Annotated in this window: 56 protein-coding genes and 1 riboswitch (1 of these 57 running past the window's edge); of the genes, 34 read left to right on the forward strand and 22 right to left on the reverse strand. The window is 64.0% G+C overall.

Translation table 11 applies throughout. The annotated features are described in order from the left end of the window. Positions 1-220: 220 nt before the first annotated feature. The 3 genes from obgE to rplU form a co-directional block, all read right to left on the reverse strand. Positions 221-1,279: a GTPase ObgE gene (gene obgE, locus ACVOKO_RS11490; protein WP_346499044.1), complete on the reverse strand. Its 1,059-nt coding sequence runs from the start codon at positions 1,277-1,279 to the stop codon at positions 221-223. Between the two features lie 168 nt (positions 1,280-1,447). Beyond that, positions 1,448-1,708 (reverse strand): 50S ribosomal protein L27, encoded by a 261-nt coding sequence (gene rpmA / locus ACVOKO_RS11495; protein ID WP_346499045.1) that lies wholly within the window; start codon positions 1,706-1,708, stop codon positions 1,448-1,450. A gap of 19 nt (positions 1,709-1,727) precedes the next feature. Further along, positions 1,728-2,036, reverse strand: coding sequence for a 50S ribosomal protein L21 (gene rplU, locus ACVOKO_RS11500; protein ID WP_346499099.1), 309 nt, complete (start codon positions 2,034-2,036; stop codon positions 1,728-1,730). 298 nt (positions 2,037-2,334) lie between these two features. On the opposite strand from rplU, the gene uvrA reads away from it, so the two are divergent. Beyond that, positions 2,335-5,298 carry an excinuclease ABC subunit UvrA gene (gene uvrA, locus ACVOKO_RS11505; protein ID WP_346499046.1) on the forward strand — a complete coding sequence of 988 codons (2,964 nt, stop codon included), beginning with the start codon at positions 2,335-2,337 and terminating at the stop codon, positions 5,296-5,298. Further along, positions 5,295-5,702 (forward strand): acyl-CoA thioesterase, encoded by a 408-nt coding sequence (locus ACVOKO_RS11510; protein ID WP_346499047.1) that lies wholly within the window; start codon positions 5,295-5,297, stop codon positions 5,700-5,702. Before uvrA ends, ACVOKO_RS11510 begins: the two co-directional genes overlap by 4 nt. Before the next feature lie 206 nt (positions 5,703-5,908). On the opposite strand, the gene ACVOKO_RS11515 is transcribed toward ACVOKO_RS11510, so the two are convergent. Then, positions 5,909-6,442: a carboxymuconolactone decarboxylase family protein gene (locus ACVOKO_RS11515; RefSeq protein WP_346499048.1), complete on the reverse strand. Its 534-nt coding sequence runs from the start codon at positions 6,440-6,442 to the stop codon at positions 5,909-5,911. A 117-nt stretch (positions 6,443-6,559) separates the two neighbouring features. Between ACVOKO_RS11515 and ACVOKO_RS11520 the strand changes: the two genes are divergently transcribed. Next, positions 6,560-7,450: an AraC family transcriptional regulator gene (locus ACVOKO_RS11520; protein ID WP_346499049.1), complete on the forward strand. Its 891-nt coding sequence runs from the start codon at positions 6,560-6,562 to the stop codon at positions 7,448-7,450. Here the strand turns inward: ACVOKO_RS11520 and ACVOKO_RS11525 are convergent. Continuing rightward, positions 7,447-7,890, reverse strand: a complete 444-nt coding sequence (locus tag ACVOKO_RS11525) for a copper chaperone PCu(A)C (RefSeq protein ID WP_346499050.1) — start codon at positions 7,888-7,890, stop codon at positions 7,447-7,449. The two genes, ACVOKO_RS11520 and ACVOKO_RS11525, sit on opposite strands and share 4 nt — an antisense overlap. Positions 7,891-7,926: 36 nt before the next feature. On the opposite strand from ACVOKO_RS11525, the gene ACVOKO_RS11530 reads away from it, so the two are divergent. From ACVOKO_RS11530 to ACVOKO_RS11545, 4 genes are all read left to right on the forward strand, one after another. Next, the gene (locus tag ACVOKO_RS11530; RefSeq protein WP_346499051.1) at positions 7,927-8,709 is read left to right on the forward strand and encodes an enoyl-CoA hydratase/isomerase family protein; all 783 of its coding nucleotides are present in this window, start codon (positions 7,927-7,929) and stop codon (positions 8,707-8,709) included. A gap of 200 nt (positions 8,710-8,909) precedes the next feature. Continuing rightward, positions 8,910-9,806 carry an acyl-CoA thioesterase II gene (gene tesB, locus ACVOKO_RS11535; protein ID WP_346499052.1) on the forward strand — a complete coding sequence of 299 codons (897 nt, stop codon included), beginning with the start codon at positions 8,910-8,912 and terminating at the stop codon, positions 9,804-9,806. A gap of 3 nt (positions 9,807-9,809) precedes the next feature. Continuing rightward, the gene (locus ACVOKO_RS11540) at positions 9,810-10,364 is read left to right on the forward strand and encodes a pathogenicity-like protein (protein WP_346499053.1); all 555 of its coding nucleotides are present in this window, start codon (positions 9,810-9,812) and stop codon (positions 10,362-10,364) included. 61 nt (positions 10,365-10,425) lie between these two features. Further along, positions 10,426-11,640, forward strand: coding sequence for an RNA polymerase sigma factor (locus tag ACVOKO_RS11545; protein WP_346499054.1), 1,215 nt, complete (start codon positions 10,426-10,428; stop codon positions 11,638-11,640). Positions 11,641-11,703: 63 nt separating this feature from the next. Here the strand turns inward: ACVOKO_RS11545 and ACVOKO_RS11550 are convergent, their stop codons facing one another. Beyond that, positions 11,704-12,288, reverse strand: coding sequence for an EF-hand domain-containing protein (locus tag ACVOKO_RS11550; RefSeq protein ID WP_346499055.1), 585 nt, complete (start codon positions 12,286-12,288; stop codon positions 11,704-11,706). Positions 12,289-12,438: 150 nt separating this feature from the next. On the opposite strand from ACVOKO_RS11550, the gene ACVOKO_RS11555 reads away from it, so the two are divergent. The 3 genes from ACVOKO_RS11555 (at position 12,439) to ACVOKO_RS11565 (ending at position 14,979) form a co-directional block, all read left to right on the forward strand. Continuing rightward, positions 12,439-13,203, forward strand: a complete 765-nt coding sequence (locus tag ACVOKO_RS11555; protein ID WP_346499056.1) for an arginyltransferase — start codon at positions 12,439-12,441, stop codon at positions 13,201-13,203. Positions 13,204-13,321: 118 nt separating this feature from the next. Beyond that, positions 13,322-13,696 (forward strand): hypothetical protein, encoded by a 375-nt coding sequence (locus ACVOKO_RS11560; RefSeq protein WP_346499057.1) that lies wholly within the window; start codon positions 13,322-13,324, stop codon positions 13,694-13,696. Between the two features lie 116 nt (positions 13,697-13,812). Beyond that, on the forward strand, positions 13,813-14,979 hold the full coding sequence (locus ACVOKO_RS11565; RefSeq protein WP_346499100.1) for an endonuclease/exonuclease/phosphatase family protein: 1,167 nt from the start codon (positions 13,813-13,815) through the stop codon (positions 14,977-14,979). Between the two features lie 385 nt (positions 14,980-15,364). Here ACVOKO_RS11565 and purT read toward each other — a convergent pair whose 3' ends face one another. Beyond that, positions 15,365-16,549 (reverse strand): formate-dependent phosphoribosylglycinamide formyltransferase, encoded by a 1,185-nt coding sequence (purT, locus tag ACVOKO_RS11570; protein WP_346499058.1) that lies wholly within the window; start codon positions 16,547-16,549, stop codon positions 15,365-15,367. Positions 16,550-16,838: 289 nt separating this feature from the next. Here purT and ACVOKO_RS11575 point away from each other — a divergent pair, with 289 nt between their 5' ends. Genes ACVOKO_RS11575 through ACVOKO_RS11605 form a run of 7 tightly spaced genes read left to right on the forward strand, consistent with a single transcriptional unit; the run spans position 16,839 to position 21,077 of the window. Beyond that, positions 16,839-17,720, forward strand: a complete 882-nt coding sequence (locus tag ACVOKO_RS11575) for an SPFH domain-containing protein (RefSeq protein WP_346499059.1) — start codon at positions 16,839-16,841, stop codon at positions 17,718-17,720. 22 nt (positions 17,721-17,742) lie between these two features. After that, a complete protein-coding gene (locus ACVOKO_RS11580; protein ID WP_346499060.1) occupies positions 17,743-18,027 on the forward strand; it encodes a hypothetical protein in 285 nt (94 codons plus the stop codon). Continuing rightward, positions 18,024-18,203, forward strand: coding sequence for a type II toxin-antitoxin system antitoxin (locus tag ACVOKO_RS11585; protein ID WP_057630133.1), 180 nt, complete (start codon positions 18,024-18,026; stop codon positions 18,201-18,203). The genes ACVOKO_RS11580 and ACVOKO_RS11585 overlap by 4 nt, the downstream gene beginning before the upstream one ends. Then, entirely contained in the window at positions 18,200-18,382 is a 183-nt protein-coding gene (locus tag ACVOKO_RS11590) for a DUF4177 domain-containing protein (protein ID WP_057630131.1), read from the forward strand. Before ACVOKO_RS11585 ends, ACVOKO_RS11590 begins: the two co-directional genes overlap by 4 nt. Next, positions 18,382-19,683 (forward strand): alpha/beta hydrolase, encoded by a 1,302-nt coding sequence (locus ACVOKO_RS11595; RefSeq protein ID WP_346499061.1) that lies wholly within the window; start codon positions 18,382-18,384, stop codon positions 19,681-19,683. The genes ACVOKO_RS11590 and ACVOKO_RS11595 overlap by 1 nt, the downstream gene beginning before the upstream one ends. Further along, complete coding sequence (locus tag ACVOKO_RS11600) at positions 19,680-20,255, forward strand: PH domain-containing protein (protein ID WP_346499062.1); 576 nt, start codon at positions 19,680-19,682, stop codon at positions 20,253-20,255. Before ACVOKO_RS11595 ends, ACVOKO_RS11600 begins: the two co-directional genes overlap by 4 nt. A gap of 9 nt (positions 20,256-20,264) precedes the next feature. Beyond that, positions 20,265-21,077, forward strand: a complete 813-nt coding sequence (locus ACVOKO_RS11605; RefSeq protein ID WP_346499063.1) for a M15 family metallopeptidase — start codon at positions 20,265-20,267, stop codon at positions 21,075-21,077. A 462-nt stretch (positions 21,078-21,539) separates the two neighbouring features. Here ACVOKO_RS11605 and ACVOKO_RS11610 read toward each other — a convergent pair whose 3' ends face one another. From ACVOKO_RS11610 to ACVOKO_RS11630, 5 genes are all read right to left on the reverse strand, one after another. Beyond that, positions 21,540-22,214, reverse strand: coding sequence for a DNA-3-methyladenine glycosylase family protein (locus tag ACVOKO_RS11610; protein ID WP_346499064.1), 675 nt, complete (start codon positions 22,212-22,214; stop codon positions 21,540-21,542). Between the two features lie 3 nt (positions 22,215-22,217). After that, a complete protein-coding gene (locus ACVOKO_RS11615; RefSeq protein WP_346499065.1) occupies positions 22,218-22,589 on the reverse strand; it encodes a DUF423 domain-containing protein in 372 nt (123 codons plus the stop codon). Positions 22,590-22,687: 98 nt separating this feature from the next. Then, a complete protein-coding gene (locus ACVOKO_RS11620) occupies positions 22,688-23,836 on the reverse strand; it encodes a polyketide cyclase (RefSeq protein ID WP_346499066.1) in 1,149 nt (382 codons plus the stop codon). A gap of 323 nt (positions 23,837-24,159) precedes the next feature. Next, on the reverse strand, positions 24,160-24,801 hold the full coding sequence (locus ACVOKO_RS11625; RefSeq protein ID WP_057630117.1) for a response regulator: 642 nt from the start codon (positions 24,799-24,801) through the stop codon (positions 24,160-24,162). Then, on the reverse strand, positions 24,801-26,000 hold the full coding sequence (locus ACVOKO_RS11630) for a sensor histidine kinase (RefSeq protein WP_346499067.1): 1,200 nt from the start codon (positions 25,998-26,000) through the stop codon (positions 24,801-24,803). The genes ACVOKO_RS11625 and ACVOKO_RS11630 overlap by 1 nt, the downstream gene beginning before the upstream one ends. 149 nt (positions 26,001-26,149) lie before the next feature. On the opposite strand from ACVOKO_RS11630, the gene ACVOKO_RS11635 reads away from it, so the two are divergent. From ACVOKO_RS11635 to ACVOKO_RS11655, 5 genes are read left to right on the forward strand one after another with little or no spacing between them, the layout of a single operon-like run. Continuing rightward, positions 26,150-26,740, forward strand: coding sequence for a GNAT family N-acetyltransferase (locus tag ACVOKO_RS11635; protein WP_282271145.1), 591 nt, complete (start codon positions 26,150-26,152; stop codon positions 26,738-26,740). A gap of 1 nt (position 26,741) precedes the next feature. Beyond that, complete coding sequence (gene minC, locus ACVOKO_RS11640) at positions 26,742-27,542, forward strand: septum site-determining protein MinC (RefSeq protein WP_346499068.1); 801 nt, start codon at positions 26,742-26,744, stop codon at positions 27,540-27,542. A 32-nt stretch (positions 27,543-27,574) separates the two neighbouring features. Continuing rightward, positions 27,575-28,384, forward strand: a complete 810-nt coding sequence (gene minD, locus ACVOKO_RS11645) for a septum site-determining protein MinD (RefSeq protein ID WP_346499069.1) — start codon at positions 27,575-27,577, stop codon at positions 28,382-28,384. A gap of 2 nt (positions 28,385-28,386) precedes the next feature. Continuing rightward, complete coding sequence (gene minE / locus ACVOKO_RS11650) at positions 28,387-28,638, forward strand: cell division topological specificity factor MinE (protein ID WP_057630107.1); 252 nt, start codon at positions 28,387-28,389, stop codon at positions 28,636-28,638. 41 nt (positions 28,639-28,679) lie between these two features. Then, positions 28,680-29,168 carry a hypothetical protein gene (locus tag ACVOKO_RS11655; RefSeq protein ID WP_430980765.1) on the forward strand — a complete coding sequence of 163 codons (489 nt, stop codon included), beginning with the start codon at positions 28,680-28,682 and terminating at the stop codon, positions 29,166-29,168. A gap of 111 nt (positions 29,169-29,279) precedes the next feature. On the opposite strand, the gene ACVOKO_RS11660 is transcribed toward ACVOKO_RS11655, so the two are convergent. Then, positions 29,280-30,560, reverse strand: a complete 1,281-nt coding sequence (locus ACVOKO_RS11660) for a sensor histidine kinase (protein WP_346499070.1) — start codon at positions 30,558-30,560, stop codon at positions 29,280-29,282. After that, complete coding sequence (locus tag ACVOKO_RS11665) at positions 30,557-31,249, reverse strand: response regulator transcription factor (RefSeq protein ID WP_346499071.1); 693 nt, start codon at positions 31,247-31,249, stop codon at positions 30,557-30,559. The genes ACVOKO_RS11660 and ACVOKO_RS11665 overlap by 4 nt, the downstream gene beginning before the upstream one ends. A 177-nt stretch (positions 31,250-31,426) precedes the next feature. Between ACVOKO_RS11665 and ACVOKO_RS11670 the strand changes: the two genes are divergently transcribed. From ACVOKO_RS11670 to ACVOKO_RS11705, 8 genes are all read left to right on the forward strand, one after another. Then, entirely contained in the window at positions 31,427-33,157 is a 1,731-nt protein-coding gene (locus ACVOKO_RS11670) for an ArnT family glycosyltransferase (protein ID WP_430980766.1), read from the forward strand. A 157-nt stretch (positions 33,158-33,314) separates the two neighbouring features. Continuing rightward, positions 33,315-34,085, forward strand: a complete 771-nt coding sequence (locus tag ACVOKO_RS11675) for a phosphatase PAP2 family protein (protein WP_346499072.1) — start codon at positions 33,315-33,317, stop codon at positions 34,083-34,085. Further along, on the forward strand, positions 34,082-35,737 hold the full coding sequence (locus ACVOKO_RS11680; RefSeq protein WP_346499073.1) for a phosphoethanolamine transferase: 1,656 nt from the start codon (positions 34,082-34,084) through the stop codon (positions 35,735-35,737). Before ACVOKO_RS11675 ends, ACVOKO_RS11680 begins: the two co-directional genes overlap by 4 nt. Before the next feature lie 64 nt (positions 35,738-35,801). After that, positions 35,802-36,152 (forward strand): hypothetical protein, encoded by a 351-nt coding sequence (locus tag ACVOKO_RS11685; protein ID WP_346499074.1) that lies wholly within the window; start codon positions 35,802-35,804, stop codon positions 36,150-36,152. A 151-nt stretch (positions 36,153-36,303) separates the two neighbouring features. Then, the gene (locus ACVOKO_RS11690) at positions 36,304-36,738 is read left to right on the forward strand and encodes an EamA family transporter (RefSeq protein WP_346499075.1); all 435 of its coding nucleotides are present in this window, start codon (positions 36,304-36,306) and stop codon (positions 36,736-36,738) included. Positions 36,739-36,807: 69 nt separating this feature from the next. After that, complete coding sequence (locus tag ACVOKO_RS11695) at positions 36,808-38,823, forward strand: M2 family metallopeptidase (protein WP_346499076.1); 2,016 nt, start codon at positions 36,808-36,810, stop codon at positions 38,821-38,823. Between the two features lie 195 nt (positions 38,824-39,018). After that, on the forward strand, positions 39,019-39,621 hold the full coding sequence (locus tag ACVOKO_RS11700) for a hypothetical protein (protein ID WP_346499077.1): 603 nt from the start codon (positions 39,019-39,021) through the stop codon (positions 39,619-39,621). Then, on the forward strand, positions 39,621-40,988 hold the full coding sequence (locus ACVOKO_RS11705; protein ID WP_346499078.1) for a hypothetical protein: 1,368 nt from the start codon (positions 39,621-39,623) through the stop codon (positions 40,986-40,988). Before ACVOKO_RS11700 ends, ACVOKO_RS11705 begins: the two co-directional genes overlap by 1 nt. 91 nt (positions 40,989-41,079) lie before the next feature. On the opposite strand, the gene ACVOKO_RS11710 is transcribed toward ACVOKO_RS11705, so the two are convergent. The 4 genes from ACVOKO_RS11710 to ACVOKO_RS11725 are packed head-to-tail and all read right to left on the reverse strand — an operon-like array spanning position 41,080 to position 45,785. After that, positions 41,080-42,945, reverse strand: coding sequence for a TonB family protein (locus tag ACVOKO_RS11710; RefSeq protein ID WP_346499079.1), 1,866 nt, complete (start codon positions 42,943-42,945; stop codon positions 41,080-41,082). Next, positions 42,942-44,342 carry a hypothetical protein gene (locus ACVOKO_RS11715; RefSeq protein ID WP_346499080.1) on the reverse strand — a complete coding sequence of 467 codons (1,401 nt, stop codon included), beginning with the start codon at positions 44,340-44,342 and terminating at the stop codon, positions 42,942-42,944. The genes ACVOKO_RS11710 and ACVOKO_RS11715 overlap by 4 nt, the downstream gene beginning before the upstream one ends. A gap of 4 nt (positions 44,343-44,346) precedes the next feature. After that, positions 44,347-45,102: a PP2C family serine/threonine-protein phosphatase gene (locus ACVOKO_RS11720; RefSeq protein WP_346499103.1), complete on the reverse strand. Its 756-nt coding sequence runs from the start codon at positions 45,100-45,102 to the stop codon at positions 44,347-44,349. Positions 45,103-45,104: 2 nt separating this feature from the next. Beyond that, positions 45,105-45,785: a vWA domain-containing protein gene (locus ACVOKO_RS11725; RefSeq protein WP_346499081.1), complete on the reverse strand. Its 681-nt coding sequence runs from the start codon at positions 45,783-45,785 to the stop codon at positions 45,105-45,107. 254 nt (positions 45,786-46,039) lie between these two features. On the opposite strand from ACVOKO_RS11725, the gene ACVOKO_RS11730 reads away from it, so the two are divergent. Continuing rightward, complete coding sequence (locus ACVOKO_RS11730; RefSeq protein ID WP_346499082.1) at positions 46,040-46,453, forward strand: hypothetical protein; 414 nt, start codon at positions 46,040-46,042, stop codon at positions 46,451-46,453. Further along, positions 46,450-46,647, forward strand: a complete 198-nt coding sequence (locus ACVOKO_RS11735) for a hypothetical protein (protein ID WP_346499083.1) — start codon at positions 46,450-46,452, stop codon at positions 46,645-46,647. Before ACVOKO_RS11730 ends, ACVOKO_RS11735 begins: the two co-directional genes overlap by 4 nt. Positions 46,648-46,903: 256 nt before the next feature. Here the strand turns inward: ACVOKO_RS11735 and ACVOKO_RS11740 are convergent, their stop codons facing one another. Together ACVOKO_RS11740 and ACVOKO_RS11745 are read right to left on the reverse strand one after the other, a co-directional pair. Beyond that, positions 46,904-47,320, reverse strand: coding sequence for a hypothetical protein (locus tag ACVOKO_RS11740; protein ID WP_346499084.1), 417 nt, complete (start codon positions 47,318-47,320; stop codon positions 46,904-46,906). Between the two features lie 74 nt (positions 47,321-47,394). Next, positions 47,395-48,615, reverse strand: coding sequence for a multidrug effflux MFS transporter (locus ACVOKO_RS11745; RefSeq protein ID WP_346499085.1), 1,221 nt, complete (start codon positions 48,613-48,615; stop codon positions 47,395-47,397). 337 nt (positions 48,616-48,952) lie between these two features. Next, positions 48,953-49,061, forward strand: a riboswitch (glycine riboswitch). A gap of 112 nt (positions 49,062-49,173) precedes the next feature. Here ACVOKO_RS11745 and gcvP point away from each other — a divergent pair. Continuing rightward, entirely contained in the window at positions 49,174-52,038 is a 2,865-nt protein-coding gene (gcvP, locus tag ACVOKO_RS11750; protein WP_346499086.1) for an aminomethyl-transferring glycine dehydrogenase, read from the forward strand. A 22-nt stretch (positions 52,039-52,060) separates the two neighbouring features. Continuing rightward, complete coding sequence (locus tag ACVOKO_RS11755; RefSeq protein WP_346499087.1) at positions 52,061-52,330, forward strand: hypothetical protein; 270 nt, start codon at positions 52,061-52,063, stop codon at positions 52,328-52,330. Between the two features lie 95 nt (positions 52,331-52,425). On the opposite strand, the gene ACVOKO_RS11760 is transcribed toward ACVOKO_RS11755, so the two are convergent. Both ACVOKO_RS11760 and ACVOKO_RS11765 read right to left on the reverse strand, forming a co-directional pair. Beyond that, positions 52,426-55,089 (reverse strand): M1 family metallopeptidase, encoded by a 2,664-nt coding sequence (locus ACVOKO_RS11760; protein ID WP_346499088.1) that lies wholly within the window; start codon positions 55,087-55,089, stop codon positions 52,426-52,428. 86 nt (positions 55,090-55,175) lie between these two features. Further along, positions 55,176-55,769 carry the 3' portion of an AraC family transcriptional regulator gene (locus tag ACVOKO_RS11765; RefSeq protein WP_346499104.1) on the reverse strand. The gene runs 138 nt beyond the window's last position, so 594 of the gene's 732 nt are visible here — the last part of the coding sequence; its start codon lies beyond the right edge, outside the window; the stop codon is at positions 55,176-55,178.

A 55,769-nucleotide genomic window follows, 5' to 3' on the forward strand; every position in this document is an offset into this window, starting at 1 on the left:
GGCGGATGAGGGGGCTTTGGCTTTTCAAGCAAAAGCGTGGCCGCCCCCCAACCCCCCTACCCCCAGCGGGGGAGGGGGTTCAAGCCAAAGCCAAGGCTAAAAGCCAAAGCCGGGGCTACGCCCAGAACAAAAGCCAAAGCCAAAGCCAAACCCTCGAAAGCAGAAAACCCGGCCTTGGCCGGGTTTTCTTCATGCAACGACTGCTCAGCCGTGAAACACCTTACTCGCCGCGCGTCACACGCTCTTCTTCTTCCAGAATCTTCTGCTGATCGAAGGAGGCCATGATGTCCTTCATGATCGGCCAGGTGCCTTCGCGGCCCAAGGCCGACACCAGGTACCACGGGCCGGTCCAGCCCAGCTCCTTGATGATCTGCTCCGCCGCCACCTTGGCTTCGTCCTCGAACATCAGGTCAGCCTTGTTCAGCACCAGCCAGCGCGGCTTGTTCAGCAGCTCCGGGTCGTGCTTGCCCAGTTCGCGCTCGATCGCACGCACCTGCTCAACCGGCGAAATACCCTCGACACCACCTTCCATCGGCGAGATGTCGACGAGGTGCAACAACAGGCGCGTGCGCTGCAGATGGCGCAGGAACTGCGCACCCAGGCCAGCACCATCAGCCGCCCCTTCGATCAGGCCCGGAATGTCGGCGATCACGAAACTGCGGTAATTCTCGACCTTCACCACGCCCAGGTTCGGGTACAAGGTGGTGAACGGGTAATCAGCCACCTTCGGCGTCGCCGCCGACACGGCTCGGATCAAGGTGCTCTTGCCAGCATTGGGGAAGCCCAGCAGGCCAACGTCAGCCAGCAGCTTCAGCTCCAGCTTGAGCAGACGCTCTTCACCCTCTTCACCCGGCAGCGCCTGACGCGGCGCGCGGTTGGTGGAGCTCTTGAAGTGCATGTTGCCGAGGCCGCCCTTGCCGCCCCTGGCCACCAGCAGGCGATCGCCATGGGTGGTCATGTCACCGATGACTTCATCGGTGTCGACATTCATCACCACGGTGCCAACCGGCACGGTGATGATCAGATCTTCGCCGCCCTTGCCGTAGGCCTGACGGCCCATGCCGTTCTCGCCGCGCTGCGCCTTGAAAATGCGGTCATGGCGGAAGTCGACCAGGGTGTTCAGGTTTGCGTCGGCGCGGATCCAGACGCTGCCGCCATTGCCGCCATCGCCACCATCCGGACCACCGAGCGGAATGAACTTCTCGCGGCGAAAGCCGATACAGCCATTGCCGCCGTTGCCAGCGATGACTTCGATCTCCGCTTCGTCTACAAGTTTCATGAATTTAACGCCGGGATTAGGAAATGGGGATTGGGGAATAGCAAAAGCAGGTACTGCCCATTATCGGCCCTGCACCCCGGAATGTCGGGGTTCCAACGAAAAACCCCGCCGAAGCGGGGCTCTCGTCAGCTGCCCACACCGGAGTATGGGCGGCTTGCGCGTACGGAATTAAGCTTCCGTGACAACGCTGACGGTACGGCGCTTGTTGGCACCCTTCACCGTGAACTCAACCTTGCCATTGACCAGCGCGAACAGCGTGTGGTCACGGCCCAGGCCGACGCCTGCACCCGGGTGGAACTGGGTGCCGCGCTGACGCACGATGATGTTGCCTGCTTCGATGGCCTGGCCACCGAAGATCTTGACGCCGAGGTATTTCGGGTTGGAATCGCGACCGTTGCGCGAGGAACCTACGCCCTTTTTATGTGCCATGACGGATGCTCCTTAGCAATTAGCCGGCGATGCCGGTGATTTCGATTTCGGTGTAGTACTGACGGTGACCCTGACGCTTCATGTGGTGCTTACGGCGACGGAACTTGATGATCCGGACCTTGTCGGCGCGGCCATGAGCCACAACCTTGGCGGTCACCGAAGCGCCCTTCAGCGCGTCACCCAGCTTGATGCCATCGGCATCGCCGAGCATCAGGACGGTGTCAAACTTGATCTCTTGGCCGGCTTCGACTTCGAGTTTTTCAACGCGCAGGGTTTCACCCTGAACGACGCGGTACTGCTTACCGCCTGTTACCAGAACTGCATACATGACCAGACTTCCTCTGTAGTTATTGTGGTCGCCTTGCCCGCCGTCGAGGGCGGACAGAAGCGGGATTTTACCGGCCACACCCAGCTCGGGTCAACCCACCCCCTGCCCTGATACGCCGGGGCTGAACGCCAGTTCAGGCCCGCGCCCGGGATCCACCACATTGGCGGGAAACAGCACTGGCAAAACTGGCAATTGCCCCCAAATGACAAGGCCGCTAGGCTGATTGACTGCCGTCAGCGACGCCCCCACACCCCCTGCTACCGGCCCCCAGCCGGCAGTGGTCCAAATCGGATTTCCCATGGCGATGGATTTCATCCGCATCCGCGGTGCGCGGACGCACAACCTCAAGAACATCGACCTCGACCTGCCTCGCGACAAATTGATCGTGATCACCGGCCTGTCCGGCTCGGGCAAGTCCTCGTTGGCGTTCGACACCATCTATGCCGAAGGCCAGCGCCGCTATGTCGAGTCGCTGTCGGCGTATGCGCGGCAATTCCTGAGCGTGATGGAAAAGCCCGATCTGGATCACATCGAAGGCCTGTCGCCGGCGATCTCCATCGAGCAGAAGTCGACCTCGCACAACCCGCGCTCGACCGTGGGCACCATCACCGAGATCTACGACTACCTGCGCCTGCTCTACGCCCGCGTCGGCAGCCCGCGCTGCCCGGACCACGGTTATCCGCTGGAAGCGCAGACCGTCAGCCAGATGGTCGACCAGGTGCTGACGCTGGATCCGGAGCAGCGCTACATGCTGCTGGCACCGGTCATCCGCGAGCGCAAGGGCGAGCATGCACAGGTCTTCGACCAGTTGCGCGCGCAGGGTTTTGTGCGTGTGCGCGTTGACGGCGAACTGTACGAAATCGATGAAGTGCCGGCGCTGACCCTGCGCCAGAAACACACCATCGAGGCGGTGATCGACCGCTTCCGCCCGCGCGAGGACATCAAGCAGCGCCTGGCCGAAAGCTTTGAAACTGCCCTCAAGCTGGGCGACGGCATGGCCACGGTGATGCCGCTGGAAGCCGCTGACACCACCCCGCAGCTGTTCTCTTCCAAGTACAGCTGCCCGGTCTGCGATTACGCGCTGCCGGAACTGGAACCGCGCCTGTTTTCGTTCAACTCGCCGGTCGGCGCCTGCCCGGGCTGCGATGGCCTGGGCGTTGCCGAGTTCTTTGATCCGAACCGCGTGGTCGTGCACCCGGAACTGTCGCTGGCTGCCGGTGCGGTGCGCGGCTGGGACCGTCGCAATGCCTATTATTTCCAGCTGATCGCCTCGCTCGCCAAGCACTACAAGTTCGACGTGGATGCCACTTGGCAATCGCTGCCGGACAACGTCAAGCAGGCCGTGCTGTACGGCAGCGGCGAAGACCAGATCACCTTCACCTATTTCACCGAAGCCGGTGGCCGCAACCAGCGCAAGCACCGCTTCGAAGGCATCATCCCCAACCTCGAACGCCGCTACCGCGAGACCGAATCGCCGGCCGTGCGCGAGGAGCTGGCCAAGTACATCAGCTCGCGGCCGTGCCCGGAGTGCAAGGGCGCGCGCTTGAACAAGGCGGCGCGCAATGTATTTGTCGCCGACCGTCCGCTGCCGGAAATCGCGGTGCTGCCGATCGATGAAGCCAAGCGCTTCTTCAGCGAGCTGAGCCTGCCCGGCTGGCGCGGGGAGATCGCCACCAAGATCGTCAAGGAAATCGGCGAGCGGTTGGGCTTTCTGGTCGATGTCGGCCTGGATTACCTCACGCTGGAGCGCAAGGCCGACACTTTGTCCGGCGGTGAAGCGCAGCGTATTCGTCTGGCCTCGCAGATCGGTGCCGGCCTGGTTGGCGTGATGTATGTGCTCGACGAGCCGTCCATCGGCCTGCACCAGCGCGACAACGAACGCCTGCTCGGCACCCTCACCCGCCTGCGTGACCTCGGCAATACGGTGATCGTGGTCGAGCATGACGAGGACGCGATCCGGCTGGCCGATTACGTGGTCGATATCGGCCCCGGTGCGGGCGTGCATGGTGGTGAAATCGTTGGCCAGGGCCAGCTGCAGGACCTGCTGGACGCGCCGCGCTCACTGACCGGCCAGTATCTGTCGGGCAAGCGCCGCATCGAGATCCCGGCACGCCGGCACAAGCCCAATCCGAAGATGACGCTGCGCCTGCGCGGCGCCAGCGGCAACAACCTGAAGAACGTGGATCTGGACGTTCCGTCCGGCCTGTTGACCTGCGTGACCGGCGTGTCCGGCTCGGGCAAGTCGACGCTGATCAACGACACCTTGTTCTCGTTGGCGGCGAACGAAATCAACGGCTCTTCGCATCCGATCGCCAAGTACAAGAGCGTCGAAGGCCTGGACCTGTTCGACAAGGTCGTCGACATCGATCAGTCGCCGATTGGCCGCACCCCGCGCTCCAACCCGGCAACGTATACCGGCTTGTTCACGCCGTTGCGCGAGCTGTACGCGCAGGTGCCGGAAGCGCGTGCGCGCGGCTATTCGCCCGGCCGTTTCAGCTTCAACGTGCGCGGCGGCCGCTGCGAAGCCTGCCAGGGCGATGGCTTGATCAAGGTGGAAATGCACTTCCTGCCGGACGTGTACGTGCCTTGCGATGTCTGCCACGGCAAGCGCTACAACCGCGAGACGCTGGAGATCCTCTACAAGGGCTACAACATCAACGACGTGCTGCAGATGACGGTCGAAGATGCATTGCGCCTGTTCGAGCCGGTGCCGTCGATCGCGCGCAAGCTGGAAACGCTGATGGACGTGGGCTTGAGTTACATCAAGTTGGGCCAGAGCGCGACCACGCTGTCCGGTGGTGAAGCACAACGCGTCAAGCTGTCCAAGGAACTGTCGCGCCGTGATACCGGCCGCACCCTGTACATCCTCGACGAGCCGACCACGGGCCTGCATTTCCACGACATCGAAGCGCTGCTCGGCGTGCTGCACAAGCTGCGCGACGAGGGCAATACGGTGGTGGTGATCGAGCACAACCTGGACGTGATCAAGACTGCTGACTGGATCGTTGATCTGGGCCCGGAAGGTGGCCATCGCGGCGGTACCGTGCTGGTCACCGGCACACCCGAAGACGTGGCTGCGCACCCGGACTCCTACACCGGCCAGTTCCTGGCCAAGATGCTGCCTTCAACCAGCGCGCGCCCCGAACAGCCGGCCGCGGTCGCCAACAAGCCCGATGCGCGCCCGCCGCGCAAGGAAAAGCCGGTCAAGAAGACGGCCGCCAAGAAGGCTGCCGCCCCCGCAAAGAAGAAGGCTTCGAAATGAGCAGTGAGCACAAGCAACTGGCCCGCGTACCGATCAGCGTGCGCTGGCGCGACATGGACTCGATGGGCCACGTCAACAATGCCAAGTACGTGTCCTACCTGGAGGAAGCGCGCGTGCGCTGGATGCTGGGCGTGGAAGGCGTGTCGATGAGCGACCGCATCGCCCCGGTGGTAGCCAATACCAACATCAACTACCGGCTGCCGATCGTGTGGCCGAACGACATTGTGGTGGAGTTGTTCGTCGAACGCCTGGGCAACAGCAGTGTGACCATTGGTCACCGCATCGTTGACCAGAACGACGACAGCAAGCTGTACTCGGACGGCAATGTGGTGGTGGTTTGGATGGATACGCAGACCGGCAAGAGCGCGCCGTTGCCGGAGGCTGTGCGCGGGGCTTCGAGCTGAGCCGAAGCGAAGCCTGCAGATCGGAAAGATGCCTGACACATCCCTTCTCCCGCATGCGGGAGAAGGTGGCCCGAAGGGTCGGATGAGGGGAGCTTTTAGAGCTTTTTGAGCTATGAAGCGCCCTCACCCCAACCCCTCTCCCGGTGGGAGAGGGGCTTTAGCTGCGATTGCGAGCATGACGGTGAACTGCCGGCATACGCATCGCCTTACTTCAACGCCACCTTCGGGAAATCCACCGGCACATCCAACGCCACGTTGATGTAGTTGGTGAATAGGTTCAACGCGACATGCGCCAGAATCTCGACGATCTGCTCGTCACCGAAACCCACGCTGCGCAGCTCTGCCACATCGGCATCACCCAGCTGTGCACGTTGCTCAACAACCTTCAACGCAAACCGCAAAGCTGCGGCAGTGCGCGCGTCATCGGATTGCCCCGCCTGTGCGGCGGCCATTTCAGTGGCGGTAGCGCCGGCTTGCTGGCCCAGCACGGTGTGCGCGGCCAGGCAGTACTCGCAGCGGTTGCGGTTGGCGATGGCGACAGCAAGCTGCTCGCCGAGCTTGCTGCCAAGACTTCCGTTGCCCAGGGCGCCAAATGCACCCCACATGCTCTGCAACGCAGCCGGTGAATTGGCGACGGCCTTGAACATGTTCGGCGTCGCGCCGAAGGCTTTGTGGATCTGCGCCAACAGCGGCTGGCTGGCGGCCGGGGCGGTCTGGGTTTGCAGGTTGATGCGTGACATGGTGATCTCCTGATCAGATGGGGTGAACTACCGGGCCGTCAGCCCGTGAGCAAAGTATTGCCTTGCGATCCGAACGATTTGATACGATCAGTCCAACAAACAAACCAATTGATACAGATGAGCACACTTCCGCCCGTGGATCGCCTGGCCGGCGTGCTGGAGAACTTCCGCTTCCAGGCGCAGCTTTTTCACTCCGGCCCGCTGTGCGGGCTGACCAGCTTCGATGCCGATGAAGGCCATGCCTATCTGCACGTGCTGCGCCGCGGGCAGCTTGAGGTCAGCCATCCCGGCAGCCGCGACATCCCGGCCTCAATGCACTTCAACGAACCGACCCTGCTGTTCTATCCGCGCCCGCTCAGCCATCGCTTCCACAACCCGCCACGCGAAGGTGCCGACTTCACCTGCGCGCGGCTGGACTTCGATGGCGGCATCGCCCATCCGCTGGTGCGCGGTTTGCCGTCGCTGATTGCGCTGCCACTGGCCCGTATTCCCGGGCTGGCGATGACGCTGGAGCTGCTGTTCAACGAAACCGACCATGTCCGCTGCGGCCAACGCCTGCTGACCGATCGCTTGTTCGAAGTGGTGGTGATCCAGCTGCTGCGCTGGCTGCTGGATCATCCGCAGGAAGCCGGCATTCCCGCCGGTTTCATCACCGGCTTGTCGGATCCGCGGCTGGCACGTGCGCTGGCCGCCATGCACGACCGCCCCGGCGAAAGCTGGACGCTGAGCAGTCTCGCCGAACAGGCCGGAATGTCGCGCACCGCCTTCGCCAATAGCTTCCGCGATGTGGTCGGGCAGACCCCGCTCGACTACCTGACCGATTGGCGTATCGCCCTGGCCCAGCGCCGGCTGCGCCAAGGCCGGCCGATCAAGGCCCTGGCCGACGAGCTGGGCTATGCCAATGCTTCGGCGCTGTCGCGCGTGTTCGCTGCGAAAACCGGAATGGCGCCGCGTGAATGGCTGAAACAGGCTACTGCCGATCCCGCGGCGGTCAACGGCACTGACTAAGGCGCCGGCGCCTCGCGCCGTACCTGCAACGATCCATCGACCTTTGTTCCACCCTCCAGACTCAGCCGCAACGGCAGCTGCGCACCTTCGGCAAGCGGCACTTCCGGCTGCATCAGCATCAGGTGCATGCCACCGGGCTTGAGTTCGACCGATGTGCCCGCCGCGACCGGCAGGCGTTCGATCTCGCGCATCCGGCTTACCCCCTGCACCATCGTGGTTTCGTGCAAGGACACTTCGCCGAACGCCTTGCTGCCAGCCCCGATCACCACCACCTCGCCGGCACAATCGTTGCGGATCCGCGCATAACCCGCCGCCATCCGCATTGCCCCCGGCGTCAGCCGCACCCACCCCTGCTCCAGCTTCACGCAGGCCGGCGCCGCGGCCGATGCCTCGAATGCACACAGGGCCAACAGTACGCACACGAATGGTTTGGTTATCATCGGGCCACGACTCCTTGCCGTACGAGAAACCGCAGCATGACCACGCTCATCGAAGTGATCAACCATGGCCCCATCCGCGAACTGCGCCTCGCCCGGCCGCCGGTCAACGCGCTGGACACCGAGCTGTGCCGCGCCCTGATTGCCGCCGTCACCCTGGCCATGAGCGACGACGTGCACGGCATCGTGCTGTCCGGCAGCGAGCGCATCTTCACTGGCGGCATGGACGTACCGCACCTGCTGTCGCACGGCGATGACAAGCGCAAGCTGATGGACAGCTGGCAGGCTTTCTTCGGCGCCGCGCGCGCCCTGGCCGAAAGCCGCGTGCCGGTCGTGGCCGCACTCACCGGCCATTCGCCGGCCGGCGGCTGCGTACTGGCGCTGTGCTGCGATTACCGGGTGATGGCGCGCAGCACCGACCCTGCCAAGCCCTATGTGATCGGCCTGAACGAGGTACAGGTAGGCCTGGTGGCACCGGAAGGCATCCAGCGGCTGATGCGTCGCGTGGTTGGCCCGCACCGCGCCAGCGTGCTGCTGAGCGGCGGCCAGCTGGTCAGTGCCGAACGCGCACTGGAGATCGGCCTGGTCGATGAACTGGCAGACGGTGCCCCGCTGGTGGTCCAACGCGCCATCGGCTGGCTGCAGGCCCAGCTCAAGCTGCCGCCGCAGCCGATGCTGCAGACCCGCGCCATTGCCCGTGTCGACCTGCATGAGGCCATGCAGGCCGAGCACATCCAGCTGGAGCGCTTTGTCGAAGCCTGGTTCTCGGCGGATGCGCAGGGCGCTTTGCAGGCCTTGGCTGCTCGCTTGGGCAAGAGCTAGGAACGAGGGGGGCGGAGTGAGTAGCGAGTAAGAGCCAGGGCAAGAGCGAGTGTCCGAAGACTGCGGTGGCGGTGGCTGCGGCTGTTGCCCTCTCTCACTCCTCACTCCTCTTAACCCACTCCTCGCCCCACGGGCTCACTCCTCTTGACTCACTCCTGACCCCTATATAATCGCGGCCTGTCGATAAAAAGGCCGCTGCCTTGTCCAACACGCCCGAACCCGTGGTCTCAGAACTGATTGACCTGCTGTCGCTGGAGCGGCTGGAGGACAACCTGTTCCGTGGCCAGAGCCGTGATATCGGCACCAAATACGTGTTCGGTGGGCAGGTGCTGGGGCAGGCGCTGGCCGCAGCGCAGGCCACGGTCGTAAACGGCCGTCACGTGCACTCGCTGCACGCCTACTTCCTGCGCGCCGGCAATATCGACCACCCCATCGTCTACGACGTTGACCGTACCCGCGACGGTGGCAGTTTCTCGGTCCGCCGGGTTACCGCGATCCAGCACGGCAAGGTGATCTTCTTCTGCGCGGCCTCGTTCCAACAGGCCGAAAGCGGCGCCGAACATCAGCACAAGATGCCGGAAGTGCCGCAGCCCGAAGACATCGAGCCGCAACGTCCGCTGCCCGCCGATGTGCTGGAGCGGCTGCCGGTCAAGGTGCAGCGCTGGCTGTCGCGCGGCGGTCCGTTCGAGTTCCGTCACGTCTACCCGCGCGACGAGCTGAATCCACCCAAGCGCCCGCCCTACCACCAGGTGTGGCTGCGCTTGAACGAGAAGATCGGCGACGCGCCGGAACTGCATCAGGCGCTGTTGGCCTATGCCTCCGATTTCCATCTGTTGGGCACGGCAACCTTTCCGCACGGCATCAGCTACTACCAGCCGCACGTGCAGATGGCCTCGCTGGACCACGCCATCTGGTTCCATCGGCCATTCCGCGTGGATGATTGGCTGCTGTATTCACTGGACAGCCCCAGCGCGCAGGATTCGCGCGGGCTGGCGCGCGGCCAGTTCTATACCCGCGATGGCGTGCTGGTTGCCAGCACCGCGCAGGAAGGCCTGATCCGTGTGACCCCCGACGACAACGAAGCGAGCAAGGGCTGAACCATGCGCAAGATTTTCAGCAGCCAGCGCGTCGAGAACGCCGAAGGTGTGGCGCAGATCCTGCGCGATGCCGGCATCGAGGTGCGCGTCACCAATGGCCGCTCATACCGCACCAAGCGTAGTGGTCAGTTCAGCTATACCGACAAGGTCAACAACGACAACCAGCCCGCCGTGTGGGTGGTGCATGCCAACGACCAGCCGCGTGCGCGCGAAATCCTGCGCGACAAGCGCCTGCTCGATACCACCCGCCGCGACCACCCGACCGCCGAATATGCCTTCCGGGAAACACCGGCTGAAACCGGCACCAGGCGCAACTGGGCCTGGCGCATCCGCATCGCCCTACTGGTGGTGATCGCCGGCGTAGCGCTGGTGATCATGCTGCGCCATCGCAATGCGCCCGCCCCCGCGCCGGCTGCGGCGCCGGCCAGTACCGCAGCACAGAGCCAGCCCACCGCTGCGCCACCGGCCGAAGACGAGTTCCGCGTGCGCATCCAGCCGCAGCCTGACAGCCAGCCACCGGCTCCGGCTCCGGCTCCGGCTCCGGCTCCGGAAAAATAATCGGTCACATCGGGCCGCCGCGTCCGTCCTGTTTGGCAGTACCGTCGCAAAGGCCTGTCCGATGAGCACCGAAACGCTGGAGACCCTGCTGCTGAACGAACTGCCTGCCGCCCGCAAGGGCTGCATGCAGTCCTACGGGCGCATCGTTGTGGCCTGCCAGAACACGGTGACCGCCATCGCCCTGGCCATCACCCGTGACGTGCAGGCCAGCGAGGACATCGCCCAGGAAGCCTTCATCAAGGCCTGGCAGCAACTCACCCAACTCAACAACGCCTCCAGTTTCCTGCCCTGGCTGCGACAGATCACCCGCAACCTGGCCCGCGACTGGCTGCGTGCCAACCGCAACCGTCCGCTCAGCGGCGAGGCCGCGGAAATCGCCATCAGCATGGCGGCCGATCCCTCGCCCAATGGCGTGGATGCAATGGCACGGGTGGAGGAAGAACTGGTCGCCGAGGAAATCATCTCGGCCCTGCCCGAAGACAGCCGCGAAGCCCTGCTGCTGTATTACCGCGAAGGACAAAGCTCGCAGCAGGTGGCGCTGCTGCTCGGCCTGAGCGATGCGGCGGTGCGCAAGCGCTTGTCGCGTGCCCGCGCCAGCGTGCGCGAGGAAATGCTCAAGCGCTTTGGCGAATTTGCACGCAGCACCGCACCGGGCACGGCCTTCGTTGCATTGCTCAGTTCAACGCTGATGCTGGCAGCACCCGGCACCGCCAGCGCGGTGATCCTCGGCACCAGCGCTGGGGTAGCAGGCACGGGGATCGGCAAGCTGGGCATTGGCGGCCTTGGCGCCAGCACCGCCAGCAGCGGTGCGGCGGCGGGCACGCTGGGGGCCATGATCAACAACCTGTTCCCCAACTCGTTTGCTGTCTGGGTGGTGCTGGGCTCTGTTGCGCTCGGCACCGGGGCAACCTATCTCTCCAATCTCTACCTGTTGAGCTATGCCGAAACGGCGGAAGAGAAACGCAGCGTTCGGCGCTTCATGCGTTTGATCACCCTCAGCGCATTTGCGTTCTGCATCTGCACCATGGCCGGCGTGGCCCTGCGCATGGGCGTGGTCGGCGGACTGCTGACGATGGCCGTAGGCATGATCGTTCTGAACTACCAGTATCTTGTGATCCTGCCCCCGTTGATGGCACCCATGCTCGCCCGCGACGCAGCACGCCATGGCCGCACCGGACCCACCTGGGTCTACCAGAGCATGTTCGGGCGCAGCGCCATTGCCGTCACCTCGCTGATCGTGGTGGCACTGGTGCTTTTCGTCCTGCTGCGGCACTGAACCCGGCAAACAAAAACCCCCGCTGTTGCCAGCGGGGGTTGTCGATCGGCGCCTCTCCGGAACTTACTTCGCAGCCGGAGCCTGCGGCGGCACCGGGCCACGCGGGCCACGGTGATCACGATGACCGTCGTTGCGCGCGGCCTCCAGTTCGGCCGGGCTCAACTTGCCATCCTTGTTGGTATCGGCCTTGGCAAACCATTCGGCGCGACGCTGTTCGGCGCGGGCCTGGCGATCTGCCTGGTCGATATAGCCGTCCTTGTTGACGTCCAGACGGGTGAAGTTGGCCTGGTACTCGGCGGCACTGATGCGGCCGTCATGGTCGGTGTCCATGCCGCGCATGAAGCCGCCATCACGCTGCCCGTGCATGCCGCCATGGCGACCGCCGCCGTGACGTCCGGCATGGCGCGGCTGCGGCATTTCTTCGCGCTGCAGCTTGCCGTCCTTGTTCTTGTCCAGTTCGTCAAAGCGCTGTGCCATGCGCGAATGCGCTGCTGCTTCCTGGCGGTCGACCACGCCGTCGTTGTTGGCGTCCAGACGCGCCGGAGCCGGCTTCGGATCGGCCGGTGCGGCAGCCAAAGCCAGGCCGGTCGCCGAGGTGGCCAGCAGCATCGCCAGCAGGAGGAGAGGTTTGCGGTGGGTCTGGGTCATGGTGTGGCTCCGTGGTGAAACTGCGGACGCGGCATTGCGTCCTCGCTACGGTCAACGCCCCAACCGCCGCACCGGTTGACCTGTACTGCGGGGATATTCATCGCGCAGACAGGCGCAGGTTTTGCGACGCGGCGCCGCTATGCTGTGCGCATGGCAGCCCACGGTGACAACAACAACGAAGAACTGCGCCTGTTCCAGACCGGCGAGCACGCCTGTGGCTATTGGCCGGAACGACAGGCGCGCGACCTGGTGCTCGATCCGCAGGATCGCCGCCTGGGCGCGCTGTATCCAATGGCCTTGACCTGGGGCTTCCGCCGCTCCGGCGACCTGGTCTACCGCCCGCACTGCGAAGGCTGTCGCGCCTGTGTCCCGGTGCGCATACCGGTGGCGCGTTTCAACCCGGACCGCAGCCAGCGCCGCTGTCTGGCGCATAACGCCGACCTGGACTACCGCATCCTGCCCGCCGAACGTACCGAAGAGCAGTTCGCGCTGTACCAGCGCTACCTGCAGCACCGCCACCTCCATGGCGGCATGGACGGCCACGGGCCGCACGAGTTCGATCAGTTCCTGATCGGCAGCTGGTCGCACGGCCGCTTCATGGAGATCCGCACCCCGGGCGCTGCCGGCAAGCGCGGGCAATTGCTGGCCGTTGCGGTCACCGACGTCACCGAGCAGGGCCTGTCAGCGGTCTATACCTTCTTCGACCCGGACCAGGCCAAGCGCGGCCTGGGCACCTACGCCATCCTGCAGCAGATCGCCTGGGCGCAGCGCAATGGCCTGCCGCATCTCTATCTGGGCTACTGGATCAACGGCCATCGCAAGATGGACTACAAACGGCGTTTCCATCCGCTGGAGTATTTCGACGGCAAGCGCTGGATGCCGGGCGGCAAAGACAACGCCGAGGGCTTTCCTTGAGTGGGAACGCGCTCAATTGTGACCCCTTGATACACATTTAACCGGTAGTTATGCAGAATGGGAATGTCATCGCGCATCGTGGTGGCGCAAGGAAGTACCCATTCAACAGGAGCAATGCGTGAAGACCCAACTACTGATTCTGGCTGCAATTGGCACCCTGGCCCTGGCCGGCTGCAAGAAGGCCGAAACCCCGGCCACCGACGCCCCGGCCGCTGCACCGGCTACCGCCGCTGCCGAAGTCACCCCGGCTCCGGCCACCGACACCGTCAAGGCCGGCACCGGCGTCCCCGAATGCGACCAGTACCTGGAAAAGGTCTACGCCTGCATCAGCGACAAGGTCCCCGAGGCCCAGCGCGACATGATGAAGCAGGGCATCGAGCAGTCGCGTAGCGCCTGGGCCGGCGTGACCGACAAGACCGAGCTGGCCAACCAGTGCAAGACCGCACTGGAACAGGCCAAGACCAGCTTCGCCCCGATGGGCTGTACGTTCTAAGCAACGTCACAGCGCTGTCCACGAACGCCCCGCTTGCGGGGCGTTCGTGTTTTCGCCTCATCGTCATGGCAACGTGAGAAAATCCATGGATGCGCATCTCAACCCTACTCGCCCCGATGACCCTGCTGTTGGCAGCCTGTTCCACCTCACCCAGCGGCAGTGCCGCCGCGCCGGAGCAGCTGCGGCTGGCGACGTACAACACCTCGCTGTACTCCGATGACGAAGGCGGCCTGATCCGTGAGCTGCAGGGCGACAGCGCGCATGCGCGCAAGATCGCTGCTGTGCTGCAACAAGCACGCCCGGATCTGGTCCTGCTCAACGAATTCGATTTCGACGACGCACACCGTGCCGCCGACCTGTTCCAGCAACGCTATCTTGAAGTCGCCCAGCCCGGCGGCGGCGAACCCCTGAAATACCCCTACCGCTATCTGGCCCCGGTCAATACCGGCGTTCCCAGCGGCCTGGACCTGGACAACAACGGCAGCGTCGGCGGCAAGGGCCGCGAGCGCGGCAACGATGCCTGGGGCTACGGCCTGCACCCCGGCCAGTACGGCATGCTGGTGCTCTCCCGGTATCCCATCGATGAAGCTGCGGTGCGCACCTTCCAGTTGTTGAAGTGGAGCACCCTGCCGGGCGCGCTGCGCCCGATCGATCCGGGCACCGGCAAGTCGTTCTGGCCGGACGCGGTTTGGTCGCAGCTGCGGCTGTCTTCGAAATCGCATTGGGACGTACCGGTGCGCACACCGCTGGGCACCGTGCATGTACTGGCTTCGCACCCCACTCCGCCGGTTTTCGACGGCAAGGAAAAGCGCAACGCCGCCCGCAACCACGACGAACTGCGACTGTGGAAGGAATACCTGGACGGCGGCGACAAGCCTTGGCTATGCGATGACAAGGGCAGCTGCGGCGGCCTGGCCGCCGATGCGCGCTTCGTGATCGTCGGTGATCTGAACAACGACCCGGCCGATGGCGATGGCCGCCATGACGCCATCCTCGAACTGCTGGAACACCCGCGCGTGCTGCGCTACCCGACCCCGAGCAGCATTGGCGCCGAGCAGACCAGCCTGGCCTATGCTGAAAAGGGCATCGTCCGCCGCGGCGCACCGCAGCACGCCACCGGCGACTTCGGCCCGCGCTCGGGCACGATGCGCCTGGACTATGTACTGCCCTCCACTGGCCTGAGCTACATCGGCAGCGGCGTGTTCTGGCCGGCCAACGAGAGCCCGGAGGCGAAGATAGCCGATGGCAGCGACCACCATCTTGTCTGGGTGGATGTGAAATAAAAAAAACGCCGGCTAAGCCGGCGTTTTTTTTGCTTCTGGATTTTGTGGTAACGGCGTAAGCCGCGAAGCAGCTGCATCATCAGATCGCAAAGACCATGGCATTTGAGCAATGCCAGCTTCGCGGCTGACGCCGCTCCTACAAGCTGGCGATACCCTGCATTTGTGGGAGCGGCATAAGCCGCGAAGCTCATACATCATCAGGTCACGACGCTTCCCGCTGCTCCAGTAATGCCAGCTTCGCGGCTGACGCCGCTCCTACAAGCTGGCGGCACCCTGCACTGTAGGAGCGGCGTCAGCCGCGAAGCTGGAGCACCAGCAAGAGCGGTGAAGCTTACCCCTCCCCAACCCTCCCTTTGCCTTCGGCAAAGGGAGGGAGCAGAGCCGCTCAGCGCAGTTCGATGCCAATGGCAGCTGCGGCATCACGGGCGATCGCGCGGGCCTGGTCCACGTCGGCTGCACGAGCAAGCGTCACACCGACGCGGCGTTGGCCCTGCACCATCGGCTTGCCGAACAGGCGCAATGCGGAATCCGGATGTATCAATGCCTCGGCAACGTTGCTGAAGAACGGCACGCCATTGCCCTGCGCCAACATCGCGCACGAAGCCGATGCACCGTTGTGGCGGATCGTCGGAATCGGCAGGCCGAGGATGGCACGCGCGTGCAATGCGAATTCGCTCAGTTCCTGCGACACCAGCGTGACCAGACCGGTGTCGTGCGGACGAGGGGAGACTTCGCTGAACCACACTGCGTCGCCTTTCACGAACAGCTCGACGCCGAACAGGCCCCAGCCACCGAGGTCATCGGTGATCGCCCGCGCAATCTGCTGCGCGCCCTCCAACGCCTTGGCCGACATCGCCTGCGGCTGCCAGCTTTCGCGGTAGTCGCCATCCTTCTGCAGATGGCCGACCGGATCGCAGAACGCGGTACCGCCGGCATGGCGCACGGTCAGCAGGGTGATCTCGTAATCAAAATCGATGAAGCCCTCAACGATGCAGCGGCCGGCACCGGCACGGCCACCGGTCTGTGCGTATTCCCAGGCCGGGCCGATGTCGGCCTCATCGCGCAGTGTGCTCTGGCCCTTGCCCGAGGACGACATCACCGGCTTGACCACGCACGGCAGGCCAATCGCGGCAACGGCGTCGCGGTACTCGGCTTCGGTATCGACGAAGCGATACGGCGAGGTCGGCAGGCCCAGGGTTTCCGCTGCCAGGCGACGGATGCCTTCGCGGTCCATGGTCAGGCGCGCTGCGCGCGCGGTAGGGATGACCCGCAGGCCCTGCTCGGCCTCCAGCTGCACCAGGGTTTCGGTATGGATGGCCTCGATCTCGGGCACCACCAGATGCGGCTGCTCCTGCGCGAGCAGCGCCTTCAGCGCGGCCGGATCCAGCATGTCCAGCACGTGGCTGCGGTGGGCCACCTGCATGGCCGGGGCATTGGCGTAACGGTCGGCGGCAATCACTTCCACCCCGAAACGCTGCAGCTCGATGGCCACCTCCTTGCCCAGTTCGCCCGAACCAAGCAGCAGGACGCGGGTGGCGGACGGGGACAACGGGGTACCGAGGGTGATCATCAGGCAGGTCCGGAAGGGCGATAAAGAGGGTGCCTATTCTAGGCAAGCTGGCCCGGTAAGGGTTGGCCGGCGGCCCCGTCACCACGCGGGGCCGTAGCTCGGGTACGCGTAGCGCACCCGGGATTCACCGCGATGACATCTGGCGCTGCCGCCGGGAAGGATTCCCACACCCCCGGGTGCGCTGCGCTTACCCGGGCTACCGGACCTGGCCGGAAGCCGATTGTCAGAACCGCTTGCATGTTGATATCAATTTGATATCTTCCATATCAACTACCACGGAAGATGTGCCATGAAAGAGAAGTCCATCGGTTCCATGACCGGCATCCCCACCCTGCTTGGCACTCTCCTGATGATGCTTGCCGGCGCCATCGCAATCATCGCAGCGATCGTCGTCACCAAGAATGGCACCGGTGGTGGCGGGCCGATGGTGATCGGCGGCATCGTGCTGGTGATCGTCGGCATCTTCCTCAGCTGCGGCCTGTACATGGTTCAGCCCAACCAGGTGGCCGTGATCAGCCTGTTCGGCAAATACGTCGGCACGGTCAAGGAAAACGGCCTGCGCTGGAACAACCCGTTCTTCAGCAAGCGCACCGTCAGCCAGCGCGTGCGCAACTTCGAAAGCGGCAAGCTCAAGGTCAATGAGCTGGACGGTTCGCCGATCGAAATCGCCGCGGTCATCGTCTGGCAGGTGGTCGATGCTTCCGAAGCGGTCTACAACGTCGACGACTACGAGAGCTTCGTGCACATCCAATCCGAATCGGCGTTGCGGGCGATGGCCACCAGCTATCCCTATGACCAGCACACCGAAGGCCAGCTGGCCCTGCGCAGCCACGCCGCCGAGATCTCCCAGCACCTGAAGGACGAACTGGCCGAGCGCCTGGCCGATGCCGGCGTGCAGGTACTTGATGCCCGCATCAGCCACCTCGCCTACGCACCGGAAATCGCCCAGGCCATGCTGCAGCGTCAGCAGGCCAGCGCGGTGATCGCCGCACGTACGCAGATCGTCGCCGGCGCCGTCGGCATGGTTGAGATGGCACTGCTGGAACTGCAGAAGAACGCCGTCGTCACTCTGGACGAAGAGCGCAAGGCGCACATGGTCAGCAACCTGTTGACGGTGCTGTGCTCGGACCGTGGCACCCAGCCGATCGTCAATGCCGGTTCGCTGTACTGAACAACGTAGTGAGGTAATCGTAGTGAATGTCTTCGCCCCCCTGATCATTGCTGCCACCGGCATCCCCGCCCTGTGTTTCGCCGTATGGAGCGGACGCCCGGGCACCGCGCATGCGCGCGGCATGGGCCTGCGCTGGGCCTTGATCGCGCTGTGCATGTTCGTGGCGGCCACCGGCGTCTATCTGGCCGGTGACAACCGCAACATTGCCTACGGCGTGGTCATCGCGCTGGTGGTTGCGGTCAATGCGCTGGGTATTTCCCTGCTGGTGCATCTGCGTCGCGGCAACAACGGAGCACCCCGCCGGTGAGCGAGAAGAAGGCCTATCCGCTGCGCATCAACGCTGATGTTCTGGCCGCGACCCAGCGCTGGGCCGATGACGAGCTGCGCAGCCTCAACGCGCAGATCGAGTATGTGATCCGCGACGCCCTGCGCAAGGCCGGGCGCCTGCCCAAACCTAAAGCTGATGACAAGGAAGAGCAATGAGCAAGCGTTGGCAGTACCTCACCGTCGAACTTTCTCCGTCCATGCTCAAGGGCGGCCCGGCCAGCGACAAGTTGCAGGCCGAGCTGACCAAGCAAGGCAACCTTGGCTGGGAACTGGTCAACATGGTGCACTACGGGCAGTTCGCACCGGCAATGCTGATCTTCAAGAAGGAGCAGTGATGAAAGCGGCCCGTGCATGGATCACAGGACTTGCACTGCTGGCAGCGGCAGCAACCGCCAACGCAGGCGAGGCACCGGCCACACTGGCAGGCCGCCTGCTTGATCAACTCGATGCCGCGCAATACGCCGCCGCCGAAGCCAGCTTCTCGCCACAGATGAAAGCTGCAGTCCCGGCCGACAAACTCAAGGCGGTGTGGGAGTCATTGCCCGCTCAGATGGGCGCGGCAGGCCCGCGTGGCACCGCCGTAACCAGCGAAACGGATGGCTTCCGCATCGTCGTCATTCCGCTGCAATACGCCAATGGCGGCCTGCAGGCGCGCATCGTGCTGGACAAGGACGACAAGGTTGCCGGCTTCCTGGTGCAGCCCGCCGCCGCGCCGCCGGCACCCGCACCGGCCGCCGACGCCAGCTACATCGAGAAGGATTTCAGCGTACCTGCAAGCGGCACTGCGACCGCCGGGTTGCCGGGCACGCTGACCCTGCCCAAGGGCAAGGGCCCCTTCCCCGCCATCGTATTGGTGCATGGCTCCGGGCCGCAGGACCGCGATGAAAGCGTCGGCCCCAACCGCCCTTTCCTCGACATCGCGCGCGGCTTGGCCGCGCAGGGCATTGCCGTGCTGCGCTACGAAAAACGCAGCCATGCGCGCCCGCAGGATTTCAAGGCGACTTTCAGCATCGATGACGAAACAACCGACGATGCCGTGGCCGCAGTGCGTGCGCTGGCCGCTACCGCAGATATCGATCCCGGGCATATCTACCTGCTCGGCCACAGCCAGGGCGGATTGCTGGCCGGCCGCATCGCCAAGGCCGCCAACGGCACGCTGGCAGGGCTGGTACTGCTGGCTGCACCGGCTCGCCCCATCCTTGATCTGCTGGCCGAACAGAACCGCTACATGGCCAATCTCGACGGCACAGTCAGCAGCGACGAAAACGCGCAGCTGGCCGCGCTGGATGCTGCCATCGCTGCGGTGCGCGCCAATCCGGACGCGCGGCTGATGGAGGTCCCCGGCCGCTTCTGGCAGCAGCTGGAACAGGTGGACCCGGTTGCCGATGCGCGCGACAGCCAACTGCCCATGTTGCTGCTGCAGGGCGGTCGCGACTTCCAGGTGGTCGATGCCGATTGGCAGCGATGGAAGCAGGGGCTGAAAGGCGAGCGTTACCGCTTCCGGCATTACCCCGCGCTCAACCACCTCGGCATCGCCGGTGAAGGCAAGGGTTCGTTGCAGGAATATGCGCGCCCCGGCCATGTCGATGCCGCACTGATCAACGACATCGCACAGTGGATCAAGGCGCAGCCATGAGCAGCCGCAGCGCCACAGGCGCGCCCGCAAGCGCGTCATTCAAGGTCGCCGCCCCCACCAGCTCGCTGTTGTTCTGGCTGTGGTCGCCAATGCTGCTGGTGCTCAGCATCGACCCCTTGATCAGGCTGTTCGCGGGCAAGCTGCCGTTCGAGGCGGCGTTCAATTCCTGGGGCGGCTGGCTGGTGCTGCCGCTGGTCGGCATTGCGTTGACCCTGGCCTACCGCCGCCGCGAACTGCGCCTGGATCCGCAGCAGCTGACCATCGCCGCCACCCTGTACACGCGACGGGTGCCGCTGAGTTCGATGTGGATCGAGCGTGCGCGCATCGTCAACTTTGCCGAGAACCCCGACTTCAAGCCCGGCATGAAGTCCAACGGCTTCCAGTTCCCCGGTTTCCGCGCCGGCCACTTCCATATGAAGGATGGCGGCAAGGGCTTCTGCCTGATCACCGATGACAGCCGTGTGCTGGTCATCCCCTTGCGCGACGGCAACAGCGTACTGGTCAGCCCCGAGCAGCCGCGCGCATTGCTGGATGAACTCAAGCGACTGGCCGGCAACGGCGCACGGGCCTAAGCTGCGCGTATGCGCAACGCTCCCCATATCCTGCTCAATACGCCCGACATCGAAATCTGGCCGGGCGGCCTGCTGCGTGCGCGCAGCAGCGACGATGCCCGCATCCTCGCCCGCGCAAGCCATGTGCTGCGACGCAAGCGCGACGGCCGCTATCTGGCCGCACAGCTGGGCGGCGGGCTGATGCCGCTGGTCAATCGGCTGGCGGACGAGCCCGGCATCGACTTCGCATTGACCGCACTCGACGCCCTGCGCACGCAGCCATCACGCATACCACCGCCGGGCGGCAGCTTGCCGCTGCAACAACTGCATCTGCACCTGCAGCAACTGGACCTGGATGCCGACGCATATGCCACGCAGACCGGCCTGCCGCTGGTCGCCGAACCTGCGCATCTGCGCCTGGCCGGCTTCGATCGCTACCGTCGCCCGCTCTGGCTGACCACCGCTGCAGCGCGCGGCTGGCAGCGCATGCAGCAGGCTGCCGCCATCGATGGCGTAGCGCTGGATGCGATCTCCGGCTACCGCAGCCACGACTATCAACTCGGCATTTTCGAACGCAAGCTGGCACGTGGCCTGAGCGTGGACGAGATCCTCACCGTCAACGCCGCCCCCGGCTACAGCGAGCACCACGGCGGTGACGCGCTGGACATCAGCACGCCTGGCGAACCACCGGCCGAGGAATCCTTCGAGCACACCGCCGGGTTTGCCTGGCTGCAACAGCATGCAGCGCGCTTCGGTTTCCACATGAGCTACCCGCGCGACAACCCGCACGGCATCGTCTACGAACCCTGGCATTGGCGTTACCGCAGCGCAGAAGCGCTGTAGGAACGGGGCACACGGACGCCTGTGGGAGCGGCGTAAGCCGCGAAGCTGGTAATAGTCGAACCGCCGGAACAAACGCAATCAACCGGGCACAAACCAACCGCGGGCTGATGCGTGCGGCCGGCGATTCTCTGTGTTGATGGTTTATTTGCTTCGCGGCTTACGCCGCTCCTACAAGCGCCGGCATGCGCTGTTGTTTGTGGGAGCGGCGTAAGCCGCGAAGCTGGCGTCAATCAAACCATCGGAAAATCGCGCAGTGACTGCGCGTCGGGCGAATGTAAAGCGCTGGTTGGTATGCACAGGCTGTATTCCCTGCGCTGGAACTTCATCGGCTTCGCGGCTTACGCCGCTCCTACAAGCACCGGCGTGCGCTGTTGTTTGTGGGAGCGGCAGCTTGCGGCTGCCGTCGGCTCATCAGCTTCGCGGCTTACGCCGCTCCTACATCCTTACAACCTGCTGATGCGCTCAGTCCTGCGAGCGGTTGGTCTTTTGTTTGGGCTCGGCACTGAAATCGGCGATGCGCCACAGATAGAGGCTGGCCCAGGTCCGGTATGGGCCCCAGCGCTCGCCGCGCTCGGCCAAGGCTTTGGGGGTCAACATGGCCTCACTGCCATCCACACGTTGGGCGCCCTTGCGGATGCCCAGGTCATCTATCGGCAGGATGTCAGGACGCCCCAGGCGAAACATCAGCATCATTTCCACGGTCCAGCGGCCAATCCCGCGCACCGGTACCCAGGCGTCAACGATGGCGTGGTGGTCCATCAGCGACATCTGCCGCAGGTTGGGCAATTCGCCCGCCGCCTCGCGCCGCGTCAGGTCGCGCAATGCCAGTGCCTTGTTGCCCGATACGCCGCAAGCGCGCAGGCCGGCATCGTCGATCAGGCCCAGACTGGCCGCATGCAGGCGCTTGCTGCCAATCGCGGCCTCCACCCGCCCGACGATGGTCGAGGCAGCCTTGCCACTGAGCTGTTGGAACAGGATCGCCCGCGCCAATGCATCCACCGGATCGAAACTGCGCGTCCAGCCCTGCGGTGCCGGCAGCGGCCCCAGCCGGCGCATCCAGCTGGCCAGGCGCTTGTCCACCCGCTGCAGATGCGCCTGGGCAGTGTCGATGTCGAAACCGCGGCTATAGCGGGGCATGGCTCAGCGGCGCAGGGCACTGAGTGCCAGCAGCAACCAACCGCCCATCAAGGTCATGCCACCGGCCGGCGCCAGGGTCGTCGGCCACTGCATCAGCACATTGCCAACCAGGCTGCCCGAGAACAACAACGTCCCCACCAGCAACACATACAGTGCCCCGCGCCCAAGCTGGTTCAACGAGGCCGCGCCCAGACATACCAGCACTGCGCCATGGCCGAATGCGTACAGCGCGGCGGTATTCAAATGCGACTGTGCCAGCGCTTCGCTCACACCATGTGAGGCATAGGCCGAAAGCCCGACTGCCGCCGCCGCCAGCAGGCCGCCGCAGAACGCAAGAAACGAAGGTTTACGCGTCCGCCGCTCCACTCCCAACATGTCCTTCTCCCATCATTCAAGCCAGCACTTGCCACAAAAAAAACGCGCCGCTGGAAGCGGCGCGTTTCTTCGATCAGATCATCGTCAACTACCGATGATTACTTGACCGCCCAGTAGAGGTCGTAGGAACCATCAGTGGTGAAGGCCTTGGCCACGCCACCCTTCCACGACTCATACGGACGATCAACAACTTCGTTGCCGGTGGTGGTTGCCCATGCACGCAGGCCGTTACGGGCCAGGTCCAGGCCAGCCATGTGGCCGGTGTAGGAAGCAAATGCCGAGCGGTGCGCCGGAGCATGCACGTAGGTCACCGGGTTGCCCGCGGGGATCTTGACGGTCAGTTCGGCAGCGTCACCGGCAGCAACCGGTGCAGCAGCAACGGCCGGAGCAGCAGCTTCGCCGTCCTTCTTGTCAGCAGCCTTGTCGGCAGCCGGGGCAGCACTGCCCTTGCGAACCGGCAGAGCCACGTCGAAGGCGTACTTCTCAGCACCGAAATCGGTGGTGACGATACGCACCGGACCGGCAGCGACAAGACCATTGGCATCCATCGTGCGCTTGATCCATTCCATGTTGTCGTCGATCGACTTCTGGATGGCATCGTTGTTGCGGTCGATGTTACCGGCGTTGACCACCAGCAGGTTTTCAGCCGGCACCTGGATGACCTTCAGGTCGACCAGCGGTGCTTCCGGAGCGGCGTAGTCAACGTTCGGCACCGAGGCCAGCATGTTGGCCATGCGCGACAGACCCAGCTTCAGGTCGTCACCGATGTGACGGCTGACGTACAGGCCGGCGTAACGACCAAACAGGTCGAAACCGTAGTTGACGCTGTAGTCCTGGGTGATCTTGACGTTGCGGTCGTTCTTGCCGGTCGGCTCGAGCGTGAACGAGGTGACCTTGTCGGTACCGCGCGTTGCATCATCAATGGCGATCACGACGCGCTTGTTCTTCTCGCTATCGGTGATCTCCCAGCTACCCTGGCCCAGATCCTTGGAGGAAAAGTCCATGCGTGCGCCCTTGCCGGCGTCCGGACCACTGAACTTCAGCTCCACTGCCTTGTCGCGCAGCACAAGCGGATTCCAATCCTTGAAGCGGCGCAGGCTGTTGACCGTGTCATACACGATGGTCATCTTGCGATTGGTTTCGATGCTTTCGGTAATGTGGCGCTCGCCCGGCAGACACACGCCAATGAGGACAAACAGGCCAGCCACGATCCCCAAGGCGATCAGGAACTCGATAATACGGGTCATTCAGGAGTCTCCGGGGCCGATCCCACGGCCGGGTTGATTTGAAGGGAAGCCCCCATCCTATCAGGGTTTCCGCAGGTTGTTCAGCACATTTGGCGCACCGGTTTCCATTACCAGAACGCGCTATCTCCACGCCAGGTTGCAGGGTAGCGTATCAACCGCCAACCCTACGCGCCTTCAGCCGATAGCTTGCACCGTATTTCGCGTGCAGGGCGGCTATTTTCCACCCTCTCCGGTGCCCAGCACCAGCCCTGCCGGCATCTTTTCGCAATCAGCCTGCCGCATTCATCCAGCGCCGGGCAGGCGCACCTGCCCCGGCCCCTTGCTCAGACCAGCTGCAGTTCAAATGCCTTGAGCACGGCACGGGTACGGTCGCGCACACCCAGTTTGGAAAGAATATTGGAGACGTGGTTCTTGATGGTGCCCTCGGCCACACCCAGCGAATTGGCGATCTCCTTGTTGGAAAAGCCACTGGCCATCAGCCTGAGGATCTCGGTCTCGCGGTCGGTCAACGGGTCCGGCCGGTCCAGGCTGACGAACTCGTTGCGCATGTGCTCCAGCCCGGACAGCAGGCGCTGGGTCACCGCCGGCTGCACCAGCGAGCCCCCGTTTGCCACGGTACGGATGGCGCCGACCAGCTGTTCAAGGGTCACATCCTTGAGCAGGTAGCCCTTGGCGCCGGCCTTGAGCCCTGCCAGCACCAGCTGATCATCATCAAAGGTGGTCAGGATGATCGAGGGCGGCAGCGTGCCGGCGCGGCTCAGCGTCTGCAAGGCCTCCAACCCGGACATCACCGGCATGCGCATATCCATCAGCACCACGTCCGGCTGCACCTGCGGTATCACTTCCACCGCCTGGCGCCCGTCGATGGCTTCGGCCACCACTTCGATGCTGTCATCCAGCGCCAGCAGTGAACGGATGCCCTGCCGCACCAGGGTTTGGTCGTCGACCAGACAGACACGGATCATCAATTCACTCCTTGCGGCCCTGAGGCCAACATCATATTGGTTACCAGTGGCAGGCTGGCGCGAAGACAGAAACCCTCACCGCGTCGCGCCGAAACATCCAGCACACCCCCATATTGCGCCAGCCGTTCACGCATGCCGCGCAAACCATTGCCCGGCATTATTTCCTCAAAATCGCCACCGATACCGTCATCATGCGCGCAGATAACCACTTGTTCAGCGTTGCGCTCGACCTTGATCCAGAGATTGCGGGCACCGGCATGGCGCACCGCATTGGTGATGATCTCCTGCGTACAGCGCAGCAGCACGTGCGCACGCTCGGGATCTTCGACGCTGAACGGATCATCCACCTGCAGATGGATGTCCAGTGACGGCACCCGCTCGGTCAAGGGCCGCAAAGCCGCCGCCAGATCAATCGCGCCGCTTTCGCGCAGCTGGCTGACCGCCTCGCGCACGTCAGTGAGCAGCAATTTGGCCAGCGTATGCGCCTGGCGCACGTGTTCCTGCGCCTGGCCTTCGGTGATATGCCCGGCCACTTCAAGATTCAGGCTCAGCGCGGTGAGGTGATGGCCGAGCAGGTCGTGCAGCTCGCGCGAAATGCGGGTGCGTTCATTGACCCGGGCACTCTCGGCCAGCAACAGGCGGGTGGCGCGCAGCTCGGCGTTCAAGCGCCGCTGCTCCTCGCGCGCCTGGGTCTGCTGCCGGGCCACCAGGCTGGTGACAAAGATGAACATCGAGAAGCCGCCGTACAGCAGCGACTGCAGCAGCGCCTCGAACAGGGGCAGGCCCAGGATCAGGTTGTAGACCGGCAGCACCGCCAACTGGCTCAGCACCAGCCAGAAGATCCCCACCCAGCGGCTCAGCAGCCACGGGATCACCCCGGCCGCCACCATCATCAGGATGCTGCCCAGGCCGGTGGCCGAGAGGTAGCTGACCGCCAGCGCCGATACCGTCAGCACCAGCAGCGCCAGGCGGTCGTACCAGCTGGTATGGCCGGCGGCGTTGAGCCCACGGGTCAACCAGAAGTAGCAGCCGCCAAAAGCCAGGTAGGCAACGAACAGCCATACCGCCTCGCCGGCAGCCGGCTGCAGCACGCCCTCTTCCGGGGCGTACTGGGTATAGACCAGGGGCAAGCTGACCAGGGCCCAGGTAAACAGGCCGGCCAGGCGGAGCACACGGGTATGGCTGAGGTATCCCAACATCGGACCATGGTAAGGATCCGGGGGCCTTGGCGCCCTCCCTCGTAAGTCATGGGTGCCGATGATGGCTGCCGGCTCGCCCGGCTCGGCTGACCCATGCGATAATCGCGCCACAGCCCACTGGGCCGACCGCGATACCCCACGGAGTCACAATGTCGATTGTCATCCGCGACGTGCGCGAGCACGAGCTCGATTCCGTCCTGGCACTGAACAACAACGCTGGTCTTGCGATTCTTCCGCTGGATGCAGCCAAGGTCCGCCGTTTCTACGAAACCGCCGAGTATTTCCGGGTTGCCGAACGCGACGGCAACATGGCCGGTTTCCTGGTCGGCTACGGCAGCAACAGTGCACATGACAGCTGCAATTTCGCCTGGTTCCAGCAGCGCTACCCCAGCTTCTTCTATATAGACCGCATCGTGGTGGCCAGCCGCCGCCGCGGCGGTGGTGTCGGCCGCGCGTTCTACGCCGATGCCCAGAGCTACGCCGAGCTGCGCTACCCGCAGATGGCCTGCGAGGTGTTCCTTGACCACGGCGCCGATGCCGCCCTGCTGTTCCATGGCAGCTTCGGTTTCCGCGAGGTCGGCCAGAACACCATGCCCTCGGTCGATGTGCGGGCCAGCATGCTGCTCAAGGATCTGTGCAGCTACGAGTGGGTAAAAGAGACCTATGGCGACAACCTGCCCGACGTTCCCTGGGTAGGCAACACACGCCGGCTGCTGCAACAGCGGCCGACCGGAACCTGAGATGGCAGTGAATTTGGATTACGAACAGGCTGGTGAACTGAAAATCGGGCAGGTCGGCATTGCCAACCTGCGTATCCGCACCCTCGATGTAGCGCGGCTGAGCCAGGAAATGCGCGAGCGCGTGGCGCGCGCGCCCAAGTTGTTTGGCCGGGCGGCGGTGATCCTGGATTTTGGCGGTTTGAGCCAATTGCCCGACCGCGCTACCGCCCAGGAGCTGGTCAACGGCCTGCGCGACGCCGGCGTACTACCGGTCGCGCTGGCCTACGGCACCAGCGAAACCGAGACCCTGGCCCAGCAACTGGGCTTGCCCCTGCTGGCCAAGTTCCGCGCCCAGTACGAGCGCGCCGACGCCGAACCGGCCGCCGCCCCAGCGCCAGCCCCGGCGCCAGCAGCCACCCCGGCAGCAAGTAAACGCGCATCGGCAGCGGTGCCCGCCGCCGCCTCGCAGGCCGTCACCGAGGCCACCGCGCCACAGCCAGGACGCATGCAACTGGCCACCGTGCGCTCCGGCCAGCAGCTCTACGCCGAGAACTGCGACCTGACCGTACTCTCAACAGTGGGTGCCGGCGCCGAGGTCATCGCCGACGGCAGCATCCATATCTACGGTACGCTGCGTGGCCGCGCATTGGCCGGTGCCCAAGGCAACACCAGCGCACGCATTTTCTGTCGCGACTTCCATGCTGAATTAGTCGCGATTGCAGGACGGTATAAGGTACTGGACGATATTCCGGACAACCTGCGCGGCAAGGCCGTACAGGTCTGGCTGGAGCAGGACCAGATCATGATTGCTGCGCTGGATTGACGCAGCCCCCAACGACATTCAGGAGAGATCCTTTGGCTGAAATAATCGTAGTCACTTCCGGCAAAGGTGGCGTGGGCAAGACCACCTCCAGCGCCAGTTTGGCCTGTGGCATCGCGCGGCGCGGCAAGAAAGTCGCCGTCATCGACTTCGACGTCGGCCTGCGCAACCTCGACCTGATCATGGGCTGTGAGCGCCGGGTGGTGTACGACTTCGTCAATGTCGTCCACGGCGAGGCCACGCTCAAGCAGGCACTGATCAAGGACAAGCGTTTCGACAACCTGTACGTGCTGGCCGCCTCGCAGACCCGCGACAAGGACGCACTGAACAAGGAAGGCGTGGAAAAGGTCCTCAAGGACCTGGCTGCCGACGGCTTCGACTACATCATCTGCGACTCCCCGGCTGGCATCGAGAAAGGCGCGTTCCTGGCGATGTACTTCGCCGACCGCGCGGTTGTCGTGGTCAACCCGGAAGTGTCCTCGGTGCGCGACTCGGACCGCATCATCGGCCTGCTCGACTCCAAGACCGCCAACGCCGAAGCCGGCAAGCCGGTACCGGCCTACCTGCTGCTGACCCGCTACAGCCCCTCGCGGGTTGAAACCGGCGAGATGCTGAGCATCACCGACGTGGAAGAAGTGCTGGGGCTCAAGGCCATCGGCGTCATTCCCGAATCGGGCGACGTGCTCAACGCCTCCAACAAGGGCGAGCCGGTCATCCTGGACAACGAATCGCCGGCCGGCCAGGCCTACGATGACGCCGTGAGCCGCATCCTGGGCGAAGACCGCCCGATGCGTTTCATCACCGTGGAGAAGAAGGGCTTCTTCAGCAAGTTGTTTGGAGGATAAGCATGGGACTGCTCGACTTCCTGAGACAGAAGAAGACGACCGCCGAAACGGCGAAAAACCGCCTGCAGATCATCATCGCGCAGGAGCGCAGCACCCGTGGTGGCCCGGATTACCTGCCGCTGCTGCAGCGTGAGCTGCTGGAAGTGATCAAGAAGTACGTCAACATCGACGCCGATGCGGTCCGCGTGGACCTGGTCAAGGATGGCGCCAACGACGTGCTCGATATTTCCGTGGCCCTGCCCGACGACAAGTAACCAACATCCCGGCGGCTGCGGCCGCCGGGGCTTCTGCGCCCGTGAACGAAACCCCTGCCAACGATCCAACCCGCCCGGTGCTGTGCGTGGGAGATATCCAGTGGAGTGACGCGCTGAGCCTGCTCGCGCGCCATGGCCTGCGCCTGAACCATGTTGCTGCGGGCGAGAAAATCCCCGGCAGTTACTGGGGCGAGCCCGAGGCCGGCATCATCGCCTGCGATGTCTATGTGCGCGACGACACACCGGTGCATTCGATGCTGCACGAATCCTGCCACCTGATCGTGCTGCCGCCCGAGCGCCGCGCACAGGTGCATACCGACGCCACCGACTCGGTACCCGAGGAAGACGCCACCTGTTACCTGCAGATCGTGCTGGCCGGGCAATTGCCGGGCGTAGGCAGCGCGCGGCTGATGGCCGACATGGACAGCTGGGGCTATACCTACCGGCTGGGTTCGACCCAGGCCTGGTTTGAGCAGGATGCCGAAGATGCCCGCCAATGGCTGGTTGAGCGCGACCTGCTGCCGCTGTAATTGTGGGAGCGGCGTAAGCCGCGAAGCTGGCAATGCTCGGCGGCCAGCAACGCCGTTATCTGTTGATGTCCCGGCTTCGCGGCTTACGCCGCTCCCACAACAGCCCCCGCTCTAACGCGGTCTGGAGCTGCTCATATCCAGGGTAACGCGGGTGCCGCGCTCCGGCTGCGAATGGATATCCAGCCGCCAGCCCAGGTGATCACATAGCCGCGCGATCAGGTCCAGGCCAATGCCCGCGCCCGGGTTGCGCTCACCCTTGGTCATGCGCGCATAGACCTGCGCGACTTCTTCCGGGCTCATGCCGTGGCCGGGATCCTCGATGCTCAGCACCGCATCGGCGGAAATAGCCATGCGCACCACGCCGCGGTCACTGTTTTCGATGGCGTTGCGCAGCAGGTTGCCAATTGCGGCCTGCACCACTGCCAGCGGCGCAAGTATCCGGCACGGCGCCGCTTCCACCAGCAGCAGTTCCAGCTCCTTGCCCTTGGCCAGGTAACGATGGTCTTCGGCGATTTCCGGCAGCAGCTCATCCAGCGCCACCAGTTCACTCATCGCGGCCAGCTTGGCCGGGTCGCGCGCAAGCACCAGCAGCAACTGGATCAACTGCTCCATGCCGGTGGAGGTACTGCGTACCCGCAGCAGCTGCTGACGCGCCCTTTCCGGCAGGCCCGGCTGCTCCAGCGCCAGCTCGGTGGCGCCACTGATCACCGCGATCGGCGTGCGCAGCTCATGGCTGGCGGTGCTGATGAAGGCCCGCTCACGCTCGACGAAATGCTCATTGCGCTGCAGGTAGTCGTTCAAGGCGCCGGCAATCACTTCCAGCTCGGCACTGCCGCGCCGGTCCACATGCACGCGTTGCCCACGACGTTCGGGGCTCAGTTTGGCGATGTCCTGCGCCAGCACCGACAGCGGCCGTACCAGCCGGGTCATGCCCACCCAGGCCATCAACAGGGTCACCAGCAGCAAGGCCACACCAGCCAGCAGTGCCCAGCGGGTAATGAAGTGCTCAAGCTCGCCGAAATCGGTGATATCCAGTGCCAACACCACCCGCCCGAAGTCGGAGGTATCGCGCACCATCACCGCCATGTCCTTGCCTTCCAGCAAGGCCCCGTCATGCAGCCCGGGATGCAGTTTGGCCAGGCCTTCAGGGATGCCTGCGGGTACATGCGCCGCATAGAAGCGCAGCGTGTCCGAATCCTGCCAGTGGTAGTTCGGGTCGCTGCGCATCTGGCCGATGATGCTGTCCAGCTCGGTGTTCAACAGCGAACGCCACACCGCATGCTCGGCGTGCTCGTGCACGTAGTTGGCCGCACTGAATACCGCCAGCGTCACCAGTGCCACATAGATCGCCAACCAGCCCAGCAGCTTGCGGCGCAGGGTGCGGCGTGTCATTGCGCCGTACCTGCCGCCGGCGCGGACAGGCGATAGCCCACGCGCGGCAAGGTCTGCAACAGCTTCTGCTCGAACGGGCCATCAACCGCGCGCCGCAGTTCGTAGATATGTGAGCGCAGCATGTCGCCATCGGGGGGCTCGTCGCCCCACAGGGCGTATTCGAGCTGGTTGCGGGTGACCGCCGCCGGGCTGGCGCGCATCAGCACTTCCAGCAACTTGCGGCATGCCGGGTACAGATGCAGCACCTGTCCGCCACGCTGGGCTTCAAATGTGGCCATGTCCAGCTGCAGGTCATGCACCTCCAGCACCTTGCGCGGGTTGCGCCCATGGGTGCGTGCCAGCACCGCCTCCAGCCGCACTTCCAGCTCGGGCAGGGCGAAGGGTTTGGTCAGGTAGTCATCGGCGCCGGCGCGGAAGCCGGCGATCTTGTCGGGCAGCTCGTCGCGGGCGGTCAGCATGATCACCGGCACTTCGGAACGGAACTCCTCGCGCAGCTTGCGCAGTACCTCCGGCCCCTCCAGGCGCGGCAGCATCCAGTCCAGCAGAATGGCGTCGTAGCTCTGGGTGCCCGCCAGGTGCAGGCCGGTGATACCGTCCGGAGCGACGTCGAGCGTGTGCCCGCGCGCTTCGAAATAGTCGAACAGGTTGGCGATCAGGTTGCGATTGTCTTCGATGACCAGCAGCCGCATGCGGGCATGACCTTGCTGCCCCGGGCCGGGGCATTACCGACGTATCCTAGCGCCGCAATTGTCGGATTGTCGTCGGATTGGCTTCGGAACCCAGTCGAAGCCGGCCGTTGGCGGTTTCGACGCGTTTCCAACGTTGCCTGCGCCATCATCCTGCCAGCCTTCGACACCGAGCCGCCTGTGCACCCAACTCCGTCCCGCGCTCCCCGTAGCAATCTCTGGTTCGCGATCCTGATCGCGCTGGTCGTCATCAGCTTGCTGGCCGGGCTGGGCATGCGCTCCCCCAACCCGCCGGACGAACCTCGTTTTGTGCTGGCTGCACGGCATATGGTGGAAACCGGGCAGTGGTTGCTGCCACATCGCGGCAGCGAGTTGTATGCGGAAAAGCCGGCCACCTTCATGTGGATCCAGGCCGCCGCCTACAAGGTGATCGGCGACTGGAACCTGTCATTCCTGGTGCCATCGCTGCTGGCGGCACTGCTCACCCTGTGGCTGACCTGGGACATGAGCCGGCGCCTGTGGAACCGCCAGATCGCCCGCTATGCGGTGGTGGCGCTGTTCGTCTGCATCCAGTTCGGGCTGATGGCCAAGCGCGCGCAGATCGACATGGTGCTGGTCGCCATGACCACCCTGGCACTGTGGGGGCTGCTGCGACACCTGCTGCTTGGCCCCAACTGGTGGGCGCTGGCGCTGGCCGCTTTTGCCGCCGGCGCCGGCACCGTCACCAAGGGCGTTGGCTTCCTGCCGCTGTTGATGCTGCTGCCGTGGATGGCCTGGCGCTGGTGGCACCCGCAGGCCGCTGGCCCTGGGCGCAGCTGGCGCTGGTGGCTGTTGTTGCCGGCTTTCCTGGCCGGCACCGCGATATGGCTCGGCCCACTGGCCATTGCCCTGCTGCAGAACCCTGAGCCGCACCTGCAGGCCTATGCCAAGGAACTGCTGTTCAAGCAGACCGGCACCCGCTATGCCAACGCCTGGCACCATCACCAGCCGTTCTGGTACTACCTGCAGGTGATGGCGACGCTGTGGCTGCCGGGCAGCCTGCTCGCGCCGTGGCTGCTGCCAGCCTGGTGGCGCCGCTGCCGCCGCGCCGATCCGCGCTACATCCTGCTGCTGGGCTGGGCACTGCTGGTGCTGCTGTTCTTCAGCGCCAGCCCGGGCAAGCGCGAGGTCTACATCCTGCCGATGCTGCCGGCCTTGGCCGTGGCCGCCGCCCCCTTGCTGCCGGGCCTGCTACGGCGTACCAGCGTGCGCTGGCTGCTGCTGCTCTATGTACTGGTGCTGGCCATCGCCACGCTGGTGGTCGGCTATGGCGCGGTGCACGGTGATGGCTGGGCGCAGCGCAACGCGATCAAGCGCGCGATCGACCCGTGGGTATTGCCACAGGTCGGCTGGTGGCTGATCGGCTTCAGTGCCGCCTCGATGCTGCTGCTGGCAGTGCTGCGACTGCGCCGGGCCGGCCTGGCGGTGGTGCTGAGCACGGTGCTGCTGTGGAGCATGTACGGCCTGGGTGCGATGCCGGCACTGGATCCTTACAGCTCGGCCTCGTTGCTGATGGACAAGGTGCGCGCCCGGATCGGCCCGGACGCGCAGCTGGGCATGGTCGCCTGGCGTGAACAGAACCTGCTGCAGACCCATCCACAAGCCACCGACTTCGGCTTCAAGCGGCCGGTCGCTGAACAATGGGAGGATGCAGCACGGTGGGTGACTGAAGACCCGCAGCATCGCTGGCTGTTCGTGCTGGACAAGGCGATGACGCCCTGCGCTGACCGCAGCCAGGTCATCGATATCGGCAGCGCCAACCGCAACAACTGGCAACTGCTGCCTGGCACCGCCCTGCACGCCGATTGCATCGCCAAGACCCATGGCGTGGTGGTCGGCGGTGACGCCGCGATCGAGGACAGCGGCGACTGAGCGTTTCTGCGGCAATCCGCTGGCGGGTTGCCGCCTTCACATCATCAGCAGCGGCTGACGATGCTGAAGCTTCGACATAATTCCCACATCACTCCGACTGCGCTCCGACAGCGGCGGTAACAGCATGCAGCCATCCTACTGATGGCCTGTGTGCTCCATGCCCCATTCCCCCCGCCCGCTCCCTGCCACGCTTCAACCTGCCAGCAGTGCGGCCTTCGCCATGCAGGCCTTGTGGTTGCCGTTGCTGCTGGCATTGCTTGCCAGCACTGCCTTGATGGCCGGCGGCGGCGACCAGTGGTTGGCCGATCAGTTGTTCCAGTTGCAAGGCCAACAGTGGGCCGCCAAAAATGCCTGGTGGAGCGCACACCTTGTTCACAAGGGCGGGCGAAATCTCAGTTTCCTGATGGCGGCATTGGTAGCGCTGGCGCTGATCCGCAGCACCTTGCATCCGCGCTGGAAGCCGCTGCGGCGGCCGCTGGGCTATCTGCTGCTGTCTGTGGCCCTGTCCACCGGCATCATCGCTCTGCTCAAGTCCTGGACGCATATGGACTGCCCCTGGGACCTGCAGCGCTACGGCGGGCTGCGGCCGTTCATCGGCTTGTTCGAACAGCGCCCGGTACTGCTCGGCCACGCCGCCTGCTTCCCCGGCGGGCATTCCGGTTCGGCCTATGCATGGATAGCGGCGTATTTCTTCATGTTGCAGGTACGGCCGCAATGGCGCCGGCCGGCACTGCTGATTCCCTTGGCCATCGGTGTCGTGTTTGGCCTCACCCAACAGTTGCGCGGCGCCCATTTCCTGTCGCATGACCTGTGGTCGCTGGCGATCAGCTGGTCGGTCGCGGTGCTGTTGTACGCATGGATGTTCGCGCCATCCCTGGCCACTGCACGGGCACCCCGCCCGGTCACCACCGTTGGAGAAACCGCATGAGCACCACGCTTTCGCGCCCTGCCAGCCTGCGCTTGAGCTGGGACCGCCTGCGTGCGTTCCGCCCCGAGATCAGCACCGAAATGCTGATCCTCGCAGCCAGCCTGTTCTTCGCGCTGGCCTGCAACGGCTTGTTCTGGCGCAGCGCGATGGCGGCCAACCCCGGCAGCGTGCTGTTTGCGCTGTCCTTGTGCGCACTGCTGGTTGGCGTGCATGCGTTGCTGTTGAGCCTGCTGCTATGGCGCTGGAATGCCAAGGTGGTGCTGACCGCGCTGTTCATCACCACCGCCTTCGCGGTGCACTACATGAGCAGCTTCAATGTCTATCTTGACGCGGACATGCTGCGCAACGTGCTTGCCACCGACCGCAAGGAAAGCAGCGAGCTGATGACCCCGGCGCTGATCCTGCCGCTGCTGGCCTACGGCCTGCTGCCGACGCTGCTGCTGTGGCGCCTGCGCCTGCGCAAGCGCAGCTGGGGCAAAGCCCTCCTGTGGCGCGTTGCCTTCATAGCCGGCGTAGTGCTGGTGACCGGCGCCGGCGCGATGGCCTCCTTCCAGGACATATCGGCGCTGATGCGCAACCACCGTGAAGTGCGCTACCTCGCCACGCCAGTGAACTACCTGATCGCGCTGAAGCAGAACCTTGCCAGCTCCAGCCCGATCAAGAAGGAGCCCAAGCAGGCAATCGGCACCGACGCCAAGGTGCTGCCGCGCGCGGCCACCAGCAAGCCACGACTGCTGGTGCTGGTGGTGGGCGAAACCGTGCGTGCGCAGAACTGGGGCTTGAATGGCTATGCACGGCAAACCACGCCCGAGCTGGCGCAAACCGGTGCAGTCAACTTCCCCGACATGCATGCCTGCGGCTCCAGCACCGAGGTATCGCTGCCCTGCATGTTCTCGCCGTATGGCCGCCACGACTACGACGAGAAAAAAATCCGCAACCATCAATCCCTGCTGCACGTGCTGGAACATGCCGGCATCAGCACCTTGTGGCGCGACAACCAGTCCGGCTGCAAGGGCGTATGTGATGGTCTGCAGATAGAGCGCCTGGACGATGCCAAGACCCCCGGACTGTGCGCCGATGGCCGTTGCATGGATGAAATCCTGATCGACAACCTGGCCAGCCAGGTGCGCGCCAAGCCGGGCGACCGGGTGGTGGTGCTGCATCAGCTGGGCAACCACGGCCCCAGCTATTTCCAGCGTTACCCGGCGCAGTTCCGCCAGTTCGCACCCACCTGTGACACCCCGGACCTTGGCAAGTGCGAGCGCCAGGAAATCGTCAACAGCTACGACAACGCGATCCGCTACACCGACCACTTCCTGAGCCGCACCATTGCTGCGTTGCGCGGCCTGGACGACTACGACACCGCAATGATCTACCTGTCCGATCACGGCGAATCACTGGGCGAGAAAGGTTTGTATCTGCACGGCATGCCGTATGCGATCGCCCCCGAAGAGCAGACCCGGGTACCGATGCTGATGTGGTTTTCACCGGGGTTCGTGGCCGACCGCGGGCTGGACGTCCAGTGCCTGCGCCACCGTGCCGGGCAACGCACCGACCAGGACAACCTGTTCCCCTCGGTATTGGGCCTGATGCAGGTGCAGACGTCGGTGTATGACCGCTCGCGGGATGTGTTTGCTGGATGTACGGGGTGAATTGTTTGAGCGGGTTTGAGGGCTGAGGGAAAGCGCTGAGGCAGCGGCTCGATTGGTGCGGTTCTTGGCTCTTGGTTTTTTGTTTTTTGTTTTTTGTTTTTGGCTTTGGGCTTTGGGCTTTGGGCTTTGGGCTTTGGGCTTTGGGCTTTGGGCTTTGGGCATTGGGGCTTTGGGCATTGGGCATTGGGGCTTTGGGCATTGGGCATTGGGCTTGGGCTTGGGCATTGGGCTTGGGCTTGGGCATTGGGCATTGGGCTTTGGCTTTGGCTTTGGCTTTGGCTTTGGCTTTGGCTTTGGCTTGGGCTTGGGCTTGGGCTTGGGCTTTGGCTTTGGCTCTGGCTTCACCTTCCCTTCTCCCGCCTGCGGGGGAAGGTGCCCGAAGGGCGGATGGGGGGAAGCTTCTGCAATTGCGTGATTCGTGTTCCACCGATAACCCACCAGCTTCGCGGCTTACGCCGCTCCTACAACAAACTGGTGCCCCATCAGCTTCGCGGCTTACGCCGCTCCCACAAACAAGCGCTGTTCCGCTCCCCTAAGCAGCCGGCCACCGGCGACCTGGAGCTGTCATGACCACCTTTCCGCAATGGCTTCCGTGGGCGCTGCTGTCGGCGGTGTTCGCCGCGCTCACCGCCATCTTCGCCAAGCTCGGCCTGCAGAACATCGATTCGGACATGGCGATGCTGCTACGCACCGTCATCATCAGCGTGGTGCTGGCGATGTTCGTCGCGGCTGCCGGCAAATGGAGCAACCCGCTGCAGCTGCCCGGCCCCACCGTGGCCTGGCTGGCACTGTCTGCCTTGGCCACCGGCGCCTCCTGGATGTGCTATTTCCGCGCACTGCAGCGTGGCCCGGCCGCGCAGGTGGCGCCGGTGGACAAGCTCAGCGTGGTGCTGGTTGCCCTGTTCGCCGTCACCTTCCTGCACGAGCGCCTGGGCTGGCGTGAATGGCTGGGGGTGGTGATGATTGGTGGCGGCGTGCTGCTGATGGCGCTCAAGCGCTGACCTTTGTCCACTTGCGGCCCGGCCGCCGCCCCACTAGCCTTCGCCGGTACTTACTACCCGGGGTTTGCTGTGAAGAATCGTCATTTGGTCCTGGCCGCCGCCGTCGGCGTGGCCGTGCTCTCGTTGGCTGCCTGTAAAAAGGACGCCGCCACCGACACCGCCAAGCCGGCTACCACCCAAGCCGCACCGGCCGAAAGCGCCGACCAGTTCATTGCCCGGGTCAATGCCGAATACAAGGCCATGTACCCGGAGATGACCTCGGCGCAGTGGCTGTCGTCCACCTATATCAACGACGATTCGGCACGCGTCGCGGCCAAGGCCAACGAGCGCTGGCTGACCGTGCTCAACGGCTGGATCGAGCAGGCCAACAAGTACGAAGGCCAGCCGATGAGCGCCGATACCAAGCGCGCCATCAGCCTGCTCAAGCTGATGACCTCGATGCCCGCCCCGCGTGACCCGCAGAAGCTGGCCGAGCTGGCCGGCATTGCCACCAAGCTGGAAGGCGACTACGGCGCCGGCACCTACTGCGTGGGCGAAGGCGACAAGCAGAACTGCCGCCAGCTCGGCGACCTGGAGCACGTGCTGGCCGGCTCGCGCGACTATGACAAGCAGCTCGACGCCTGGCAGGGCTGGCACTCCACCGCCGTGCCGTCGCGCGCCAACTACCAGCGCTTCGTCGAACTGGTCAACGAAGGCGCCCGCGAACTGGGTTACACCGATGCCGGCCAGATGTGGCGCAGCGGCTATGACATGCCGGCCGAAGAGGTTGGCCCGGAAACCGACCGCCTGTGGGGCCAGCTCAAGCCGCTCTACGAGCAACTGCACTGCTACACCCGCACCAAGCTGGACAAGGAATACGGCAAGGACAAGGCCGAAGTGGGCGGTGGCATGATCGCTGCGCACCTGACCGGCAACATGTGGCAGCAGGACTGGAGCAACCTGTGGGACATGACCGCGCCGTACCCGAACGCCGGCAGCCTGGACATCACCGCCGCGCTGGAAAAGCAGTACCAGACCAATCTCAGTGGCGCCCTGGCCAAGGCCGGCGGCAGCGACCCGGCAAGCCGCTTCAAGGCGCAGCGTGAGGCCGAGCTGGCCACCGCCAAGCAGATGACCGAGCGCGCGCAGGACTTCTACGTGTCGCTGGGCATGCCCAAGCTGCCGGACAGCTACTGGCAGAACACCCAGTTCATCAAGCCGCTGGACCGCAACGTGGTCTGCCATGCCAGTGCCTGGGACATGAACATGGGCGGCGACGGCAAGGAAGTTGGCCCGGACGTGCGCACCAAGATGTGCATCACGCCCAACGAAGAAAACTTCACCACCATCTACCACGAGCTGGGCCACATCTATTACGACCTGGCCTACAACCCGCTGCCGCCGTTGTTCCAGGGTGGTGCCAACGACGGCTTCCACGAAGCCATCGGCGACACCATCGTGCTGGCGATGACGCCGAAGTACCTCAACTCGATCGGCCTGGTCGATGCGCAGCAGGAAAGCCGTGAAGCCACCATCAATGCGCAGATGCGCATGGCGATGTCGGGCGTATCGTTCCTGCCGTTCGGGCTGATGATCGACCGCTGGCGCTGGGGCGTGTTCGATGGCTCGATCAAGCCGGACCAGTACAACCAGAAGTGGTGGGAACTGAAGGCGCAGTACCAGGGCGTGGCCCCGGCCACTGCCCGCGGCGAGGAGTTCTTCGATGCCGGCGCCAAGTACCACGTACCGGGCAACACGCCGTACCTGCGTTACTTCCTGGCGCGCGTGTTGCAGTACCAGTTCTACAAGGGCCTGTGCGATGCGTCCGGCTATACCGGCCCGCTCAACGAGTGCAGCTTCTACGGCAACAAGGAAGCCGGCCAGAAGTTCTGGGCGATGCTGAGCAAGGGCTCCAGCCAGCCGTGGCAGGCCACGCTGAAGGAACTGACCGGCACCGAGAAGCTCGATGCCGCCCCGATGCTGGAGTACTTCTCCCCGCTGCAGGAATGGCTGAAGCAGCAGAATGAAGGCCAGATGTGTGGATGGCAGGCGGCTGCGCCGGCGGCGGCTCCAACAGCGGCACCAGCGCAGCCCTCGGCACCGTAAGCGCTGCAGCTGATGACACAAGCAAAGGGCGCCGCAATGGCGCCCTTTGCTTATCCGCTAGCGCAGCATCTGCGTCGAGGCCAACCGCCACCCGCAGCAACCAACAGAGCAGTAGCGCAGCAGGATCTGCCATACCCCAGCCTTGACACATCGGCATGCCGTGGCATCGTTGCCCGGTCACATCGGGAGATACGAATGAAATTTGCTGCAGTTCTTGTTGCACTCGCTGTTCATGCGCCTCTGCTCAAGCCTGCGCTCGCCTCCGAGATTACCGGCGCCGAGCAGATACATCTCGGCATCACCGATGCGAGCAGCACACTTGGCTTCGTCTTCACGCCTCCAGCCGAAGAAGGCTGGACAAGGAACGGTTCCGGAATGAGCACAACGCTCAGCTGGAACGCGGAATCCCCTTCGGACGACCGCAAGATCGAAGCCTACATGACCACGCTTGATGCGCCCATCTCGCCAATCGGCGGCTACATCAGGACCATCAAACGCAATCTGGAACAGGGCTACGCCAGCAGCTCCCGCTTCAAAATCAGTTCACTTCAAGTGAGCGAGTATCCTGCGGATCCACGCTGCGCAAAAATCCACCTCCTGCTCGAAGCGCGGCAGCTAACGGCGGCTGGGAAACAGCAATGGAGCGAGCAGTACGCACTCTCCTGCGGCTCGCTGCAATCAAAAGGCGTCGGCTACGAGTTGCGCTACTACCAACGCTATACCGATGGCCATCGCGATCACGGCTTGGAATCAAAAGCCAACGCCGTACTGGACAGCTTGGACATCGAAGGCGGCTGATGCATGCAGTCTTCGGTTCGCTTCGATCACAGCTCTGCGATGATCAAGCGCGAGCGGGCACGCAGCTTGTTCGCCGCACCCAAGCACACGCGGAAACACCTGAGCCAAATTGGTGGACGGCAGTCATTCCAAGGATGAACATGGACAGCAGCAACATCGCAGACCGCAGCAATGCCGACACTTCCCTGACCGGGCCTGGCAGCTACCCGCTCGATCTCACCGGCCCCAGCAGCCACACCTTGATGCGCACCCTGGGTGCGGGAAGCCTGGTCATCGCAGCGCCTGGCTCCGCAGGTAAGTCCGATCTGCAGGTCGCGCCTGATCAGAAGATCAACTGGGCAGCCTTCGCCCCATTTGCCACTCCCGCAGGCTCCCCCTGGCCGCGCGTGATCCACTACGCAGGCTCGGATCTAGGCATCTTCGAGTGGGCCCGGCAGCGCCCCATTGAACAGCTGACCTGGACGCCGGTGCTCCACACGGACACCCTGGTCGACGCCTCCCGATCCAACATCCGCACCTTGGCGATTCAACTGGACCTGCCGGGCGCGAACCTGCAGCTGCTCATGCCCGCGCAGGAAATCGCAGCGAACCTCCATCTGAGTATCTCCGGCGATATCGGCCGTTTCTCTGCACAGGGACAACTGCCCCGCTCCCTGTCACTGGCCCCGGAAACGGGCTCACGCAGGGAAACTTCTGCGTTCCAGCTACCAGACATGGGCGAACTGCATGAGGTCCACGAGCTGATGCTGGTCAACAAGCCGATGGGCCGCCCCATCTCGCTGAAGTGCCTGTCGCGCTTCACACAACTGCAGTCGCTGAGCCTTTACGGCAACTTCGTCGACCTGGAAGCGCTTGCCGAACAGCCACAGCTGCAGAACCTGCAGCTGCGCTATATGCCGTCTTTGGAAGGTTTGCCCGTACTCAGCTGCTGGCCTGCGCTGGACGGTTTCATCGCCTTCAACATCGAGGAAGCCGCAGGCAAGCGTCTGCGCCAGCAACTGAAGGCACGCACCCCGCAACGCCCGTGGACCAAACATGCGTCGGTCTCGCAGCTTCGCAAAGAAAGCTGGTGGGAAAGCGAATTCGGCCGCCCGTTCTCGGCTTGGTCAAAACGCTTGGCGAAACAGGCCAATGAGGCATTCGATGGCGCATTGGCAGCCTTGGCTTCGTCGCATTCGCTGGCCGATGCTGAAGCAGCCTTCAGCGAATTTGCCCGCCGCTTCAACGCCCTCAAGGGAATAGAGACGACGGAACGCGACGACCTGGGTGAAGCCATATGGCAACTCAGCAGTTCCGAGCACGCCGTGCGCATTGGCGTGACTGAAGAACTGGCGCAACAGTGGTTCGATGCCGTGCGTGACTATTGATCGGAACTGCACAGGCATTGCTTCAACGCTGCACTTCCGCAGCCTTCTACAAGAAGCCCGCACATCGAAGCGGCTCTGGGCGCACACCCACTCAACGAATATGGAAGACCACTGGTACCCGCAGTGTGATCTTTTCCACATCCGCCGTCGCCATTCCCGGCTCAACGTTCCACCCCAGTGCGGCCTCACGCGCTGCTCTGTCGAGGATGGCACTCCCACTACTTTCGTCGATGGCGACGCCCGTTACCACTCCGTCACCGGACAAGGTGATCAACAGGACAACGCGACCTTCGATATCCTCATCCCAGGCAGCGCGGGGATAACGTGCGGGCTTGGTGCGCGCCTTGTCTGCCAGCAACATTCCCAGAAATTCGGATGGACTGGCACCTGCACCACGCTCAGCAATCGCGCCGACTTCAATTTCGGCCGGCTTCAGTGCAATTCGAAATTGCACTGGCACACGCCGTCGCTCGCCTGACGACGCGATCACACCAGTCGCACGCCAATTTCGAGCCGCCACCCGTGCATTTGAATCCAGCAACGGGTCGCCGCTACTCTGCTCAATCAGCACCGAGGTAATGACACCGCCTTTCAATACGTCAATCACCAGAACCATCTGCCCATCGGACTTTATTCCCGAGTGCGGTATTGGAATAGGTGACTCCAGCGCAGCAAAACCCGCCGCAGGCAGGTCAACTACAACCTCCCCCTTTGAAGCGAACAGATTGGGCATGGCCGGGATAGACGGAGCCATCTCTGCCCTCAAGCCGCGCCCGCTCAGCACACGCCGCGCCTCGGGTAACACCTGCTCCGCAGTTGATTGGCTGCGAGCAGCATCATCACTTCCAATACTTGCCGTAATGTGGCCGCCTGGCTTGCTGGACATTGCGCTCACCCGCGCCTTGAGGATGGCCAAACGCGCAATGGAAGAGTCAGGTAACAGGCTTGCGTGGAACTCCAGATCCTTGCGAATCATCCTCTGATACGTTTCGATCAGACTGGGTTGCGCCCCCGCAGCATCTCTACTGCGCGTGAGTTTTTCCGCAGTGATCAGCGCACCGAATGCCAGCTCCTCGTCCGAATCAACGATCATCGACGCATAGCTTTGCCACAGCGACGGCGTGGTCGGCTGATAGCTGAGCAGTGCTTCCTGCAGCGACACGATTTCTTCCAACTGGGTATTCAGCTCATGATTCGGGTTCGCCGAGTCCGCGGACACTGTGTGCATCCGCATGGCGGAGTTCAGGTCGGCCAGGCGATGTACCAGCAACTGCACACCCCCTAACGTCGCGTCTGGCACCGCCGCCCACATTGCTTCAACCGCGGCACCGCGTTCATGCCTGAGCTCAGCCGAGCCAGCGGGATCCTCGGTTCCGTTGAGCGTTGCATAGAAGCGGTCTTTGGCCACCTCGTAAGCAAGCTTCTGGTCACGATCAGGCAATCGCTGGCGCAGCCCTGCCCATCGCTGCAGATCTTTCATGGCCTCATCAGCTGACTGTTGATTGCCGCGTGCAGCAGCACGCGCTATCACGACTACTTTCTCGCCAGCATCACGCTCATAGGCACCGCGCGATCGCCATTCCTCCACACTTGGACCGTCGCCTGCGATCGGCGTCCCAGTATCCTTCGACGCCATGGGTGTCGTTTCCGCGCCCATCGGTGACTTGCCAGTTCCAAGCAGTAGAGAAAAGAAGCCAACAGCTATCAGCACTGCCGCAAGCAGATAGCCACGAGAGCGATCCTGCGCCGCCACCTCCAGCAGCGACCACACCACCGCCACGCCGCCAATCATTACACCCGCTCTAAACGCCACCATGCCGTCACTCAGATTTTCCAAGGACAGCAGCTGCCCAAGCTTGGCAATTCCACCGAAGGCAAATGAGGCCAGCCAGCCCCAAACTGGCGCCAGCACCAGCAGCATTGCCAGCGCGACGAGCAATCCGAGAGCGGTTTTCAAGGTCTTTTACTCAGAATCAGCATAGGCACAAAGACGATGAAAACCAAGCTGGCCAATAACAGTAGTCCGCCATGCATTCCCAGCATCATGTCCACACTCCAGCTGCGGGACGCCACCGCTTTGTAGCTCCTGTAAGCAGGCATGCCCCAACTCATTACCCAGCCAAACAACAGCGGCCCAGCGATAGCCACCACTATCCGCGTCCTAAAACCGATCCGTCCCACCGGCTGTGCGGCGGGCGCGGCAGCTACGGCGTTCTGTGCTGCTGTGACCGTTGCTCCTGTGGCACGTGGCCGCTGTTGATGCCGCAGACCGCTCTTTGCCTTTTTCCCGGGACGGGCTTTGCTGGCACGCACACTGTTGGCCAACAAGGTCTTGCGCGCACAAGCCGCACACGGCATGCCACTGAAATGCTGATGCGCGCCATCCTTCGCGCACTTCACCAGCAATCCATTGTTGCGGCGCGCATAGCGCAGCAGCAGCGACGACCACTCGGCTACCGCCGGGCGCCGCCGGGCCTGGTTGGCGAACGCGCGGTCGAACATGTCACGCAGCTCGGCCGGAAATGCCGCATGGCCGCTGACCGGCGATGGCAGGATGCGGGTGTCGCCCCTGCCCTGCGCATAGGGATAGAGATGGGCGGCAATGCGCCCTGGCAGATCACTTGGCAGCGTCGCGCCATTGGGCCTGCCGCTATACGGATGCAGGCCCGAGTTGAGCAGCTGGAACACCATCACCGCCAGCGCAAACCTGTCCTGTGCTTCTTCCTCGCCGGCGGCAACGCCGCGCTGCTGAAACTCGGCAGCCAGGTAATCGGTGGTGACCTGCTCGGAAAGAAAACGTTCGCCCTTGCCCTGGATGCTGAAGCCATCGCAATCCAGCATCGCGATGAACAAGGACTTGCGGTAGAAGCGCACATTGAGCGGCTTCAGATCCACCACGTAGTGCTGGCGCTCATGCAACGCGGCCAGCATCACCGCCAGGTTGGCGGCCAGCGTCATCTTCGGGCCGAGCGCTGTTGGCAAGCCCTCTTCGCGCGCCTGCCGCTCCTGCAGCACATGTTCAAGGTCACTGGTGGCGGCAACATCCAGCGCCGGCATGGTGAAGCCGAGGAAGCCGCGCGCCTTGTCGCGCAGCAGGCCGGTGGGCCAGGCAATCTGCACCTGGCGCACGCCCTTGTCCTCGACATCGGGCAGGTCCGGGCGCAGCTCCAGCATCGCCCGCACCTTGCGCTCGTAGACCTGCCCGCCCTTGTCGGAGTGATAGAGCTTGGCGACTTCGTGCGGGCGTTCCTTGATCAGGAACACACTGCCTGCACCGCCGCTCTTGAGCAGCCGGCCCAGGGTCAGCGGTGCGCGCTGCTCGTCGTAGATGGTGTCGCCGGCTTGTGCGGCCATGCGCCTAGACCGGCAGCGCCACCAGCAACGTCTTGTCGTCGCCAGTGATGTGATCGGTGCGCGGATCGGCCAGCGTCGCCTGCAAGGCTTGGCTGCCATGCGCGGCATCCACGCCGCCCAGATAGCGCAGCACCGGTGCGATGAAGGGCTGGAACAGGCCACTGCCATCGCGGGTCATCGCAAACGGCTGCACCCCATCGGACATCAGCACCATCGCCTGCACGCGCCCTTCGAAGCGGGTCAACCGCAGTTGCTCACGCCAGTTCCCACCCGTGACGAACCAGGTCTCGTTAGCGTATTCGCCATTGGCTGGCAGCGATACCGCCGGCGCCTGCGGCGGGGCAAACTCACAGGCCGCCACGCCGTCCCCCACATGGAAGAACCAGCCGCCGCCGGCGTCGGCTACAACCCCGACCAGGGTGCAGGCGTGGTCGGCCAGTGTCAGCTGTTTGCCAGCGGCAATGCTACCCAGCTGCTCACGGGCGCCGATGATTGCCGCCTCGATGATTGCGCGCAGCGTATCCACCGACATCGCAGCCGGATTGCCGTCCAGCTGACGATGCGCGGCAATCGCCGCCACCACCGCCGTGGAAACCGTCTTTGCCCCCGTATCACTGTGCGTGGCCGAGCCCGCGCCATCACAGACCGCGGCAATCAGCACGCGCCCTGCGCAGGCCGACGCGTATGCGTCCTGGCATGGCTGCCCGCGATCCAGATGGGAGCGCCCGGTGGCCGATGCGGCCATCACCCGCCAGCCCATGTTCAAACCGTCACGTTTGACCAGCTGTCGGTCGACGGCAGCTGTACCTGGCCACCGGGCGTGGAGTTGGACACCACCCGCATGCTGGCACTGAGCCACATGAACAATTCCTTGAACTGCAGCCCCTGCAGGCGCTTCACGCCGCGCTCGCCATTGCGGCTGAACTGGCCGAGCACGCCGATATCGGCGTTGCCCACACCAATCGGGAACACCGCCACCTTGTTCTGCTGCTCGGCATCGCGGCAACGCTCGGCCACGGCTTCCCAGGCGTCGGTGGGGTTGCCATCGGACATCAGAAACAGCCAAGGCCGCGTATAAGCCACGCCGGCCTGGCGGAAGCGTGCCTTCTCGTCTTCAATTTCCTGCAGGGCCAGCTCCACCGCGGCGCCGGTCGGCGTGGTGCCATTGGCGGAAAGCTCGGGCGCGCTGAAATCCATCGCGTCACACCAGTCACCGGTGATCGCCGCATTGTCCATGTCGCCGTATTCGATCAGCAGCACGCGCACGCGCTTGGCGGCGATCACGTCGCCCTTGAGCTCCTGCTCCAGCAGCTTCAGGCCTGCATTCAATTGCGCAATGGGTTCCCCGCTCATGCTGCCGGAACAATCCAGCACCAGAATCAAGGGCGTGCGCTGCTCGCTGTTATCAACCAGCGACACATCAGGAATAGCTGCAACAGACATCAGGTGTGCCTCCATGCTCAGGGGACGTCGTGGCCGGATTATAGCCACAACTGTGGCCGCGGCTTCTTACATCCCCCAAGCCACGCCTGGACCGCCCGCTTCCTCGCAGCGTCCCCATCGGCCAAAACCTGTTTCAGCCCCTGCGCACCACGCCTCCGTGGCTGCGCTACCATCCGCCGCAACGGGGCCCGGCGGACAATGGGCACCCTTACCCGCGACCGGGCTGGCCCGGCAGCACAACAGGAGTACCTGGCATGACCTGGATCATCGCTGTTGCTCGTTGGCTGTTTGCGCTTTTCTACATCTATGTCGGCGCCAGTTGGCTCTCCTACAAGTTGTTCGGCACCGCGTGGCCGGACCACAAGGAAGCCCCTGCCGCCAAGGCACTCACCACCGCACTGACCGACAGCGGCATCGTTGATCCGTTGATCGCATCGGCTTGCCTTGCCGGCGGCCTGCTGTTGCTGTTCCGACGCACCGCCCCGCTGGGCATCGTCGTACTCGCGCCGCTGGTGGTTGGCATCTTCATCTTCCACGTGTTCCTAAACCACGATTGGCCATGGGGAACATTTCATCTGTGCTACCTGGGCATGCTCGCTTGGCTGCATCGCGCAGGTCTGCAACCCTTGTGGAATTTCCAGACGATTCCCGCCAGCAAAGCGCATTGAACTCGATGAAATCACTCCCCCGCCTGTCTGCCGTGCTGTCGATGCTGCTGGTGCTGGTGGCATGCAGTTCCACGCCTGCCCGTAGCCCACCGCCTGCAGATGCAGCGGCCATCAAGGAAAACTGCGCGCTTGCCCGGGAAAGACAGAACGAAATCGCCATCTCGCATTGGTGCGACAAATCAGGGAAGCGTTGAAATCCAGCGGGAGTTCCGGCTCCCGGGTGCGCTGCGCTTACCCGGGCTACACCCGTCGCACACCAACCTGTAGTGCCGAGCCATGCTCGGCAGTGGCCTCACCGCTAGACCAGAAGCAGCACAACCAAACGTGTACGTGCTTCGCGGCTTACGCCGCTCCCACAAGAGGCGCCGCAGCCCATCGGGCAATCACCAGCGGTCACAGACGACAAGGGCGCCAATGGCGCCCTTGTCGGTTTCAAACCTGTGCGCAGGTTCAGTGCGTACCGGCAGCTGCCTTGCCTTTCGCGCCCAGCTCACCGGCCAGGTTGCGCTTGTAGGTATCGAAGTCGATGCCCTGCTCGGCCACTTCGGCATGCGCAGCGTCCTTGAGTGCGTCCGAATACATCAGCCGCACGGGGGTATCGTTGTTCTCGTGCCATTCGGCGGCCTGCATGATCAAGGCCAGCACGCGTGCGGCACTGGTGGTCTCACCGGCGATCTTGCCATCCATGCCCAGCACCCATTCGCCATCGCGACGGACGATACCGGCCAGCAGGCCACGGTGCTGATCACGCAGCTCGGCATGCGGCTCAACTTTCGGCTTTTCCGGCGGATTGGCTTCGGCCTGGTTGCGTTCGCGCTCGGCCAGCTTCTTCTTCGCCTCGCGGCGGCCTTTGGATTGGATCGACATCAGTTGTTCACTCTTTGAACGGCCGCCGGTGATGGCGGCGCGGCTATTGTCCCCGATGCGGGGAGAAATTCGTGTCAGGACGCGGTTTCGGCGCGCTGGGCGCGCAGGCTGATGCGCTCCCACTTCCACATCGCCCAGCTGCCGAAGGCGAACAGGGCCGCGCCGATGGCCAGGGTCAGGCCACTTCGGCTGAGCATCGGCGACAGCACGCCGGCGATGATGGCGTTGGTGACCAGCGTACTGAAGGCCTGCATCGATGAGGCCGTGCCGCGCTGGCGCGGGTACATGTCGAGGATGGCCAGGGTCAGGATCGGGAAGATCAAGGCCACGCCGAACGAGGTCAGGGTCAGCGGCAGCACCGCCCACGGCACCGTCATTTCGGTGGCGAAGGCGTTGTAGGCAATGTTGTAGATCGCCGCCACCGCCATGAAGCAGTAACCGATGCGCACTGCGCGCGCGCCGTCCATACGCCCTGCCGCACGGCCCGAAGCATAGGCGCCCAAGGCCATGCCGCCGATGGTGGGAATGAACAGCCAGGCGAACTGGCGCTCGTTCATGTGCAGCAGATCGAGCACGAAGGCCGGTGCCGAGGCGATGTACAGGAACAGCCCGCCGAAACCCAGCGAGCCGGCCAGGGCCAGCCGCAGGAAGCGCGGATTGACGCCGATGCTCACGTAATCCTGCAGCAGGCGCTTGGGGTGCAGGCTCAACCGTGCGTGCGGCGGATGGGTTTCCGGCAGCCAGATGCAGGTGATCAGCAGCAACAGCGCCGAAAAACCGACCAGGAACCAGAAGATGCCCTGCCACTGCGTCCAGCCCAGCAGCCAGCCGCCGATGATCGGGGCGATGGCCGGGGCGATGGAGAAGATCATCGACACCTGGCTCATCAGCCGTTGCGCGTCATCGCCGTCGTACAGGTCGCGGATCACCGCGCGGCCGATGATGTAGCCCACGCCAGCCGACAGGCCCTGCAGGAAGCGGAACAGCAGCAGCGTGCCCATGTCGGTGGAAAGCGCGCAGCCGACCGAGGCGCCAATGAACACCACCAGCCCACCGATGATCACCACCTTGCGGCCAAGCGCATCGGACAGCGCACCGTGCACCAGGCTCATCAATGCGTAGGCCAGCAGATAAACGCTGATCACCTGCTGCATGGCCAGTTTGTCGGCCCCCAGATCGGCGCCCATCTGCGGGAATGCGGGAAACACCGCATCGATCGCGAACGGGCCGAACATCGACAGCCCCGCCACCAACAAGGCGATACGGCGCAATGAAACCTGCTTGCTTGCTTCCATGGTTTTCAATAACCAGCAACGGCACCAGCGCGGGGCCGGTGCGGGGTGAGAGACCAGATGAACAGGGCTGGGCGCCGGCGGCGCCACACGGCCATGATGCGGCAATTTGTCCGGACATTCACCCGCTTCAGGTAGCGGTTCCGGGCAGCCCGGCCTTGCGCGTGCAAGGCGCGCGTTTGAAACCGGGACGTAGATGGTAATCCAAGCCGCTGCGCGGGTCTGCCCCGGGGCTTTACCGGGCTATAATCGGGCGGCTGCACGAACAAGGTGGGAGAAGCGGTTCACCCCGCTGCCGAAGGCGCAAACGCCCGTAATCGCTCAGGCCCGATACCACCCGTATCAAAACTCTGGAGAGACCGGTTCAATCCGGCGCCGAAGGTGCACGAAGCGCACGATCCTCGTCGCGTCGCTTCCAAACTCTCAGGCAAAAGGACAGAGGGGCGCGAGGTAAGCCTTTGGCTTGCCGGCTGTGGTGGCGCGCGTGCGCGGCACCCGGACGGCAGCAGGGCAAGCCTGGCTCACCGCCCCTGCCCTGCATGCCTTCTCCGGACGTCAGCCATGACCCAGAACACTTTTTCGCTGCGCGAGCTCGAACACCACTCCGCGTTCGTCGACCGCCACATCGGCCCCAACGACGCTGAAATCGCGCAGATGCTGCGCACCGTTGGCCATGATTCGCTCGAAGCGCTAACCGACGCCATCGTGCCGGGCTCGATCAAGTCGCCGGCACCGCTGGCGCTGCCCGAGTCGCTGACCGAAGTCGACGCGCTGGCCAAGATCCGCGCCATCGCCGACAAGAACAAGGTACTGCGCAGCTTCATCGGCCAGGGCTATTACGGCACCCACACGCCGAACGTGATCCTGCGCAACATCCTCGAGAACCCGGCGTGGTACACGGCCTACACGCCGTACCAGGCGGAAATCTCGCAGGGCCGCATGGAAGCGCTGATCAACTTCCAGACCATGGTCGCCGACCTGACCGGCATGGAAATCGCCAACGCCTCGCTGCTGGACGAAGCCACCGCCGCAGCTGAAGCAATGACCCTGGCCAAGCGTTCGGCCAAGTCCAAGTCCAAGACCTTCTTCGTACAGGACAGCGTGCACCCGCAGACGCTGGAATTGCTGCGCACCCGCGCCGAGCCGATGGGCATCGAGCTGCAGATCGGCAAACCGGCTGATGCGCTGACCGCCGACACCTTCGGCGTGCTGCTGCAGTACCCGGACAGCCTGGGCAACATCGGCGACTACAAGGCGCTGGTCGAAGCCGTGCACGCCCGCCAGGGTCTGGTCGCCGTAGCCACCGATCTGCTGGCACTGACCCTGATCGCCGCTCCCGGCGAATGGGGCGCGGACATCGTGGTCGGCAACAGCCAGCGTTTCGGCGTGCCGTTCGGTTTCGGTGGCCCGCACGCGGCCTTCATGGCCTGCCGTGACGCCTACAAGCGCTCGATGCCGGGCCGCCTGATCGGCGTTTCCGTCGATGCCGAAGGCAAGGCTGCCTACCGCCTGACCCTGCAGACCCGCGAGCAGCACATCCGCCGCGAGAAGGCCACCTCCAACATCTGTACCGCACAGGTGCTGCTGGCCGTGATGGCCTCGATGTACGCCGTCTACCACGGCCCGGAAGGCCTGCAGCGCATTGCCCGCCGCACGCACCGTCTGGCCGCGATCCTCGCCGCTGCTCTGCGTGGCAAGGGCGTGGCAGTTGGCAACGACTTCTTCGACACCCTGCACATCACCGGCGTTGATTCGGCCGCGCTGAAGGCCAAGGCCGAAGCCGCCGGCATCAACCTGCGCATCATCGATGCCGGCTCGGTCGGCATCAGCCTTGACGAAACCGCTACCCGCGCCGACGTAGTCGCGCTGGGCCAGCTGTTCGGCGCCAACGTCGATGTGGATGCACTGGATGCCAGCACCGCCGACGCGCTGCCGAAGGGCCTGGTCCGTAGCAGCGAGTTCCTGTCCCACCCGGTGTTCAACACGCACCACAGCGAGCACGAGATGCTGCGCTACCTGCGTTCGCTGGCCGACAAGGATCTGGCGATGGATCGCACCATGATCCCGCTGGGCAGCTGCACCATGAAGCTCAACGCCACCGCCGAGATGATCCCGGTGACCTGGCCGGAATTCGCCAACATCCATCCGCTGGCACCGGCTGATCAGGCGCAGGGCTACAAGGAACTGATCGACGGCCTGGAAGCGATGCTGGTCGAGTGCACCGGCTATGACGCGGTGAGCCTGCAGCCGAACTCCGGCGCGCAGGGCGAATACGCCGGCCTGCTGGCGATCCGCGCTTACCACCGCTCGCGCAACGAAGGCCATCGCGACATCTGCCTGATCCCGGACTCGGCGCACGGCACCAACCCGGCCTCGGCACAGATGTGCGGCATGACGGTTGTTGTCACCAAGACCGACGGCAACGGCAACGTCGATGTCGAAGACATCCGCCGCAACGCCGAGAAGTACAGCGACCGTCTGGCCGCGATCATGATGACCTACCCGTCCACGCATGGCGTGTTCGAGGAAGAGGTGGTCGAGATCTGCGAGATCATCCACAAGCACGGCGGCCAGGTGTATACCGACGGCGCCAACATGAACGCCCTGGTCGGCGTGGCCAAGCCCGGCAAGTGGGGCTCGGACGTGTCGCACCTGAACCTGCACAAGACCTTCTGCATCCCGCACGGCGGCGGCGGCCCGGGCGTTGGCCCATGTGCGGTGAAGTCGCATCTGGCACCGTTCCTGCCGGGCAAGCTCGGCGACAACGGCCCGGTCGGCATGGTCAGCGCAGCCAGCTTCGGCAGCGCCTCGATCCTGCCGATCAGCTGGATGTACATCACCCTGATGGGCACCGCCGGCCTGCGCAAGGCAACCCAGGTTGCACTGCTCAACGCCAACTACATCGCCAAGCGTCTGGCACCGCATTACGCCACGCTGTACACCGGCCGTAACGGCCTGGTGGCGCATGAGTGCATCCTCGACGTACGTCCGCTGGAGAAGACCTCCGGCATCGGCGCCGAGGACGTGGCCAAGCGCCTGATCGACTTCGGCTTCCACGCACCGACCCTGAGCTTCCCGGTTGCCGGCACGCTGATGGTGGAGCCGACCGAGAGCGAATCGCAGCACGAGCTGGACCGTTTCATCGACGCGATGATCCAGATCCGCGAGGAAATCCAGGCCATCGAAGACGGCAAGCTGGACCGCGAGGACAACCCGCTCAAGCATGCTCCGCATACTGCCGGTGCAGTGTCGGCCAGCGAGTGGACGCATGCGTATCCGCGTGAGCTTGCCGCCTTCCCGCTGCCCTCGCTGAAGCTGCAGAAGTACTGGCCGCCGGTTGCACGCGTGGACAACGTGTACGGCGACAAGAACATCATGTGCGCCTGCATTCCGGTGGATGCGTACAAGGAAGATGTGGAGGCGTGATCGGGCTTGATTGCCTGATGGCGTGAATGAAAACAGCCGGCGAAAGCCGGCTGTTTTTTATGTCGATTGGAGAGCTGGAGCGCAGGGTCTTCCTGGAGCGGTGCGAACAGCAGGCGGCAGGATTTCTGCTTTGGCTTTGGCTTTGGCTTTGGCTTTGGCTTTGGCTTTGGCTTTGGCTTTGGCTTTGGCTTTGGCTTTGGCTTTGGCTTCGGCTTCGGCTTTGGCTTCTGCTGCTTCTGCTTTGGCTGTCCCTTCTCCCGTTTACGGGAGAAGGTGCCCGAAGGGCGGATGAGGGGGATTTTGACTTTGCTTAGCTAGAAGCTTCCCCTCACCCCAACCCCTCTCCCGCATGCGGGAGAGGGGCTTTGAGCAAACAGCCGCAGCTCCTCAATACCCCTTCTGCTTCAACCACGCATCCACCTGCGGCTTGCGCTCTTCGCGCAGTCGCAACTTTGTCTGGATCCCGGCAATCGCCGTCTCCGCATCACGCCGCGACGTCGGCGCGATATGCGCCTCGGCGAATGCCTTGATCTTGTCCACCATCTGCAGGTTGTCCGCACTACGCCCCAGGCCCGGGTAATAGCGCGCACGCGAGGTACTGTCGACCAAGGTATCCACCTTCTCGCGATGGGCAACGGCGAAATCAAACGCCAGATCCGCATGCTCACGCGACACACCACCAATCATGCCCGCGCTGTTGGTCGCACCCGGCTCATCGCTCAGCGCCATGTCCAATGCACGCTGCGCCAACGCCTTGTCCTTGGGCAAGGCCAACAAGCCGTAGTACTGGTCACGCACCATTGCCGAGGTTTCCTGCCTGGCAAGCGTGTGCAGCTTGTCCCAGGTTGCAGCGTCGGCATTGCGGGCCACCACGCCGAGTACGCTGCTGCGCAGCTCCGGCGACAGTGAGTCAGGTTTGGTCAGGAAGGCATCAAAGCGACGTTGCGCTTCGGCAATCACCTGCGCGTCGTCCAACGCCGCCAAGGTGTTGATCAAACTGCTGCGCAGCTCCTTGGTCTGCGCCGAGTCACTGTCCTTGCCGTCCCAACCCAGTGACTGCAGTACCGGCGACAGACGCGAGCGCGCATAGCCACGGAACGCGGCCTGGCGTGCCGTATCGCCATCAAACATGCTGTCGATGCCATTCAAGGTGCCGGCGACCATGTCCCACAGATCGGTCGGTGCGTCAGCGGCGACCTTTGCGGTCAGATCCAGCAGGTCCGCATCCGGCTGCAGGCCAGCGGCAGCCAAGGCACTGGTATCCATCATCACGCCCAGCTGGTCCACTACCGGCAGCTTGTCGAAGCCAGCACTCAAGGCCTTGAACTGGGCAGGCGCATACAAGCTGCGGTAATAGCCCTTCTGCCCGGCATTGACCAGCAATGGTCCGCTGCAACCCGGCAACTGAACCTGGGTATCGCCGTCGACCAAGGTATGCACCACCTCGCCACTGCCCACACGCAGACTCACCGGTACGCGCCAGTGCAGCGGCTGCTTGTCCTTGCGGTCAATCGTGTACTCGCCCTGGCTCAGCTTCACCTGGGTGTTGCCGGCCACGCAGCTGCTGCTGGCGCGGATCAAGGGCACGCCCGGTTGCAGGGTGAAGTCATGTGCCACTTCCATGAAGCGCTTCCCCGGTGCTGCCTTGTCGATCTCGGCCCACAGGTCATCGGTGACCGCATTGCCGTAGGCATGGGCGGCAACGTAGCGCCGTACGCCGTCGCGCCAGGCATCGGCGCCTACATAATCCTCGAACATCGAGATCACCGCCGAGCCCTTGCCGTAGGTGATGCCATCAAACGCCTGGCTGGCCTGCTCCACCGTCGCCACGTGCTGCACGATCGGGTGAGTGGTGACGAAAGCATCGCGCGCCATCGCACCGCGGCTGGTGTGCGCGGCATCGACGCTGTTGATGTCCCATTCCGGATGCAGCTTGCGGGTGGTGCGCGCTTCCATCCACGAGGCGAAGCCTTCGTTGAGCCACAAGTCGTCCCACCAGGCCATCGTCACCAGGTTGCCAAACCATTGGTGCGCGATTTCATGCGCGGCGATCGAGAACACCGCCTTCTTGTCGGAAACGCTGGACACCTTCGGGTCCAGCAACAAGGCGTATTCAAAGGTGAAGATCGCACCCCAGTTCTCCATTGCGCTGAAGAACTGGCTGCCGCCGGGCGCGGCGATATTGTCGAGTTTGGGCAGCGGATACTTCACACCAAAATAGTCGTTGTATTCGCGCAACACCTCCGCGCTTCCCTCAAGGGCAAAGCGCGCCTGTTCAACCTTGCCGGTCTGGGTGATGACGCCTATCTCGGTGCCGCCCTCGTTGACGGCTTCACGCTCGAACTCGCCACTGGAGAAGAACAGCAGATAGGTCGACATCTTCGGCGTGGTCTGGAACACCACCTGCTTGAGCCCCTTGCCCAGCGGCTTGCTGCTGGCCACCGGCATGTTGCTGACCGCCATTTCGGCTGCCGGCACGGTGACGCTCAGATCGAACGTGGCCTTGAAGCCGGGCTCATCCCAGGACGGAATGAAACGGCGCGCGTCGGAGTTCTCGAACTGGGTGAACAGCGCGCGCTTTTTGCTGCCATCGGCCACCGGGTAATCCAAGGCGAACAGCCCGTTTGCCTGGGTGTTGATGGTGCCGCTGTAATCGATGTTCAGCGTGTAGCGACCGGGCGCCAGCGGCGCGGCAACACTGAAGCTGGCGGTCTGGTTGGCCTCGTCCACGCTGATCGTGACCGGCATGGTCTTGCCGCCGCCTGCTGGCTGCAGCTGGCTCTTGCCGAAACGCATTCCCGCTGCCTGCAACACGATGCTGGCGGTGGGCTGCAGCACTTCCAGATCGATACTGACCTTGCCATCGAAGCGCATCTGCGCAGCGTGTGGCGTGATCTCCACCCGGTAATGCTGCGGACGCGCAGTGCGCGGCAGCTGGGTGGTGATTTCGTTCGGGGCTGCGGCGGAACCCGCCGCTTCAGCAGCAAATGCTGCGGGCGGGGCAACACAGGAAAGGGCAAGACTGATCGCGACAACAAGGGAACGGCGCATCAAAGCTCCTGACGGAAGAACATGGGCTTGATGCCCACCACCTCCGCATCATCTGCCCCTCCAACGCCTCCCAACACCCCCGGAAGTCATAGCCCTGCGCGAGCTGCTTCCTGTTGCGCGCGCTCTGCGATCATCGCCCGGTACTGACGCGGGGCCATCCCAACCTCGGCCTTGAATTTGCGGGTAAATGCGCTCTGGTCACTGAAACCACAGGCCTGGCCGATGCTGGCCACGCTGTCCTCGCCATGCAGCAGGTGCAGGGCGATCTGGATGCGCAGACGGGTAAGCACCTGCTGCGGCGTCATCTGGAACACCTTGCGGAACGAACGCTCCAGCTTGGACAGTGAGAAGCCGGTGATGTCCAGCAAGGTCTGCATGCGCACGTTTTCAGCGTAATGGGTGTTGAGGTAATCCAACGCCAGCCGCAGGGGTTCGTACTGCGACTCCAGGCCGCCGCGCTGGCCCAGATCACGCGAAATGCCGATCAGGCCGATCACCTTGCCGTTCTCTACAATGGGCCGCTTGCAGGTCAGGCACCAACCCGGCTGCTGGTTGGGGAACAACTGCAGCTCCATCACGTTCTCGATCACCTCACCGGCCAGCACGCGTGCGTCCTGCGCCACATAGGCTTCGCTCATGCCCACCGGGTAAAGCTCATCGGCGCGCTTGCCGATCGCATC

Source organism: Stenotrophomonas sp. STEN240 (assembly GCF_056756175.1).

Excerpts from the sequence above, each read along its gene's own strand:
- obgE (WP_346499044.1), bottom strand. The coding sequence starts at position 1,279 with ATGAAACTTGTAGACGAAGCGGAGATCGAAGTCATCGCTGGCAACGGC.
- rpmA (WP_346499045.1), bottom strand. The coding sequence starts at position 1,708 with ATGGCACATAAAAAGGGCGTAGGTTCCTCGCGCAACGGTCGCGATTCC.
- rplU (WP_346499099.1), bottom strand. The coding sequence starts at position 2,036 with ATGTATGCAGTTCTGGTAACAGGCGGTAAGCAGTACCGCGTCGTTCAG.
- uvrA (WP_346499046.1), top strand. The coding sequence starts at position 2,335 with ATGGCGATGGATTTCATCCGCATCCGCGGTGCGCGGACGCACAACCTC.
- ACVOKO_RS11510 (WP_346499047.1), top strand. The coding sequence starts at position 5,295 with ATGAGCAGTGAGCACAAGCAACTGGCCCGCGTACCGATCAGCGTGCGC.
- ACVOKO_RS11515 (WP_346499048.1), bottom strand. The coding sequence starts at position 6,442 with ATGTCACGCATCAACCTGCAAACCCAGACCGCCCCGGCCGCCAGCCAG.
- ACVOKO_RS11520 (WP_346499049.1), top strand. The coding sequence starts at position 6,560 with ATGAGCACACTTCCGCCCGTGGATCGCCTGGCCGGCGTGCTGGAGAAC.
- ACVOKO_RS11525 (WP_346499050.1), bottom strand. The coding sequence starts at position 7,890 with ATGATAACCAAACCATTCGTGTGCGTACTGTTGGCCCTGTGTGCATTC.
- ACVOKO_RS11530 (WP_346499051.1), top strand. The coding sequence starts at position 7,927 with ATGACCACGCTCATCGAAGTGATCAACCATGGCCCCATCCGCGAACTG.
- ACVOKO_RS11540 (WP_346499053.1), top strand. The coding sequence starts at position 9,810 with ATGCGCAAGATTTTCAGCAGCCAGCGCGTCGAGAACGCCGAAGGTGTG.
- ACVOKO_RS11545 (WP_346499054.1), top strand. The coding sequence starts at position 10,426 with ATGAGCACCGAAACGCTGGAGACCCTGCTGCTGAACGAACTGCCTGCC.
- ACVOKO_RS11550 (WP_346499055.1), bottom strand. The coding sequence starts at position 12,288 with ATGACCCAGACCCACCGCAAACCTCTCCTCCTGCTGGCGATGCTGCTG.
- ACVOKO_RS11555 (WP_346499056.1), top strand. The coding sequence starts at position 12,439 with ATGGCAGCCCACGGTGACAACAACAACGAAGAACTGCGCCTGTTCCAG.
- ACVOKO_RS11565 (WP_346499100.1), top strand. The coding sequence starts at position 13,813 with ATGACCCTGCTGTTGGCAGCCTGTTCCACCTCACCCAGCGGCAGTGCC.
- purT (WP_346499058.1), bottom strand. The coding sequence starts at position 16,549 with ATGATCACCCTCGGTACCCCGTTGTCCCCGTCCGCCACCCGCGTCCTG.
- ACVOKO_RS11575 (WP_346499059.1), top strand. The coding sequence starts at position 16,839 with ATGAAAGAGAAGTCCATCGGTTCCATGACCGGCATCCCCACCCTGCTT.
- ACVOKO_RS11590 (WP_057630131.1), top strand. The coding sequence starts at position 18,200 with ATGAGCAAGCGTTGGCAGTACCTCACCGTCGAACTTTCTCCGTCCATG.
- ACVOKO_RS11595 (WP_346499061.1), top strand. The coding sequence starts at position 18,382 with ATGAAAGCGGCCCGTGCATGGATCACAGGACTTGCACTGCTGGCAGCG.
- ACVOKO_RS11600 (WP_346499062.1), top strand. The coding sequence starts at position 19,680 with ATGAGCAGCCGCAGCGCCACAGGCGCGCCCGCAAGCGCGTCATTCAAG.
- ACVOKO_RS11605 (WP_346499063.1), top strand. The coding sequence starts at position 20,265 with ATGCGCAACGCTCCCCATATCCTGCTCAATACGCCCGACATCGAAATC.
- ACVOKO_RS11610 (WP_346499064.1), bottom strand. The coding sequence starts at position 22,214 with ATGCCCCGCTATAGCCGCGGTTTCGACATCGACACTGCCCAGGCGCAT.
- ACVOKO_RS11615 (WP_346499065.1), bottom strand. The coding sequence starts at position 22,589 with ATGTTGGGAGTGGAGCGGCGGACGCGTAAACCTTCGTTTCTTGCGTTC.
- ACVOKO_RS11620 (WP_346499066.1), bottom strand. The coding sequence starts at position 23,836 with ATGACCCGTATTATCGAGTTCCTGATCGCCTTGGGGATCGTGGCTGGC.
- ACVOKO_RS11625 (WP_057630117.1), bottom strand. The coding sequence starts at position 24,801 with ATGATCCGTGTCTGTCTGGTCGACGACCAAACCCTGGTGCGGCAGGGC.
- ACVOKO_RS11630 (WP_346499067.1), bottom strand. The coding sequence starts at position 26,000 with ATGTTGGGATACCTCAGCCATACCCGTGTGCTCCGCCTGGCCGGCCTG.
- ACVOKO_RS11635 (WP_282271145.1), top strand. The coding sequence starts at position 26,150 with ATGTCGATTGTCATCCGCGACGTGCGCGAGCACGAGCTCGATTCCGTC.
- minC (WP_346499068.1), top strand. The coding sequence starts at position 26,742 with ATGGCAGTGAATTTGGATTACGAACAGGCTGGTGAACTGAAAATCGGG.
- minE (WP_057630107.1), top strand. The coding sequence starts at position 28,387 with ATGGGACTGCTCGACTTCCTGAGACAGAAGAAGACGACCGCCGAAACG.
- ACVOKO_RS11660 (WP_346499070.1), bottom strand. The coding sequence starts at position 30,560 with ATGACACGCCGCACCCTGCGCCGCAAGCTGCTGGGCTGGTTGGCGATC.
- ACVOKO_RS11665 (WP_346499071.1), bottom strand. The coding sequence starts at position 31,249 with ATGCGGCTGCTGGTCATCGAAGACAATCGCAACCTGATCGCCAACCTG.
- ACVOKO_RS11675 (WP_346499072.1), top strand. The coding sequence starts at position 33,315 with ATGCCCCATTCCCCCCGCCCGCTCCCTGCCACGCTTCAACCTGCCAGC.
- ACVOKO_RS11680 (WP_346499073.1), top strand. The coding sequence starts at position 34,082 with ATGAGCACCACGCTTTCGCGCCCTGCCAGCCTGCGCTTGAGCTGGGAC.
- ACVOKO_RS11690 (WP_346499075.1), top strand. The coding sequence starts at position 36,304 with ATGACCACCTTTCCGCAATGGCTTCCGTGGGCGCTGCTGTCGGCGGTG.
- ACVOKO_RS11700 (WP_346499077.1), top strand. The coding sequence starts at position 39,019 with ATGAAATTTGCTGCAGTTCTTGTTGCACTCGCTGTTCATGCGCCTCTG.
- ACVOKO_RS11705 (WP_346499078.1), top strand. The coding sequence starts at position 39,621 with ATGCATGCAGTCTTCGGTTCGCTTCGATCACAGCTCTGCGATGATCAA.
- ACVOKO_RS11715 (WP_346499080.1), bottom strand. The coding sequence starts at position 44,342 with ATGGCCGCACAAGCCGGCGACACCATCTACGACGAGCAGCGCGCACCG.
- ACVOKO_RS11720 (WP_346499103.1), bottom strand. The coding sequence starts at position 45,102 with ATGGGCTGGCGGGTGATGGCCGCATCGGCCACCGGGCGCTCCCATCTG.
- ACVOKO_RS11725 (WP_346499081.1), bottom strand. The coding sequence starts at position 45,785 with ATGTCTGTTGCAGCTATTCCTGATGTGTCGCTGGTTGATAACAGCGAG.
- ACVOKO_RS11730 (WP_346499082.1), top strand. The coding sequence starts at position 46,040 with ATGACCTGGATCATCGCTGTTGCTCGTTGGCTGTTTGCGCTTTTCTAC.
- ACVOKO_RS11740 (WP_346499084.1), bottom strand. The coding sequence starts at position 47,320 with ATGTCGATCCAATCCAAAGGCCGCCGCGAGGCGAAGAAGAAGCTGGCC.
- ACVOKO_RS11745 (WP_346499085.1), bottom strand. The coding sequence starts at position 48,615 with ATGGAAGCAAGCAAGCAGGTTTCATTGCGCCGTATCGCCTTGTTGGTG.
- gcvP (WP_346499086.1), top strand. The coding sequence starts at position 49,174 with ATGACCCAGAACACTTTTTCGCTGCGCGAGCTCGAACACCACTCCGCG.
- ACVOKO_RS11760 (WP_346499088.1), bottom strand. The coding sequence starts at position 55,089 with ATGCGCCGTTCCCTTGTTGTCGCGATCAGTCTTGCCCTTTCCTGTGTT.